Here is a 55490-nt window from a genome sequence, read left to right on the forward strand (position 1 = left end):
ACGTACCATCCTCGCGGATCGTCGCAGCTGGCGAGCAGTGGAAGTTCGCCGCGCTCTGCGAGGGCAGCTCCATCGGGATATTCGCGTGTCCCTCGAGCGCGCGCATATAGACGCCTTCGCGGGCGGTATACATCAGCCCATTGAGGTAAACGATATCACCAAGGCGCAAAGCCGCGATGTCTTCCGGCGTCGGCGTGGTGGAAAGGATGACCTCACGCGGTTTCATTCTGCGGCCTCCCGGACGGTATCCCAGCCGACGGTTTCGCGGCGTTGATAGGGGGTGAACCAGTCGGGGTCGGTGCGGTGTTCGACCCGGCCGTCCGGGAAGATCCGGGCCACCGCGCGGCGCGAAGACAGGCAAAAGGCATGGACCGACATCTGCATGCCGCCGGTATGGCAATAGCCGACCTCGATATGGGTATCGATCACCATATTCTTGCCGACAAAACCCATCGCCCCCATGCCGATGGAATTGCCAAGCTCTTTTAACTCTTCCTCCAGTGCCGCGATCTTCGGGTCGGAATTGCGGTCGCCCACTGTGCGCAGGCAGGCCGCGCGTTTGCCAAGCACCATGCAGGTATCCTTGCAGCCACCGAGGCCAATCCCGATGATCGCCGGCTGACAGGCGAGGCCGCGTTTGCCGAAAGCCACCAGACAATCAAGGTAGAAGCGCTTGATCCCCTGGATGCCGTCTGACGGGAAGAGCATCCGGTAATCCGTCCCGAACAGCCCGCCCTTGTGGACGGTGATTAGGTCGATCCAGTCGCCGCCCGGCTCATAGCCATATTCGATCTCGGGCGCGCCGATGCCGATATTGTTGTTGTGATCGGTGCGCCACAAAGGATGTACCCGATTGGGGCGCAGCGGCACCGAAGACGTCGCGTTCGAGGTCGCCCGGCGCAAGGCCTCTTCCAGCGCGATCGGCCCGCCCTCGATCCGGGCGTCATTGCCCATCTTCACATACCAGCGCGGCGTGCCCGTATCGCCGCACATCGCGCGGCGGTCCTGTTTCGCGGCCTCGTAATTCTCCAGCATCGCCTGGAGAACGAAGGAGGAAAGATCCCCATCCTCGGTTTCCGCCGCCGCCTTCAGCCCGCCGAGGTAATCCTCGGGGATTTCAATCGCGGCCTTGGCCATCAGCGCCTCGGCGGTGGACTGGATCACATTGATCGGTATCACGGGTTGGCTTCCTTTATTCAGGTCGCGACAAGCGTTTCGGGTTCATGCGCGGGCAGCACCGTCTCGCCAGGGCGGACGATGGTGAACTGCACCTGTTCGCGGGTCAGGGTCAGTGCGTCACCCTGCTTGCGGGCAAGGGTGAAGTATGAGCTTTCAAGATCGCCACTTTCGGGGAAATCCTCGCGAAAATGCGCCCCGCGTGAGTTTTCGCGCAGCCCCCCCGCCCGCGCGATGACTTCCGAGACCTCGACCAGAGAGGCCATGTTCAGCCAGTCATGCCAGGTCAGGTTGAAGGCGAGGTTTGCCGGGTCAACACCGGTCTCCATCAGTTCACTGCGGAGTTCTGCGATGCGTCTGACGCCGCGCTGCATCCCGGCGCCGGTGCGCATCACGCCGACATCTTCCCACATCGCCTCCTGCAGCTTGTGGCGCAAAGGCTGGATCCGATCGGCCTTCTTCGAGAACGGATGGCAGGCGCGGAGAACCTCCGCCGCAAGCACCGCTTCATCCGGGTCGCGCAAAGACATCTTGCGGATGTCAGCCGCCATCACATCGCCGGCGATACCGCCAAAGACGGTCGAATTCGCGACCCCATTTCCGCCCAGCCGGTTCGAGCCATGCGCGCCGCCGGCATCTTCGCCCGCGACGTAAAGCCCCTCCATCTCGGTGCGGGTATCCGGGTCAACCACCACGCCGCCCATGAAATAATGCGCGGTCGGCACCACCTCGACCTTGCCCGCCGCAAGGTCAAACCCGCTGTCAGCGCAGCGTTTCACCATGCCGGCGAATTTCCTGCGGACATTGTCGGGTCCCAGATGCGCCATTGAGATGAACATGCCGGTCTGGGTCGGGTCGTTGTTCTTCCGCATCTCGGCATAGATGCCGCGGCTGACCACATCGCGGGTCGCCCGCTCGCCGCGCTGGTCATAATCGAACATGAACCGCTCACCGCGCGCGTTCAGCAGCTGGCCGCCCGCACCCCGTAAGCCTTCTTCCAGCACCGTGCCGGTCATGCGGGTATAGTCGCCCGCCAGAAGGCCGGTCGGATGGAACTGCACCATCTCCATATCGCGCAAGGGCAGGCCCGCGCGCAACGCCATCGCCAGCCCGTCCATCGTCTTGTCGCCCGAGGGCGTGTGATATTTATACATGGTAGGGCCCCCGCCGGTGCCCATCATCACGGCTTTCGCGCGGACAAAGCGGAACCGCCCGGTGCGCATATCGATGAACAGCACCCCGGCAAGCGAGGCCCCGTCTTTCGTCGGCACCAGACCAATCGCGCGGTGCTCCTGCAGCTTTTGCACGGGCCGCGCCAGCACCTGCTCCATCAGCCGCGAGATGATCTCGATCCCGGTCAGATCGCCCTTATGAACAGTGCGGTCGGCGGTCTGGCCCGCGAAAGCCTTTTGGTGCAGCGAGCCGTCCGGGTTGCGGTCAAAGAAACAGCCAACCTCGTTTTCCAGTTCGCGGATGCGGACCACCGCCTGTTCGCAGAGCCGCCAGGCCATATCCTGGTTCGGCAGCCATTTACCGCCATTGATCGTGTCCATGAAGTGGCGCTCGACCGTGTCGCCCCCGCCAAGTGCCACGTTATAGCCGCCCTGCACCATCCGCGTGCAGCCGCATTTGCCGATCAGCCCCTTCACCGCCAGGGTGATCCGCGTGCCCGGGGCCGCGCTCTGCGCCGCATGCAGCGCCGCAAACAATCCGGCCCCGCCCGACCCAAGGATCAGGATATCCGTCTCGTCGCGCTCAATCTCAAACCTGGTCATGGGTTATATCGCCCTGAGAAGAAATGTGCCGGAGATCAGAAACGCCCCCGCAATCGCACCGGCGGCCAGGCTTTTCTGCCGCTGCGACCAGGGCAGGAACTCCAGCGCCAGGAGCCGCAGCCCCCCGAAGAAATGCACCGCCAGCAGGAAGACGAGGCCGAATTCCGCGACTTTCACCAACGGGTTATCGGCAAAGCTGAGGAACTGATCGAGCTGATCGGGATCGGTCAGTGCCAGCGACAGTACCCAGAAATGCGCGGGCAGAAACAGAGCCAGAGCGAAGCCAGAGGCACGGTGCAGCATATAGGCAAGCCAGAGCGGGTGGCGCCGGTGAGGCCCGATCACAGCAGTGTCACGGCCAGAACGGCGCGTGCTCCCATCACGGTCAACAGGGCCATGACGCCCAAGGTGAAGACTTCCAGCAGGCGGCCCCTCAGGCCTGTGACCTCATGCAGGATCACCCGCAGCCCGATGGCCGCATGAACCGAGACCGCCAGCACAAAAGCGCCGTAGAAGAGGAACCAGGGGATCGAGCCTTTGGTGCGGCCAAGGATCTCGGCCGAAGACAACCCGCCCTGGATCGCGTAAATCATCACCGCCAGATGGCCGATCACCAGCGGTCCCATCACCATCGCACTCAGGCGCTGCGCCATATAAAGCCGGATCCCCAGCATCAGCCTTTCCCCCCGAAAAACGACCGCGCCGCCGCGCGTTTCAGCCCGGCGATGGAGCTGAGCGGGTCCAGCTCATTGGGGCAAAACCGGGTGCAGCTGCCCTGGCTGTGGCAATTGGTGCAGCCCCCGGGCCCGGTCACGCTGGCGAGAACCGCTGCGCGGTCGGTGACTTTGACATCGTTGTAAAGCGTCCAGGCCCGTTGTAACGCCGCCGGACCCAGGTAATCGGGATTGCCGGCAACGGTGTCGCAGGCCGCGTAGCAGACCGCGCAATTGATGCATTCAATCGCCTTATTGGCCTCGACCCTGCCCGGATCTTCCGGTCTGACCTGCTGGATCGCGTCGTCGCGGCTGAGGCCCGGTTTATGGACGCCACCCGCCTTGATCCATTTCTCGAAAAACGGGTCCATATCGGCGGCGAGGTCTCGGATCACCGGCAGATTGCGCAGCGGCCCGACGGTCAGCCTGTCGCCGTTCAGCACCTTTTTCACATGGGTCCGGCAGGTCCAGCGCGGCTGGCCATTCACCATCATCGCGCAGGAGCCGCACATGCCGACGCGGCAGGCATAGCGATAGGTCAGCGACGGGTCGAGCTCTTGCTGGATATAGCTCACCACATCCAGCACGGTCTGATTGTCCTGTGCCGGGACCTGAAAGCTCTCGTAAGCGCCCTCGTCTCCGGACCCGCGCCAGACCGACACGTCCATCACCTTTTCGTTCCCGCTCACAGCGCACCTGTTGGCTCTTCCCTTGAACACGGTGTAGCGCATGTTTTTTCTAACACTAAGGAACTAATTTTAAATAATTTAGTAAGCAAAACTTACATTAAACGAGGTCGCCGCATAAAAAGCCCCGCCACAACGGGCGGGGCAAGGGTCTGGCGAAAAGCGAAAAGTCGTTCAGCTGATCAGATGCAGGCCCGCAAGGATGAAACAGGCAAGGAAGATGGTCTCGACCACGACGAGCCAGATGGCAGAGCCACCCACTTCCATCATCTTCACCAGCGAGGTCTTGATCCCCACGGCGGCGATGGCGGTCAAGAGGGCCCAGCGGCTGGCCTGTTCGGCGAACCAGGCGACAGAGGCAGGGATCACGCCAAAGGAATTCAGCGCGGCCAGTACCAGAAACCAGATCACGAAGGACGGCAGCAAAGGCGGGCGGATGCCGCCGGTACTGTCTTCACCCAGATGCCCGGCGCGGATCACCAGAGAAAACACCAGCACCACCGGCGCCAGCATGGCAACGCGGATCAGCTTGACGACCGTCGCCGTCTCGCCCACCTCCGGGCTGATCGAGAAACCGGCGCCGACGACCTGGGCGACGTCATGGATCGTCCCGCCAAGAAAAACGCCGGATTCCAGGGGCGTAAAGTCGAACCAGCCGGAAAGCGGCGGATAGGCGATCATCGCGACGGTCGACAGGATGGTGACGGCCATCACGGTGAAGGCAAGGTTGCGCTCGGATTTATCGGTGCGCGGCAACACGGCGGCAATCGCCATGGCAGCGGAGGCCCCACAGATCGCCACCGCCCCGCCAGAAAGCAGCGCCATGCGCCAGCCGCGCCCGAAAACCTTTGCGGCCAGCATCGCGAACAGGATCGTGACCGCCACACCCGCGATCACCAGCAGGATCATCCCGGTACCAAGCTTTGTCAGCATCTCGACCGAGATCCGCGCGCCCAGCAGCGCTACGCCAAGGCGCAGCACAGTGCGGGCGGAAAAGCCGATCCCGGCCTCGGTCCGCGTGCCCTGATCGGCAAGGAAATTCAGCGCGAGCCCCATCAAAAGCGCCATCAGCATCGCCGGCGCGCCGTAATGCTCGGACAGGAACTGCGCGGTCACCGCGACAAGGATCGCAACCGCAATGCCGGGAAACAGAGTATTGGCAGACTGCCATAGCGCCGTACCACGCAGGCCGGCGGGGCGGGTATCAGAGGCCCGCGTTTCGTCGATTTGTGCCATAGCTTTCCGCTCCGGGCTCAGACCGTATTTCACCGGCCCCGCGACGATCGCGGGGCCGGGGTCCTATAGCAGATCTAGGATCACAGATCAGGCGCTGCGGTAAAGCTTCGTCATCGAGAATTCGCGATGACCGAGCGCTTCGGCGCAGGTCAGACGACCATTCGCGGTGCGGATGATCATCTCGATCAGCGAGTCGCCGGCCTGATCTATGGTCTTCTCGCGGGTCAGCACACCAGTCACATCGACGTCAATATGTTCCGACATGGTGCGAAGCGTGCGCGGATTGCCCGAGATCTTGATCACCGGAACGATCGGATTGCCGACCACATTGCCCTGCCCGGTCGGGAAGGTGTGGATAACATAGCCGCCCGCCGCCATCAGCGTGACACATTCCGCCGCGGCCGAAGAGCTGTCCATGAAATAAAGCCCCGGCCCCTTTGACGGTGCCTCAGCCGGGCCCATCGCATCGATATAGGTCGAGGTGCGGCCGATCTTTTCCAGGTTGCCGAGCGCCTTTTCCTCAATGGTGGTCAGACCGCCGAGGATGTTCCCCTTGGTCGGCTGGCTGTCCGAGAGGTCATCGGTCTGATGCGCAAAGATCACATCATCCGTATAGGCCTGCCAGATCGCTTTGAATTTCGCGGCAGCTTCGGGGGTTGCGGCGCGTTTCTCGCAGATATGCTCGGCCCCGGTGATTTCCGAGGTCTCGCCAAAGCAGCCATAAATGCCCTGCGGAAGCAGCTTGTCATACATATTGCCGACGGTCGGGCAGGAGGAGAGGCCCGTGGTCGTGTCGCTCTCGCCGCATTTGGTCGAGATCCAGAGATCCGAGATCGGGCAGTCTTCTTTCTGCAGCTCGGACGCCCAATGGACATATTCCTTGGCCTTCCAGCTTGCGGCGCGGATGGTCTCGAAATCGCCCTTCTGCTCGATGGAGAAGCCGGTGACGGGCTTGCCTGTTTTGGCGATGCCGTCAACGATGACCTTGGTCCATTCCGGCTCGATCCCGATCACCACCACAGCGGCGACATTAGGGTTGGCGCCGGTGCCGATGATGGTGCGGAAATGCAGCTCGAGGTCTTCACCGAACTGGAGACGCCCGTAAGCATGCGGCAGCGCCATCGTGCCTTTGACGTTGTTTGACACCGCTTCACAGGCGGCGTTCGAGATATCATCCACCGGCAGGATCAGAACATGGTTGCGGACACCGACGCGGCCATTCTCACGCCGCCAAGCTTTCACCGTCGCATTGCTGAAATCGAGTGCCATCTGATCACCACCGTTTCGTTTTGCAGTTATGGGTATGGACGTGGTCGCCGATGCCGGCATCTCCGACCATGCGGCCAATGTCTTCGCCATATTTGGTGACGGTATCGCCCGCCTTGAGCGGCTTCAGCGCGACCTTGTGACCGATCGGGATGTCGGCATTGGCGACAAGGCGGAAGTCCGAATTGTCATGCGTGACGACGCAGATCATCTCGGTGCCGGCTTTCAGGTTCTCGACGACAACCACGCCGACATTGTCCTCGTGATCATGGACCAGAAGTTGCGGGATACTCATGGGCTCCTCCCCGGGATTGCTGTTCTATCCGATGCTCAACTCGTATCATGTACAATTACTCTTATACAAGAGTTATTCTATAATTCTTGTGCACAGATCGGCCCGCGTGATAGCGTCGGGAAAACACCAGGAACCCGAAATGGCCGCACCGCTTTACCAGACCGTGATCGACCGGATCGTCGCCCAGATTTCCTCGGGCGAGCTGCTTCCGGGCTCGATGTTGCCCAGTGAAATGCAGATCGCGGCGGATACCGGCGTGTCGCAGGGCACAGCGCGCAAATCCCTGATGGTGCTGGAACAGCTGGGTATTGTGAAACGTGAACAGGGCCGCGGCACTTTTGTCACCGCCCGCACACCGGATAATGCGCTCTTCAACTTTTTCCGCCTGCGTGAGCCTGACGGGACGATGATTCGCCCCGAGCTGATGAGCGAGGTGGTGACCAGCCGCGCCTCGACCGAAGAGGAGCGGAAGGTGCTCGACGAGGCACCGGCCCGGGTCTACGAGATCCGGCGGCTGCGCAGCCTGAAAGGTGTTCCGAGCATGCTGGAAACCGCGGTGGTTTCGGCGAACCGCTTTGCGGGGCTTGATCTGCGGGCGCCGCTGCCGAACACGCTTTATGTGCTATATCAGCAGAATTACGGCTGCATCATCCTGCGCGCCGATGAATCGATCACCGCCGCCGAGGCCGATCGCGAAACGGCAAAGGCGCTGAACCTGAAACCCGGCGCCCCGATCCTTTGTATCGACCGGATGGCTTTTGACATTATGGGCCGCGTTGTGGAACGCCGCCGGAGCCTGTGCCGCACCGACGGGCTGGTCTACCAGGTCTCGCTGACCTGAGAAAAAAATGCGGCCGGCACTGGTGGCACACAGCGATCAGTCACAGCTTGGATCAGTTACCGCTTGCGAAGGCCGAAAGCTCGGCGCGGCCTCCGAAGGCCTGCAGAAAGCTGCCGTCGATATAGCTTTCACCCCGGAGCGCATCGGTTCGCCCTCATCAACCGCCCAGCCCAGCATGGTCGTGACCTGCCTGAACAGCTACAATGTCGCGGATCAGGTGCACAGCGTCGAGTATGCCAAGGCAGGCTCGCAACCATGCCAACTGGCTGCCGGAGCGGCATCTTCAGCAGAACTCTGATCGACGGGCAGAACTGGAAAGCAGCATTCGAAGCCACCGGTGGGTGTCCCTGGCGTCCCGCATGCACTCCGTCTACCCGCATGGATTCTCGAAAGAATCCCTCACTGGATGAGCTCTCCAGCAGTGCCGGTGCAGGGCCTTAGGGCATTGCCTGGTCAGAAAATGATCGTGCAAAGCGGCTTGCGCAACGACGCGCCTTGAACCATGAGCCAATATCATTCAAACCTTCACGTGCCGTCGGCGGACCCTTCCTACTGCCGATATCCACGCCACTGATGGTCCTTGGGCCGCCTCTGAAGGCTGGTGGGCAATGGTTTTCGATTTCCTGGAGAATTACTTCTCTCAACTCTCTCAAGGCGATCGAACGCATGACTACATTGACGATGGCAGACATGCCCAAGATCGGCCTGCTGCGGACCAGCAATTACGACATCAGCAATACATGTAATCTGCGCTGCGAAGGCTGTCTCTACTTCTCAGGAGCCGGTTCCGAAATCAGCAGATCAGAGCTGGATATTGTGGCATGGCGAGAGTTTTTTGAGAGAGAGGCTCGGCGCGGGATCAATTTCGCCTATCTTGCCGGGGCCGAGCCCTCTTTGACGCCAGCGCGGATCAGGGCTTGCCACGATCATATACCAATGGGTGTCATTTTCACTAACGGGACCAAGCGGATCGATCCGGATATCAGATATCGGATCCATGTTTCTGTTTGGGGGAGTGACGACCGCTCGGCCCTTTACCGCGGTGCGGATGTGAACCACAAAGCCATGACGAATTACGCAGGCGACCCAAGAGCCGTCTTCGTCCTGACTTTGAGTGCCTTGAACTTGCACGAAATTCCTGAGGTCGCACGCGCCTGCGCCGATCATGGTCTATGCCTGACCTTCAGCCTGTTCTCACCGACCACCGATTATAATCAGCGGATGAATGGGGATGAGAGCAAGCAGAGCCAGTACTTCCGGTTCAGCTCGCAGACAAGCGACATGCGCTTCGACAGAGACAGCCTGCAGCGCGCCCGCAATCTGATACTCGAATCGAGCCATGCCTTCCCGGACACAATCAGGATCTCACCTGACTACTTGGATTGGGTGACCCAAGCCGAAAGCCTGTATGATCTTGACGATAACGGTGTCGCGCGCAATTGCGGGAATCGCCTGACCCATAGACATGTCCACTACAATGCAGACCTGTCCAGAAATCAGGGAAAATGCTGTTCACCCAATCTGGATTGCCGCGATTGTCGTGCCTATGCGATGAGCCTTGCCACATATTTCACGCGTCGCCGTCAGATCGCCGGAGAATGGACGTCGGTCTGGCGGTTCTGGCTGGATCTCTTCGGCCCCCCCGGATCTCAGGGTGCCAGCGTCGTGAGGGCGACCCCCAATCCTCGAATGCTGAACGCAGGACTGACCTGATGACGACCGACCTTGCAGTGCAGATCCGGGGACGACTCGAGCAGGATGCCCCGAACGCACTGGTCTTCTTCGATCGCGCCCTGGATCAACGCCGCTATTCCGGGCATCAGGTCCTGAACGCCGCCCAGGACGCACAGCAGCGCCTTGAAACGGCGCTGGGGGCGGGTCCGCATGTCTTGTTGAGCGTCATCCGCTTCGGCGAGGACTTCGTCTTTCCGTTTCTCGCGGGGATCCTCTCCGGCGCGACCATGATTGCCGTAGCGGCTCCACGACGCGGAGACCGGGACGGGCGTTTTGCCCATATGATCGACCTCTGCAGACCCAATGCGATCCTGTGCCTTCGGGCACAGATCCCCCTTCTGGAAGAGATCCTCGGCCCGGATCGCCAGGTTCCCCTGCTGGCTCTGGATGACGCCCAGCCGCAGCCCGACCGCCCGGTGACTGCGCGGGCACCGTTTCACAGCAGCAGTGTTCCGATCATCCAGTTCACCTCCGGCACCTCGCGCCTGCCGCGCGCCATTGCCCTGGATATGACACCGTTGATCGACAATATGGAGATGGTCTCCAGGGCCTTTTCCCTTACCCCGGGCAGTGTCTCGCTGAACTGGGCACCGCATTATCATGACCTTGGGCTGATCGTCGGCCTTGTGGCGCCGTTGTGGAAGGGCGCGCAGACCTGCCTGATGGATGCGTTCGAGATGATCCGCGATCCCGCTTCCTGGCTGCGGGCGATCTCGGCCTGTCGCGCTGAGGTTGCCGGCGGACCGTCCTTCGCCTTCAAAGAGTGTATCTCGCGCTCAGACCCGGCTGATCTGCTGGGTGCTGATCTGTCCAGCTGGCGGGTGGCCTATTGCGGCGCCCAGCCGGTGCCCAGAGGGCTTTTCGCGGCCTTCCATGATCGTTTCGCTGCATACGGCCTGTCCCGCGATGCCTTCTTCCATGGCTACGGCATGGCCGAATGCACGGTCTTCGCCGCAGGAAGCGCGCCCCTGGACGTGGACCTGCCGCCCGAGGCCATCCCGCCCGAGGCCCGGCTGTTTGAACCGATCGCACTTGCCCCACACGAGTTGGAGTGTCTGCGCATTACCGATCCGGAAAGCCTTGAAAAGATGCCAGAGGGCCATCAGGGAGAGATCTGGATCTCTGGCGCCTTCGTGCAAAACGGCTATCTGGCCGATCCCGAAAGTTCCACGGAAAGTTTTGGCCATCCGGCCGAGGGGCGGGTCTGGCTTCGCAGCGGCGATCTGGGCGTGATCTCCGCGCAGCGGCTTTATGTGACTGGGCGGCTTAAGGACATGATCATCAGCAATGGAAGCAATTTTTCCGCGGCCGAGATCGAATGGCACGCGGCCGAGACAGACCCGAGACTGAACCCTCTGGCCGCTGCCGTCTTCATCCCCAGTGGGGGCGCATTGGACCGGGTCGCACTCTGGATCGAACAGCGTGGGCGGGACATTCCGGACGGTCCCGAGGTAATCGACCGGATCCGCCGCCGCATCCGCACCAAATTCGGGCTGGATTTGCAGGACGTCCGCGTCATGCCGCGCCGCAGCCTGCCTCGAACCACCAGCGGCAAGATCCAGCGCCAGAAGCTCCGCGGATTGAGTGCCGAATTGGCAAAGCCGGTGATGTGATGCCGCACATCCGTCATATCCCTGTGCCGAACTCCGACCAGGTCCTGGCCTTCCTTTGCGATCGGATCGCCTTCTATACTTCGGGCAGCGCCACGAGCATCTCGGCAGCGGATGATCCACTGGACTTCGGGCTGTCTTCCATGGACACGGCGCGTGTCTGCAGCGAGATCGAGACGAGGTTCGGCGCGCCGCTCGATCCCGCCACCTTCTTCGACAGCACCAGCGTGGGCGAAATCGTCCAGCATGTCCTGACACTCTCAAGCGGGGCTGACAGTGATCGCGGTTGAGGCGCCCGCCGCGCCGTCCCCGCGCTGGTTGAAACTGCTGGCGAACTACACCGCCGACTGGGGTGGCTCCGCAGTGGATCCTCTTGGCATCATACGGGTCGAGAACCGGGATGGCGGGCGCGATCCGCTGATCTGGGTCTTCAACGGAAGCCACGAGTTCAAACTGCTTGCCGCGGCCCTGGGGCCCGATCAACCGCTCATTGGCCTGCGGTCGCTGAACGCCGTCGTGCCGTTGGAGCAGTTGACCATGACGGCAAGCCTTCAGATCGCCGGCTACTACACAGAGATGCTTCTGCCGCTTCTCCGGGGCAAAGCCCTTCATGTCGGAGGAAATTGCCAAGGCGCCCTGATTGCCAACCTGCTGGCGGTCCAGTTGTTGCAGCTTGGGCTGGACGTGCATGGATTCATCGCGTTGGAATCGGACTGTCTGCTGCCATTGCCCATTCCCGCCACGTTGATCTTTGGCGATGAAAGTCTCGAGTTCAATCCGTTCCTGCAAGGCAAAGACCCATGGCCGCGCTGGCGTCAGCAATTCGCGCTGGTCCGGTTCCGCCTGGTGCCGGGGAAGCATGGCAGTTATTTCTCGCCCACCGCACTGCCGTTCCTCGCCGGTCACATCGCCGAGGCACTGTCGCTCGACCTGCCTCCCGCTGCGAGACATCTTTCAGGTGACTTTCAGGTCATGCCGCTTCCCCGGAAGATGCCCTCAGACGCGGTGTTCTTTGCCGAGTTCAAAGGGATCTTTGCCCTGCCTCCGGATTGCAGCATTTTTCAGCACTGGAGTCACGATGAAGCGCCCTGTTTCAAACAGGCGATTGCAGTGCCTGAACGAAGGTTTCTGCGCGGCTGTATGCAGGTTCCTTTGACGGCACCCACGCAGCCAGGGACATGGTGTTTGCATCTTATTGTGACGAAAACGAACCACGGCCCGATCTCTTGGCAGCGCGACATCTCACGCTTTGATCGCATCGAGATTCTTCCCGTGAGCGCGGCCTCCCGCTTAGCCAGTCATGGCAAAGCACCCACATTGTGACACGGATCGGAACGAGCCCGGTCTGAGCCCCGTCTTCTCCCCAGGGCTTGAGAGAGTCGTTGGGGGTGAACTGACCTTCTATGCTCCGGGCTGTCAATCGGCATCCAAACGAGCCCCCCGATCAGCGTCCAAAAGTGACCCGTTTGGCGCGCGGGTGAGCAGGCCCGTGGCGGCGTAGCTTTCCAGCTGGCGCAGCCGACGCGGGCCTGCGTTTCTGAGGGTGTTCAGGCTCGGGATTTGATGCGCCAGCTGTCGTTGCCGGTCTCGACGATGTCGCAGTGGTGGGTGAGGCGATCGAGCATCGCGGTGGTCAGCGTGCCGCCCCAATCGCGATAATGACGCAGATCGCTTTCGTAAGCGCGCATTGTGTTTGGCGCGCTGGCATAACTTAGCAGGTCAACTGCTGCGTCGGAGAGGGATGAGGCGGCTGCACTTAGGAACAAATCGGGTTTGCAATTAATTGCAAAATGTTCCGCCACCTCGATGGACGCCTCGCTCTTGTTGACCCGTGATAATTGAAGATTATCCGAGGTTAGAACCAGATCAGGCATCGGGCTGCCCTCCCATAACTTCAGTTCTGACAACGTTTAGCCGGGGGATGGCGTCACTGACGAGGCCGAGAAGCGTGGCGGACTAATCAGGGGCAAGACCCATGCACTCCAGCTCCATCATCTCGCGGACCCAAATCAGCGCTTCCCCGGCGTGGAAGATCGAGACGGCGATCCATGAAGATCATCCGCAGTGCCAATGCGCGCAGAGGCAAAAGATCGGTGGTGAGCGCGATCAGTCTCAACCGGGGAGCTGGCAGATGGGCCAGTCTCTGACGATTATCAGACAGCCCCGGCCAGCTTTCGAGCACGCAAAAGAGATCGTCGGCAGTGCGGTTCTTCGGGCAGACGACCATGCGGATAGTGATGGCCGCCGCAACCGCCCATTCCCCGCCAAGGCGCTGCCGGAACCGCTTACCCTCCAAGGCGACGGTAACAATGCCTACCGTTGGCAGGTCTGCAACGCCGATATCCTCGAAAGCGATGATCCCCGCGCGCCGCCAGCCGATCCGGCGCAATCTCAAGCAGCGTCGACGCGGCTTGCCCATATGCGGGAACTTGTTGATCAAATTTCGTATGATTTGCCTGAGCTGGATGCCCTGAGAACGGCATGATGACCCGGATCTGGCGGCCAGAGACACAACGGCCCGAGAGACATATTGAGAGAATTGCTCGTCGCAATTTCCTCATTGGGGTTCAGGCAAGTCTGAAAATAGCGCCGGAGCTGATCGTTGATCTGCTCAATCGTGGTCTTCGTCATCCGCTCAAGCCCCAGAAAGTATCGGTCGAGCGTGATCGAGAGCGCCCGGCATTGCTGGGTGGCAGCGTAACGGCAGCCAGTCCGCAACGACAAGGAGAGTTCGCTGCGCCCGACTCGGGCAACGAGGCGGCGGGGAACGCTCATGCGGAAGTAGAAGACCGCTCCGCGTCTGACGAGTCGTGATGTGGTGCCCATCCTTGGCCCCCGCTGTAGCATTTTGCTGTAGCAGGAACAGGTTCGACCAGATTTTCCTTGAGAATAACGTTGGCGTTCAATGCTTTGAAGGCCAAGTGGCGGAGACGAAGGGATTCGAACCCTCGAGACCCTTCCGGGCCTGCACCCTTAGCAGGGGTGTGCCTTCGACCACTCGGCCACATCTCCACCGCCTCGTATATTGAGCGAAGGCCGGATAAACAAGGGCTTTTTCACCGGGCCAAAGTCATGCGGGCATCGCCTCCGTCCGGCAGGAATTTTCCGGCTTTTCAGGGCGGATCGCCAATATGTCGAGGCTGCACCTGCAGAAAAGCACAATTTATGGGGGCGCCCTGCGCCTGTTCACGCAAAGCCGCAGAAGATCGCAGCGCGCAGGTTGCAGACGTTCGCCCTTCCCCCGAAACAAAGTGGCCTTGTCACACGTCAACGGTGCTTCAGCGCAGACGGTCCATCACCCGCACCAGCGCCTCGGAAATGCCGGGCTCCGACAGCGCGTGACCGGCCAGGGGCACGAAATGCACCCGCGCCTTGGTCCAGCCTTCGGCGAGGCTCCAGGCCGACAGCGGCGGGCAGACCATGTCATAGCGCCCCTGGACAATATCGGTATCGATATGTGCGATCCGGACGCGGTTCTGCACGATCCAGCCGTCCTGATCCAGAAATCCGCCATTGGTAAAATAATGGTTCTCGAGCCGGGCAAAGGCATGGGCGTAATCGGCGGGGCTTTCGCCCATCCAGCCGTCACTGCTGATCGAGGCCAGCGCATTTTCCCAGCCCGACCAGATCCGCGCGTAGCGGATTTCCGTCGTCCGGTCGCCCGAAAAGAGCCGCCGGTGATAGGCCGCGATCAGATCGCCGCGCTCTTCCTCCGGGATCGGATCGATGAAACGCTGCCACAACTCGGGGAAAAACGTCCCCGCGCCGCCGCCGTAGAACCAGTTGAGCTCGCGCCGCGTCATCAGGAAGACCCCGCGCAGCACCAGGTTCGAAACGCGGTCGGGATGGGTGATGGCGGTGATCAGCGCGAGCGTCGCCCCCCAGCTGCCGCCAAAAGCGATATAGCGCTCGATGCCAAGCGCCTCGCGGATGCGCTCGACATCGGCGACCAGATCCCAGGTCGTGTTGCGGATCACCGAGGCGCGGGGCATCGACCTGCCGCAGCCGCGCTGATCGAACAACACCACCCGGTAATGACGAGGGTCGAAATAGCGCCGCATCAGCGGGCTGCAGCCGCCGCCGGGACCGCCGTGAAAGACAATGACCGGAACCCCATCCGGATTGCCGCATTGTTCAACATAGACCTGATGGCCGTCGCCCATATCCATCATACGCTGGTCGAAGGGCTCGACCGGCGGGTAAAGGAAGTCCGACGCGCGTTTTTGTCCTGATCTCTGGTCCATTGCGGTCTATATAACGTGATGAAAAGACAAAGTCGAACGAGGACATGCGATGTCAGCCGCAAGCACTATCGATCCTGCCGAGGTCGCAAAGTTCCAGGCCATGGCAGAGGAATGGTGGGATCCAAAGGGTAAATTCCGCCCGCTGCATCTGATGAATCCCTGCCGGCTTGACTATATCACCAGCCAGATTGCCGGGGAATTCGGCCGCGATCTGACGGCACCGCGCGCTTTTGACGGGTTGCGTCTCCTCGATATCGGCTGCGGTGGCGGGCTGTTGTCCGAGCCGATGGCGCGGCTGGGGGCTGATGTGACCGGCGCCGATGCGGCCGAGCGCAACATCCCGGTGGCCCGCGTCCATGCCGAGACCCAGGGCCTCCGGATCGACTATCGCCACACCACCGCCGAGGCGCTGGCCGCAGAGGGTGAGCGGTATGACGTGGTGCTGAATATGGAAGTGGTCGAACATGTTGCCGATCCTCTGGCCTATCTGACCGCATGCCAGCAGCTGTTGAAGCCCGGCGGGCTGATGATCTGTTCAACCATGAACCGCAACACGAAAAGCTTCGCCATGGCGATCATTGGGGCCGAATGGATCATGCGCTGGCTGCCGAAAGGCACGCATGACTGGGCGAAATTCATCACGCCGGATGAGCTTTACGACCTGATCCGCCGCGCCGGACTTGACCCGGTGGATCGCAAGGGGATGGTCTTCAACCCGGTCTCCTGGCGCTGGAGCCTGTCTTCGCGCGATCTTTCGGTCAATTATGTTACGGCGAGTGTGAAACGGTGAAAGCAGTGGTGTTCTGGCTGGTCCTTGGTCTTGTTGTGGTCTGGGCTGCGGCGGCGTTCTGGGTGCAATTCCCGCATGCACGCCCGCTGGCACTGGCCGGGTTGGGACTTGCGGTCCTCCTGGTGGCCTGGGCGCGGCTGGGGCCCGGCTGGGGCTGGACCGGGCTTGCCGTGCTGCTGATCCTGGTCCTGGGCTGGTTTTTCAGCCTGCAGCCGCGCCAGGACCGCGACTGGGCGCCTGATGTGGCGCATATCGTCAAGGGCGAGGCCGAGGGCAGCCTGGTTCATCTGGAAAACATCCGCACTTTTCGCTGGAAGACCGCCGATGAGGCCGTTGAGGGCTGGACCAGCCGCACCGTCGATCTGGCGAAGCTCGACGGGGTCGATATGATCACCTCCTCCTGGGGCAATCCGAAAATCGCGCATCTGTTGGTCAGCTTCCGGTTCCAGGACGGCGCGCCGTTGACCTTCTCGGTCGAGATCCGCCGCGAGAAAGGCGAGAGTTTCTCTGCCCTGGGCGGATTTTTCCGCCAGTTCGAGCTGTCGCTGATCGCCGCTGATGAGGCGGATATCGTGCAATGGCGTGCGGTGCCGCGCGCTGAAGAAGTGCATCTTTATCCGCTGGATCTGACCCAGGATCAGCAAATCGCGGTCTTCCTTGGCTTTCTCAGGCTGGGCAATGACCTGAACGACCGGCCCGTCTGGTATAATACCGTAACCGCGAATTGTGCCTCGGTGGTGTGGAAGCTGGCGCGGGTGCTGTCTTCCGATCTGCCGCTGGACCGCAGCCTCGTGATGCCGGGCCTGCTGCCGGAATATCTCGACCGCCTCGGTGCCCTTGCAGGAACAGGCACGCTGGACGAAAAGCGCGCCCGCGCGCTGATCTCGCCGCGCGCGCGTGAAATGCCGCCGGGCGAAGATTTCTCGACATGGATCCGGCAATGAAGGCGCTGCGCCGGATCTGGCGCTTTATCACGGCGGTGATCGAGCGGATGACCGATGGCCATTTCGGCCTCGTCGCCGCCGGAGTGGCCTTTTACGCCATGTTCGCGGTCTTTCCAGGCCTTGCGGCAGTGGTGGCGATCTGGGGGATGATGGCCGATCCGGTGGTGATCGCGGGCTATCTTCAGGTGGCCGAGCGGTTTTTGCCCCCCGATGCCAGCGCGTTGATCCATGATCAGGTCATGGGGCTGGTCAATGCGCCGCGCACGACGCTGGGCTGGGCCACGGTCCTTTCGCTGCTGGTCGCGCTTTATTCGTCGCGCAACGGGGTTTCGGCGCTGGTCCAGGGGCTTGATGTGGTGCATCGCGCGGTACCGCGCTCCTGGCTGGGTGGCATGGCGCGGGATTTTGTTCTGACGCTCGCGCTGATCGGTGCGCTGATTGGCACGCTCGCAACCGTGGTGGTGGTGCCGATCCTCCTGTCCTGGATGCCGCTGGATGACTTTGCCCCGCGGCTGAGCCGCCTTTTGCCCTGGGCGGCGATGCTGCTGCTGGTGCTGATCTGCCTCTCGATCCTCTATCGTTACGGCCCCAATGTACCCCGGAACGAGCGTTCGCGCTGGTTCTCGGGCGGGGTCATTTTCGCGACCCTGGCCTGGGCGGGGGTCTCGATGGGCTTCTCGCTCTATCTCGAGAATTTCAACAGTTACAACAGGATCTATGGCTCTATCGGGGCCGCGGTGATCCTGATGATGTGGCTCTACCTCTCGGTCTGGGCCATCCTTGCGGGCGGGGCGATCAATGCGGAGCTGGACCAGGCGCGCCGCATCCGGCGCCAGATGGGACGGATCGGCTGAGCCCCTCGCTCATGGCACCAGCCTGATCCAGAGCGGAAAGCTGCGCGACGCGGCGCTGGCGGCATCCGAGAGCGGATCCTCCGGTGCCGGGCGCAGGATCCCCGCCTCAGCCACCTCAGACGCGGCATCGGGCAGGATCACCGCCGTGCGCAGGCCTCCGGTTGGCGCAAAGACTGCCGTGTCCAGCGCCGGATCACCAAGCTGACCCGGATCTGCCGGTGCAAAAGCCGCACGCGGCGCCGGGTCTTGCAGCGCGGAATGCGCAATCAGGCTCCGGATCGCATCATGTCTTCCATCCCCGTCAACAGGGTCGAGATTGCTGATCCCCATCACCACAAAGGGGGGAACCGGCGGTGCCCATGGCAGCCGCCCCTCGATCAACGCGGTCCAGAAGGCGGTCTCATCATGGTTCCGCCGCGCATTCACCTCGACCGGGGCACCGAAAACCGGCGCCGAGCCATGCCAGGTCAACAGCCGCAGCCGCCTGCCATCGGGGAGGATCAGCGGCACCTCCCAATGGCCGGTGGTCGAGAGCCGCAGCACCTCGCGCGCCTCTGAAGGCAGCGATTGCGGCCAGAGCGCGCCGGGCAGATCGGCCCAGAGAAAGGCGCTGAAATCGCGCGCAGCGGCGCTGTCAGTCGGGAGTTTCGACAGGATCACCATGCCGGACTGCCCGGCGAAATAGCCCCAGCCCTGGGCATCGCCCGGCCCGCCGCGCCGCCCGTCAAGATCCAGATCAAGACCGGTCGCGACACCCCGGTTGGGCCGCAGTGCGAAGAGATGCGGATAATCCGGCCCGATCAGGGCCAGACGGTCGGCAAAATGCCGCGCCGCCAGCAGCCCGTGATCATAATCGAACCCTGCCAGCAGGATCACATCGGCATCAAGATCTGCCAGCACCCGCAGTGCCGCCTCGACCTGCGCATCTTTGCCGCTGACGATGTCGCGCAGCAAAAGGCCAGGGCCCCGGCGCTCCAGTTCGATGTTCCACACCGCAAGTTTCACCCCCGTCTCGGCCAGCGCCGCAGAGACGGGCAACAGGATCAGGCAAAGCCAGGCGATCAGATGACGGCAACAATGCCCGGATGTTTGGGCGGCAGATTGGCGACGCGGCGCTGCCGGATCATGGCCGCGATCCGCCCCATGGCGACGCCGCGCATCAAAAGAGAAGCCGGAATGAATGCCCATGCCGCCATCGTCCAGATCAGGGTCTGCGGCGAGGTGAGGGTTACCGGATCAAACCCGCCCGAGACCAAAATCACCACTGCCGGGATCAGGAATGGCAGCAGAAAGCCTAAGGAAAGGTTAAGACGCGCGTCCCGCTCAAGCCGGTCCACCACATCGCCGCCGGCTGTCGGCTCGAATGTTGGCAGATTCACCCAGACATTGAAATCCTTGTAGCGTGACGGCCAGCCTTTCAGCTTGAAGATCACAACGAAGAAAGCCAGCGAAATCAGCGAGATGATATAGGCCGTTCCGGCGGCGCTGCGGACAGCTGACATATCGGCCGGGCTCGCATTTTCCGACATCATCATCGAGGCAAGGCGGACGGGCGAATAGGGAAAGTCGAGCGAATGACCGATCAACAGGCCAAGCGCTTCGAACAGGCGGGTAAAGGAAGTAGGAGCGATATTGGCCGCTTCGATCACCGACAGAATGAAAACGGTGAGAAACAGCGCGAGGAAACGGATGCGGTTAAAGGGCGGCGCGTCGCGGAATTCGACCAGGCTCGGATAAACGGCATTGTATTCGGCAAAGGTCAGGGCACCGCCGAACAAAGCGATCAGCGCCACCATCTGCTGCGTATCAGGCCCCGTCCCCGGCAGGATCACCGAGGGTGTGGCGATGAGAAGCATCACCAGAAATGCGCGCACCAGGGCGCCGGTCAGCCGTGAGACCACTGCCTTCACTTCCTCAACATGGACGGAAGCGATACGATGCCGCCTCCTGTTTCCCATGATCCCGCCGACATTATGGCGGATCGCCTCAATTTTGCCCAACTTTTGCCTACTTTCGCCGAGTGAAGCAACTATCATCCTCATGAGACCCTGGCCCTGTGGCCGAAACAGGGCAAAGATGTTGCAAGAATGGAGCAAAAGCGACAATCCCCGGTGAAACCGGAAGAAAAAATCACGAGAATTCAACAGATCGACAAAAAACGCGGCACCCCGGGGGATGCCGCGCTGAAATCAACCGCGCCGGGATTGCCCCGGCAAGACTTAGAGGGGCCAGACGTCAGGCCCAGGGCCGGGCGGCCGCGTTTTGCTTCTCGAATGTGTCGATTGCCGAGACTTTCTCCATCGTGAGCCCGATATCATCGAGCCCGTTCAGGAGGCAGTGCTTTTTGAACGCGTCCACCTCGAAGGCAAAGCTCTTGCCATCCGAGGCCGAAACCGTCTGGTTCTCAAGATCCACGGTGATGCGGGCATTGGCGCCCTTTTTCGCGTCATCCATCAGATAGTCGACCGCGTCTTGCGGCAGGATGATCGGCAGGATGCCGTTCTTGAAGCAGTTATTGTAGAAAATATCCGCAAAAGAGGTCGAGATCACAGAGCGGATCCCGAAATCCAGCAATGCCCAGGGCGCGTGCTCGCGGGAGGAGCCGCAGCCGAAATTATCGCCGGCCACGATGATCTGGCTTTCACGATATGCCGGCTGGTTCAGCACGAAATCCGGAATTTCCTTGCCGTCGAGCGTGTAACGCATTTCGTCAAACAGGTTCACGCCGAGGCCCGACCGCTTGATCGTCTTCAGGAATTGCTTCGGGATGATCATATCAGTGTCGATATTCACAAGCGGCATCGGCGCCGCAATCCCGGTGATGGTGGTGAATTTATCCATTGGGGTTACCTATTGGAGTTTTCGCAGCGCAATGCCCATCGCGATCAGGGCGGCACCGACAGAGAGGAGTTCGATGGCCAGAAGCGTTCCAAGCAGGATCGCGCTGGCTGCGGGAAGGAAGAAAAGGACATAGAGCCCAAGCCCGACCGAAAGCAGCCCCGTCAGGATCAGGACCCAAAAGCCCTGACCTGCGGACGTTCCGAGACGGAAGGCCCAGACCAGCCGCAACACGCCGGTCGCGAAGAACAGCGCGCCTGCCATGATCGTCAGCGAAATCAGGCCCGCCAGCGGGTTGGCCAAGAGCCAGACGCCCAGCACCAGCTGCATCAGCGCCAGCAGCATCAGCCAGCCGCGCGATGGCAGCTCTTTGTCCGAAAAGGCGGCAAAGAGCCCCAGCGCACCCGAAATCAGGAAGGCGAGGCCCACAAACACCGCCACCGCCAATGAGGCAGGAAGCGGAAAGATCAGTGCGATAAGCCCGGCTATTACGGCGAGCACACCTGCAAGAATGCTGGTTGTGGAACCCTTCATGACGACTGTCCTTTGACTGTGTGAAATCAGGCGGTTTCCGCCATGATATCACGGATATCGGTCAGGTGGCCGGTAATCGCCGCTGCGGCCGCCATCACCGGCGACATCAGATGCGTACGGCCGCCACGACCCATCCGGCCCTCGAAATTGCGGTTCGAAGTGGCAGCGCAGCGCTCGCCCGGGGCCAGCTGGTCTGGGTTCATGCCCAGGCACATCGAGCACCCGGCCAGACGCCATTCGAAGCCGGCATCGGTGAAGATCTGCGCCAGACCCTCTTCTTCGGCCTGGAGCCGCACGAGGCCCGATCCCGGCACGACCATGCCCCGGACGCCCGGCGCCAGTTTGCGGCCTTTGAGGATCCCGGCGGCCGCGCGAAGGTCTTCGATCCGTCCGTTGGTGCAGGACCCGATGAACACCGCATCGACCTTTACATCGGTCAGCTTCATGCCCGGGGTCAGGCCCATATAGTCGATGGAGCGCTGTGCGGCCTCGACCTTGCCACCCTGGAAGTCGGCGGCGAAAGGCACGGTTGCGGTGATCGGCAGCACGTCTTCGGGCGAGGTGCCCCAGGTCACGACCGGCGCGATGTCTTCGCCTCTGATCGTGATAACCTTGTCGAAATGCGCACCTTCATCGGTGAAGAGCGTTTTCCAGTAAGAGACCGCAGCCTCCCACTTCGCGCCCTTCGGCGCATGGGGGCGGCCCATGCAATAGGCGAAGGTCTTCTCATCCGGTGCGATCAGGCCAGCGCGGGCGCCGCCTTCGATGGCCATGTTGCAGACGGTCATGCGGCCTTCCATCGAAAGCTCGCGGATCGCTTCACCGCAATATTCAATGACATAGCCGGTACCACCGGCGGTGCCGGTCTTGCCGATCACGGCAAGGGTGATGTCCTTCGCGGTCACACCGGGCAGCAATTTGCCGGTGATCTCGACCTTCATGTTTTTCGATTTCTTCTGGATCAGCGTCTGCGTCGCCAGAACATGTTCGACCTCGGAGGTGCCTATGCCATGCGCGAGGCTGCCGAAAGCACCATGGGTCGCGGTATGGCTGTCGCCGCAAACCACGGTCATGCCCGGCAGCGTCCAGCCCTGCTCCGGGCCGACGATATGCACGATACCCTGGCGAATATCGGTCACCGGATAGTAAACCACGCCGAATTCACGGGCATTCTTGTCCAGCGCATCGACCTGGATGCGTGATTCCTCATTGTCGATATGGGTCTCACGGCCCTCGGTCGTGGGCACGTTATGGTCGGGCACCGCGATGGTTTTCTCCGGCGCGCGCACTTTGCGGCCGGTCATCCGCAGCCCTTCGAACGCCTGGGGGCTGGTGACTTCATGCACCAGATGGCGGTCGATATACAGAAGACAGGTGCCGTCTTCCGACGTATGGACGACGTGGTCGTCCCAGATCTTGTCGTAGAGTGTTCTCGGAGCGGCCGATTTAGGGGCGGTCATGGCTCTCACCTTTTGGGATAGCTTGTCAGATTGTCTGGGTCTCGAGGTCCGGCGGCATCTGGGCAGGTAATCCCGCCCGCCGCGTCAAAGACGTGCGAGAATATTGCGGGTCGCGCCGAAAAACCGCGCCGGAAGACGCGCATGATCGGTGATGTTGAAATAGATGAACCCTTGCATAAGCTGGTATCTAGCCCCGAATCCTGTTTCAGGCAAGGGTCGGGCCAGATGGCGCCATGGCGAAGACGGGCAGACCCTGTCTGACGCGGGATGGGAGGCGCGCTCGGGCTATTTCAACGGCAAGAATGACGACGGGCGGACGCTCGGGATGACCAGGCCGCTGATCCTGGCCGTCCAAAGCGAGACCTGGCGGTTCTGGATGCCGGGTTCGACCGCGGACAGGCAGATGAAACGCCCCGTCCCGGGCAGGAAGGGGATCACCTTCGATGTGATGCCCCGCCCGCGCGGCCTTGCGCTTCAAGTCTACGATCCGGATCACCCGGCCCCGCGGTCGGCAGCGATAAAGGCGCTGACAGAGCGGGTTGCACCGCGGCGCGAAGATCTGCCCACCTCGGTGGGCGGGCGGCCAATGGCGGGTCACGTGATGGTCTGGCGCTGCCGTTCGGGCACCCGGGCCGAAGTTGCGGCCTTCGCGCTCTGAGCCCTCCGCCGCCACCGCGATGCGACCTGATCCGTCGAATGTTGAGATTACCCGCTCCGGGTGATAGGCTGTCGTGAGATGCCCGGCGCGGGGCTTGCGCGCTGCTTTGGAGGACACTTCCCTGTCCCATACTGACCCTGCAACCGGCCTGCCGGTTGCCCCGCGCGCCGGACGCCCTGCCCAGACGGAATTCAGCTCGGACGCCGTTCGCGATGCCGTCATGTCCTCGGTCGAGGATGACAAGGCCGAGGATGTCGTGCTGATCGATCTGCGCGGCCGCTCGGATGTTGCCGATTACATGGTGATCTGCTCGGGACGTTCGTCGCGCCAGGTGGCGGCGATTGCCGAGAAATTGTCGGAACGGCTGAAACAGGCCTTCGGGATCGTCTCCCGCATGGAAGGCAAAGAAACCGGCGACTGGGTGCTGATCGATTCGGGCGATGTGATCGTCCATGTCTTCCGCCCGGAAGTGCGTGAATTCTACCAGCTGGAAAAGATGTGGCTGCCCGCCGGACAGGTCGGGGCCGCCCGCACGCTGTAAGCCGGTGCGGGTTCATCTTTGCGTGGTCGGGCGGCTGCGTGCCTCGCCCGAGCGCGATCTGATCGACGATTACCTTGACCGTTTCGGCAAGCAGGGCCGCGCGCTGGCGCTTGGCCCCGCCGCCGAGATTGAGGTCGAGGACAAAAAGGGCGGCGGCATGGAGGCCGAGGCCGCGCTTCTGACGCGCGCAATTCCCTCTGGCGCGCTGATCTGCACCCTGGATGAGCGCGGGCGGCAGCTGTCATCGCCGGAATTCGCGGGTCTGCTGGCGAAATGGCGCGACGCCGGGCGGCAGGATCTGGCTTTTGTGATCGGTGGGGCCGATGGCATTCACCCTGACCTCAGGGCCAGAGCCGATCACTCGATCAGCTTTGGCGCAATGGTCTGGCCCCATATGCTGGTCCGGGTGATGCTCGCCGAACAGCTTTACCGCGCAGCGACGATCCTTGCGGGCGGCCCCTATCACCGGGTCTGATCCCCGGCTCTGGTCCACGGCTCTGATCACAGCCGGCAAGACAGCAAAAAGGCGGCAGATCACTCTGCCGCCTTTGTCATATTCTGCGGTTCTTCCGCGCAGATCAGTTGGTGACCAGCGGCGCAGCTTCGGTCTGGGCGGCCTGGCGGCGCGCGATTTCCTGACGGTAAAGGGCCAGAAAATCGACATTGTCGATATTCAGCGGCGGGAAGCCACCGTCGCGGGTCACATCCGAAATGATGCGGCGCACGAAGGGGAACAGAAGGCGCGGGCATTCGATCAGCAGGAACGGATGCAGCTGATCCTCAGGCACGCCATCGATCAGGAAGGTGCCGCCATATTCCAGTTCGAGCAGGAACAGCGTCTCGTCATTGGTTTTGTTCTTCGAGGTGACCTTGAATTTGGTGATCACGTCATACTGGTGCTCGACACTGCGTTTGCGCGCATCAAGGCTGACCGCCACCTGCACATCGGGCTGCACTTCGACACCGGCGAGGCCCTTTTGCACCACGACATTTTCAAAGCTCATGTCGCGGATATATTGCGCCAGAACCTGCATCCGGACCTGCGGAGCCTGAGCCCCGTTTGCACCTGTTTCTTCGGCCATCGAAATCCTCCTGGAATTTGCGCGGGCAGAGGCAGTTTGCCCGCCCGGGGGCGCGCCGCGCCAGTCAAAGCTACCGCCCTCCCCTAACAGAGCGGGGGGCGGCGCTCAATGGAAAGCTCCGGGGTCAGCCCCTGGGGTGGCTCCGGTTCCATGACCAGGTTCCGCTCCCTAGGCAGCTATTCGATTTCGGTCCAGCGCGACGGGCGGTTGCGACCAGGTGCCGCGGGATGTTCGGGCGGCACCTCGACCCATTCGCCATCGAGCGTCACATCACCTTGCTGCATGCTGGCCTGCCCCCTGCCGGCGCCCGCCTGACGCTGCGAAAACGCACCGGCCCCCATGGCGCTGACACGGGCCAGCACTGCGCCTTTCACCAGAGCCTGCACCGGCGGCAGCAAAAGCAACACCCCAAGCGCATCGGTCAGAAATCCCGGCAGGATCAGCAGAACGGCTGCAAGCCCCCGCATCAGCCCGGTAACCGGCGCATCGCCCGCCATAGCTGCTCCGCTCAGCCCCCGGTTCAGGCCACCGTTGAGGCCGTTGCGCAAAAGCCCGGCGCCGCGCCGCGCCACCATTCGCAGGATCACAATGCCGACAACCGCCGTCCCGACCACCCAGGCAAGGGTCGCCCAGAGGCCAATCCAGCCCCCGACAACCACGAACAAACCGATTTCAATCAGTGGCCAGGCCAGAATCAGCAAAAAACGCGGCATTTTGGGGTCCTTGTCGAAAGCATCATTGTCGCAAGGTTTACTTGCGGCCTGCTAAAACCTACATAGGAGATCAATCACGCCTCCCCAAGCCTTTGCCGCACCTACCGGCCATTGCGACAGGGCGGCGACAGTGTTTTTTGGCGGGATGACCGATGAATTCCATGCTTATCCAGCTCCTGGTCCTTGCCGGGGTCGCTATTTTCCTGGTTCTCAAGCTCCGTTCGGTGCTGGGAACCCGCGACGGTTTCGAAAAGCCACCGCTCCCGCTCGAAGATGCGCAGGCCCCGGTGAAACGCGATTTCGAGGTGATCGAGGGCGGGCCTGACCGTGACATCACCGATCATGTGGCCGAGGGCTCGGATGCGGCAAAGGCCCTTGCGGGCATGAAAAAGGCCGAACCTTCCTTCGCGCTGACGCCGTTCCTTTCGGGCGCGCGTCAGGCCTATGAGATGATCCTGATGGCCTTTGAGCGCGGCGATCTCGACCCGATCCGCGATTTCCTCGGGGACGAGGTCGAGGCGAGCTTTACCGAAGTGATCCAGGCCCGCGAGGCGCGTGGACTGACGGTCGAGGCGAATTTCGTCGGGCTGAAGGAAATGGCGCTGCAAGAGGCGACCTTCGACCAGGTTTCCGGCTTTGCCGAACTGACCGTGCGCTTTGTCGGCGAGCTGACTTCGGTGGTGCGCGACAAGGACGGCACGGTCATCGAAGGCGACGCCAAGGCCGTCAAACGTCAGCGCGACGTCTGGGTCTTTGCCCGCAAGATGGGGTCGGATGACCCGAACTGGCAGCTGGTCGCCACCGGCGACTGATCTGATGCCATGCTGCTGCGCCCTCTGGTCATCGCATTACTGGTCGGACTGGCTGCGGTGACGGGCGCTGATGAGGCGCGCGCCGAGATGGTGGAGTTCGAATCCCTGTCCGGCTGGCGCGAGGGCGGACAGCTTGAGGCGCTCGAGGCGTTTCTTGTCACCTGCAACCAGCTTGATGCCCCTTACTGGCGCCCGGTCTGCAAGCTGGCCGGCGACGTGCCGAAAGACGATGCCTCGGCGCGGGCGTTTTTTGAGCTGCTGTTCCGCCCGGTGATCATCGGCAAGCCGCCGGCACTTTTCACCGGCTATTACGAGCCGGAGCTGAATGGCTCGCCGGTCCGCACCCCCACCTATGCCTGGCCACTGTACCGCCGCCCGCCGGATCTGCAGGACGGCATGGTCTATTACAGCCGTTCCGAGATCGAAGCCGGGGCTTTGCGCGGGCGCGGGCTGGAAATCGCCTGGATCGACGATCCGGTTGAAGTGTTCTTTCTGCATATCCAGGGCTCGGGTCGGGTGAAGATGACCGATGGATCGACGATCCGGCTGGGCTATGCGGGCCGCAACGGCCATGCCTATCGCTCGGTCGGGCAAGAGATGGTGCGGCGCGGCATGTTCGCGGCGCATCAGGTCTCGGCCCAGACCATCCAGGCCTTTGTGCGCCGCAATCCGGCCATCGGAGCCGAATTGCTGAACCACAACCCCTCTTATATTTTCTTCCGCAAGATCAGCAATCTGCCCCCCGAAAAGGGCCCAATCGGTGCGATGGGCAAGTCGATCACGCCGATGCGCTCGCTGGCCGTCGACCCGGCTTTCGTGCCGCTGGGCGCGCCCGTGTGGATCGAGAAAGAGGGCCAGGCGGCCCTCAGCCGGCTGATGGTGGCGCAGGATACCGGCGGCGCGATCAAGGGCGCGCAGCGGGCGGATATTTTCTACGGCTATGGCGACCGCGCAGGCGATGCCGCCGGGATCGTGCGCGATGGCGGGCGGATGGTGCAGCTTTTGCCCATCGACCGCGCCTGGGCGCTGACCGGGGGGAACTGAGCCTTGGCGCGGCGACGGGTGCTCCGCCCCGAGGAGCGTGACCTCTGGCAGGCCGTGGCGCGAACCCTGCGCCCGATGCATGGCATGCAGAACGGGGCGATCCCCGAGGATGTGGCGCAAGAGGCCATCTTCCCGAAAGAGACCCTGCCGCCTCCCCCGCCGCCAAAACCGGCACTGCCGCGGTTTCGGCTTGGCGAAAAGGCGACCCCCGTGCAAAAGCCCGCCGCGCCGCCGCCATTGCGGATGGATGCCGGGCTGCACAAAAAGATGATACGCGGCAAGATCGCGCCCGAGGCACGGATCGACCTGCACGGTATGACGCTTGCCGTGGCGCATCCCGAACTGATCGCCTTTCTGATGGGGGCGCAGGCTTCGGGCAAGCGGCTGGTGCTGGTGATCACTGGCAAGGGCAAACAGGTCTATGAGCCGGTGCCGCGCCCCATCGGCGCGCTGCGCCATCAGGTGCCGCACTGGCTGCGCCTGCCGCCTTTGTCGGCAGTGGTGCAGGAAGTGACCGAAGCGCATCTGAAACATGGCGGCACCGGCGCCTTTTATGTCTGGCTGCGCCGGGGCTGACCCCGCGCGGCTGACACTGGCCGCAATCCGCTCTGGCACCAGGACCCGATCACGGCTATTTCAGGCGCATCCCAGTCGGAAAGGCCCCGCATATGAGCTTCTCGCGCGCGATCAAAATCGCCCCTTCGATCCTCTCAGCCGATTTCGCCAATTTCGGCGCCGAATGCGAAGCGATCGAGGCCCAGGGTGCCGATTGGGTGCATGTCGATGTGATGGACGGGCATTTCGTCCCGAATATCACCTTCGGCCCGGCGACCTGCGCCGCGATCCGGCCGCATATCAAGGGCGTGATGGATGTCCATCTGATGATCGCGCCGGTCGATGCCTATCTCGAATCCTTTGCCAAAGCCGGCGCCGATTTCATCTCGGTCCATCTCGAAGCGGGGCCGCATATGCATCGCTCGCTTCAGGCGATCCGGGGATACGGCGTCAAGGCGGGGATCTGCCTCAACCCCGCGACCGGGATTGAATCGGTGGAATATCTGCTCGACCAGATCGACCTGATCAATGTGATGACGGTCAATCCGGGCTTTGGCGGGCAAAAGCTGATCCTGTCGCAGATCGACAAGATCCGCCGCCTGCGCGCCATGATCGGCGACCGCCCGATCCATATCGAGATCGATGGCGGCGTCACCACCGAAACCGCGCCGCTGGTCGTTGCGGCCGGCGCCGATGTGCTGGTGGCGGGTTCGGCGGTCTTCTCTGGCGGGTCGGTGAAAAACCCCGCACCTTATGGCGAGAACATCCGCGCTTTGCGCGCCGTGGCCGAGGCCGCGCGCCAATGACCACCACTGCAACCCCGGTCATCTTCGACCTCGACGGCACGCTGATCGATTCCGTCCCCGATCTCCGGGCCGCGCTGAACCAGGTTTTCGAGGCCGAAGGCCAGGCGCCTTTTGACCTTCCCACGGTCACCTCTTTTATCGGCAAGGGCATCGCCAATCTGGTGCGGCGCGCGATGGAGACCCGGGGCGTTGACATGGCGCAGCATCCCCGGCTGGTTGCCGCGATGGAGGCCGCATATGAGGCCGATCCCACCGCGCGCACCCGGATCTATCCCGGCGTGATCGCGGCGCTTGACGCCTTGCAGGCCGCTGGCCACCCGCTTGGCATCTGCACCAACAAGCCCGAGACGGCAGCACGGATCGTCCTCGATCAGATGGGCCTGACCGGCTATTTCGCGGCCATCGTCGGCGGGGGCCGCGTCGCGCTGAAGCCAGATCCCGCGCCCCTGCATCTGTGCATCACCGAACTGGGCGGCGGGACGGCACTCTATGTCGGCGACAGCGAAGTCGATGCCGATACCGCGGTCGCAGCCGGGCTGCCCTTCCTCCTCTACACCGAAGGCTATCGCAAATCGCCGGCCGAAGAGATGCCGCAGACCGCGCGGTTTTCGGATTTTTCGGAACTGCCCTGGCTCGTGGCCGAACAGGGCTGAGGCCCGGCGCCCTGTAACGCGGGCGTCAGAACGCAGGCGCGGCGACGGCATCCAGCAGCCCGCGCCCGCCATCCACCACCAGCACCTGCCCGGTGACAAAGCGCGACGCATCCGAGGCGAGATACTGGATCGTCTCGACCAGCTCGTCAGGCGCCGCGATCCGGCCAAGGGGCGTGCCGCTTTCGATCCGTTCCCGCAGCGCAGGCGCCTCTTTCAGCGCCAGTTGCAGGCTCGCGCTCATGACCGAGCCGATCGAGACCGCATTGACCCGGATCCCTTTCGGCGCCAGCGCCACGGCAAGGGTCCGCGTCATCTGCTCTACCGCCGCCGAGGCCATGGAATAGCCCAGCAATTCCGGCTGTACCCGGACCGCCGCCACCGATGAAAAATTGATGATCGAGCCGACAGCGCCGTATTCATCCGGTTCGGTGCCCGCGGCGGCCTGGATCATCCGCTTCGCCACCAGCTGGCTGAGCCGCAGCGTCGCGACCACATTCTGCTGCCAGAGCGTCTCGACATGATCGGCATCGGGGTTCAGCACATCTGAGATCTGGCAGCGGCGCGCGGCATTGATCAGGATATCGATCCGCTCAAAGGCCTCTATTGTGGCCGAGACCAGGTTCACCAGCGTCAGTTTTTTCGTCAGATCACCCGGGAACAGTCGCACCGAGCTTTCGTCCTGGGCCGCCTCACCCATTTCGGCCATCAGCCGTGCCTCATCCGCATCGGCCAGCATGACCCGCACGCCCTTATGGATCAGATGGCGCGCGATGGCGAGACCGAGGCCGCTGGCGGCGCCGGTAACGATGGCGGTCTTGCCGGAAAGAGAGAATGACATGCTGGATCTCGGGGTTCTGGCGGCGCTTAGCGGGTCGGGCGGCGCGGCTTGATGGCGCGGGTCACGCGGAAGGCATTGGTCTGCGCGATTGTCTCATATTCCAGGAAATGGGTGGTCAGCGCCTCATCATAGGGCAGATGGCGGTTCGCGACCATCCAGAGCGCCCCATCCGGCGCCAGCATCTTCCGCGCCGCCTGAATGAAGGCAAGCCCCAGCCTCGGGTCAGAGCTGCGACCGATATGGAAGGGCGGGTTCATCACCACGGTCTCGACAAGGCTTTCGGGGCGGAAATTCAGCGCATCTCCCCAGTGGAACCGGGCGCGGGCGTCCTGGATATTCTCGCGCGCGCAGTCCAGCGAGACCGCTTCGGCCTCGACCAGATCAAGCCGTTTGACGCTGGTCCGCGCGACGATCGCTTGCGAAAGATAGCCCCAGCCCGCGCCCAGATCGACCACTTTCGGGCCGATCTTTTCGGGCAGCGTCTCTGCCAGCAGCACCGATCCCGGATCCGGCCCATCAGCGGAAAACACCCCCGGACGGGTGATGAAACCGCCCCCGATCTCACGCGGGCGGGCGGTCCATGCTGCCAGTTCCGGGCCGGCGGGGAAGGCCGCTATACGACCATGCGCTTTGGAAATCGGGCCCGACAGCGCGACAAGCGGCTTCAGATCCTTCAGCGCGGTCTCGATACCGTCGGTCTTTTGCCCGTCAACCAGCACCGGCCCGCCCGGGCTTACCGCTGCTGCCGCCTCGGCCAGAAGCGCGCGTGCATATTCGCGCGAACGCGGCACGCAGACAAGCGCCGCCGCCCAGGGCCCCTCGCCTTCGACCGCGTAGCCGCGCGCCGCAAAATGGTCGCGGTCAGGGCGAAAGCCCGTCAGCACGGTGGTACGATCTTTGGGAAGATCTGAGAGGTCATCGCCTTCCTGCGGGCGATAGACCGCAATCTTACCTTCTGAAGGAAGCACAAAAAGGCCCTGTTCCAGGGCCAGCTCTATCCGGGATGCACGCATGTTCCGCCTGTAACGCGAGGGCCAGTTTCGCCCGCCTTACTCTTTTTCCATCGTGCATTGAAGCGGATGCTGGTGACGGCGGGCGAAATCCATCACCTGGGCGACCTTGGTCTCGGCCACTTCGAACGAAAAAACCCCGACTACGGCGAGACCCTTTTTATGAACCATCAGCATGATATCGAAGGCCTGGGCGTGGTTCATCCCGAAGAAGCGTTCCAGAATATGGACCACAAACTCCATCGGTGTGTAGTCATCGTTCAGCAGCAAGACCTTATAAAGCGGCGGGCGCTGTGTCTTCGGCTTGGGCTTGGCGAGAAGCGACGTCTCCTCGCCCGGTGCGCCACCCGACCCACCGGCGCCCGGACCATTTTCGCGGTCAGACAGGGTAAACGGGTTATAGGCCAAATCGGGTTCTCCGGCTGCTGAAAGGATTCGCATTGTCTTGAATCTGACAGGAATATAATCGCTTTTCTCACCACGAAAAGAGCCACGAGAGTGTTAAGATCGCATTGATGCATCAACGCCCGTGTCACAACAACACCGGGGAACCGCCAGATGATCACCTCCATCGGCTTTGATGCGGATGATACGCTGTGGCAGAATGAGGCGTTTTTCCGCCTCACCCAGGAGCATTTCACCGATCTCCTGCGCGATTACAGCGACCCGCATCAGCTGCATGAGCGGCTGCTTGCGGCGGAAAAGCGCAATATCGGCGCCTATGGCTATGGGGTGAAGGGCTTTACCCTGTCGATGATCGAAACCGCGATCGAGGTGACCGAGGGACGCGTGCCGGCTTCGGTGATCGCGGAACTGCTGGGTGCCGGGCGCGCGATGCTGGATCATCCGGTCGAACTGATCCCCCATGCCCGCGAGACGGTCGAGGCCCTGGCGGGGGATTATCGGCTGATCCTGATCACCAAGGGCGATCTTTTGCATCAGGAGCGCAAACTGGCACAGTCCGGGCTTGGTGATCATATCGATGCGGTCGAGATCGTGTCGGAAAAGACGCCCGAAGTTTACCGGAAGATCTTTGACCGCCATGGCGAGGGGGCAGCGCGCGCGCTGATGACCGGCAATTCGATGCGCTCGGATGTGGTGGCACCGCTGGAGGCCGGTGCCTGGGGCGTGCATGTGCCCAACGGACCCGCCTGGGAGCTGGAATCCGCCGATGAACCGGTGCAGAATCCCCGCTACCGTCACCTTGCGGACCTGTCTTTCCTGCCCGGATTGCTGCAAGAGCTCTGCTAGGCCCCCAGGAAATAGCGCTATTTGCGACGATTCACCCTGGATATGGCGGGTGAAACATAGCTGCATCAGGTGAAAATTCCGCGAAAACCCCTTGAAATTTCCGGGTTTTCCACCAGGGTGACCTGTGCTAGCCTGTCCGTCAGGCAGAAGTGAGATCCCATAAAAACCGGGGTCCGAAACAGGCAAAGGATCGGCGACGTGGCATCGCTTATCGGGCGGTTTATCCGCAGCATAACGCTATTCATCGCGCTTTTTGCGCTGATTCTTCCTGCGCTGGCGCCGGCTCCGGCCCATGCTGCACCCTTTGCTGCGATCATCATGGATGCGCGCACCGGCGAGGAACTCTGGTCGCAGAATGCGGATACCCGGCTGCACCCCGCCTCGCTGACCAAGATGATGACGCTCTATATCACCTTCCAGGAGATCCAGGCCGGGCGCCTGTCGCTTGATACCGTGGTCACCGTGACGAAACATGCCGCCGCGCAGCCGCCCTCGCGGCTGGGGCTCAAGGCCGGGCAGCAGATCAAGGTGCGCTATCTGATCCGCGCCGCCGCGATCAAATCCGCCAATGATGCGGCTTCGGCGCTTGGCGATCATATCGGCGGCAATGAGGCGGCTTTCGCGAGCCGCATGACCCGCACCGCCCGCGCGCTCGGGATGAAGAACACCACCTTCAAAAACGCCAATGGCCTGACCGCGACCGGCCATCTTTCGACCGCGCGTGATATGAACCTGCTCGGGCGGCACCTGTTTTACGACTTCCCGCAATTCTACAACATCTTCTCGCGTCGCACCGCCGATGCCGGCATTGCCAAGGTGGTAAACACCAACAGCCGGTTCCTCGACGGCTATGAAGGCGCGGATGGCATCAAGACCGGCTATACCGTGCCCGCCGGGTTCAACCTGACCGCATCGGCCAAGCGTGGCGACAAGCGCATCATTGCCACTGTCTTTGGCGGCACGTCGACCGCACAGCGCAACGCGAAGATGGTCGAGCTGATGAACAAGGGCTTTAACCTCGCGAAGAATGGCGTGCGTGAAAAGCGGCCGGCTGCTGCCGGTATCCAGGGCGGCGATGCCGTCGCCGCCGACCTGCTTGCCGATAACAGCCCGGCGGCCATCGACACGCCGAATGTGCCCGGCGGCGCTGCCAAGACGCTGCGCGTGTCCGGCGCGATGACCAGCTCGCCCCGTCCGAAAGCCCGCCCCGCCCGGGGAGGCGCCCCCGAGGCGCTGATCGCCGAGGCGGCGCCGGTCGTGGTGCCTGATGCGCTTTCGGCAGCCATTGCAGAAGGCGTCGAATCGGCTTTGGCCGAAGCCACCGCCGTTCCGCCGCCGCCCGGCACGCTTGAGGCACAGGCGGTCGAACTTGCAGCCGCGTCAGGGTCCGCATCCGGCGCCGCAATCGAAACGGTTGACCCGCAAGCGGTCGAGGCCGCACTGGCCGCCGCAGCCGCTGCGGCACCGGTTGCCGAAGAGGCACCGGCCGTGGCGATGGCTGCGGTCGCACCGGCCAGTGCTTCGGCCAGCGCTCCGGGCAGCCTTGAGGCCCAGGCAGCGGCACTGGCCGCTGGTGGTGCCCCGGCAGAAACCCCGGCGCCCGAGGCCGTTGCCCCCGCCGCGCAAGATGTGGCTCTGGCAGGGCTGCGGCCGATGCCGCGCCCCGAACATGTGACGCGGGCAGCTGCAGCGCCTGAGGCTGCCCCTGAAACGCTGCTGGCCGAAATCGCCCCTGAACCCGCTCCGGTTTATGAGCTTGTCGCCCCTGCCGCAGAACCGGCCACCAGGCCGGAGGCCGAAGTGATCCGGCTTGCCGGGGCCAGCGATGTCGCGCCCGAAGTGATGTCCGAACTCCCCGCCCCGTCGGGATATGAGGGCGCGCTGACAGCCGTGGAAACCGTGGCGGCGAATGCGCAAACCATGGTCACTGATCCCGAGGCCCCGACCCGTCGCGCGCCGATCTTTGAACCCGTCCGCATGGCGGCGGCAGAGCCTGCGCCCGAAGCACCGGCTGAAGAGCTGGTCGTCGTGTCAAAATCGACCTCGGGTGGGCGCGGTTTTGGGGTCGCGGTCGGCGCCTACAACTCGCATTACGAGGCCGAACGTGCGCTTCTGCGCACCGGGTTGACCGAAAGCGCCACCCTCGACCAGGGGCTGCGCAAGGTCACGCAAAAGGGCGGCAAATACCGCGCCTCCTTCCTTGGTCTCACCGAAGATCAGGCCGATCTCGCCTGCCGCCGGCTGCGCGCACGCGGCACCGCCTGCGAGACGATGGGGCCGGCCTGAGCCCCTCCGACCGACAGCTTTGACATACAGCTTTGGCTCAATGCGAAAAGGCTCCGGGATCTGATCCCGGAGCCTTTATCGTTCCCCCTGCCCCGTCACTCCGCCGCAGAAAAATAGTCCCGGAACGCGGCGCGGCTTTCGTCCGTCAGCACCGCCAGCGGCATGGCGCAGATGGAAAACCCGGCCTGGGGCAGGCTGTCGCGCGGGGCTTTTCCTGGATTTTTCGGGTCCATGGCAACAAGGATGATCTCTTGCGGCCAATCCCAGTCACGGGGCAACGGCATGGTGTCATCCGTCAGCACCAGCTCGAAAACATCGCCGACCTCGCCCTTCCAGACTTCGCTCACCTCCATCCGCAAAAGCGCATAGCGGGGCGCACGCGCAAAGCTGTCCCAGGCCTCGGGAAGATAGTCGATCACCCGTCCCGCCACCACGTAATCCGCCGCAGCCGCGCTTTCCGGCGTCGGCACATGGGTGATCTGGCTGGCCAGGGCCGCCCCCGGCGCCAGTGCTGCAGCCATTGCAAACAGGATCTGTCGCATCCGGACCTCCGCTATGTCTCACAGCGCCATCATGCGCCTGTGCGAGACGGCCGCGACGTCCGGAAATCCCGCTCAATCCGGGCGCGGCTTGTCGTCCCAGTCTTTCGTCAGGATCCGGCTGGCATCGCCTTCGGGGTCGTCAAACTGCCGCGACCGCATGGCCCAGATGAAGGCCAGAAGGCCAATCCCCCCCATAAACAGCGAGACCGGGATCAGGATGCCGAGGATTTCCATAAGCGCTCCCTATTTCAGACGCAGGGCGTTGAGCGAGACCGTAATTGATGACAGCGACATCGCAAGCGCCGCCGCAAGGGGGGTCGCAAGGCCGAAAAGCGCCAGCGGCACTGCCACGATATTATACCCGGCGGAAATCCTGAAATTCCCGACGATCCGCTTCGAGGCCTGACGCGAAATGCGGATCGCATCGGCGATGGGCGCGATATTCTGCCCCAGCAGCACGATATCCGAGGCCACCCGCGCCGCATCCAGCGCCGAGGCGGGCGAGATCGAGACACAGGCCTCGGCCAGCGCTGCCGTGTCATTCAGCCCGTCGCCGACCATCAGGACCTGGGCGCCCCCGGCCCGCAGATCCCGGATCCGCGCGGCTTTTTCAGACGGCAAGACGCCCGCCGACCAGTCGTCAATCCCAAGCTCTGCCGCCAGTGACGACACCGCCGCCGCATTGTCCCCCGACAGAAGGATCACCCGCTGACCGCCCGCCTTCAGTGCGGCCATCAGTTCGGCAGCACCAGGGCGCAGCCGGTCGGTGAAGGTGAAGGCGCGCGGCGCGCCCTCGCCAGTGGAAAGCCAGGTTGCGGTCTCGCTGCCCGCATCAGTGCCGCACCATTCGGCGCGGCCAAGGCGAACGCGCATCCCTTTCCAGCGGCCTTCGATGCCGTAGCCGGGTATCTCGCGGATCTCCTCAACGCGCGCGGGGCGCACGCCTGCGGCACGTGCCGCCTCGGCAAGCGCCATGGCCAGCGGATGCGAGGAGGCCCCGGCCAGCGCCAGTGCAACCTCGCGCGCGGACAGCGGGTGATCGTCCAGGTTCGTCACCAGCGGCTGGCCCATGGTCAGCGTGCCGGTCTTGTCAAACACCACTGTATCGACCTGCGACATCCGCTCCAGCGCGGTGCCGTCCTTGATCAGCATCCCCTTGCGGAAGAGCTTTCCGCTCGCCGAGGTCAGCACCGCCGGCACCGCGAGGCCAAGCGCACAGGGGCAGGTGATGATCAGCACCGCCGCCATGATATTGACCGACAAGCGGAAATCGCCGCCGGTCCAGATCAGCCAGCCGGTGAAGGCGACCGCCGCCAGCACATGCACGATCGAGGAATAGGCATGCGCCGCGCGTTCGGCCAGCGAGGTGTAGCGGGTCTTTGCTGCCTCGGCCACCGCGACCAGATCGGCCATCTGATGCAGCGAGCTGTCCTTGCCCGCCGCCGTGACGCGCAAAGTCAGCGGGCCGGTCAGATTGACCTCTCCCGCCGAGACCATGGTGCCGGGATGGGCCGCGACCGGCAGCGTCTCACCGGTCAGAAGGCTGCGGTCGATCTCGGAGGCGCCCTCTGTCACCACGCCATCAACCGGCATCCGCCCGCCGGAGCGCACGAGGACCAGATCACCGACCGCAACCTCGCTGATCGGTTTGACCAGTTCGGCACCCTCCGCAAGCACGATGGCGCGCGGCACTTCCAGCGCGGCCAGCTCCTGCGCGGCAGACCGCGCAATCGCCCTGGTGCGGTGGTCGAGGTAACGCCCGATCAACAGAAAGAAGGTCAGCATCACGGCGGCATCGAAATAGGCATGCGGCCCGGAATTGATGGTCTCGAAAATCGAGATGCAACAGGCCAGCACAATCGCGAGACTGATCGGGAAATCCATCCCCAGCCGCCCCGCCTTCACCGACCTCCAGGCGCCCCTGAAGAACGGCTGCGCGGAAAACACCACCGTCGGCAGCGCGATGGCGCCGGAAATCCAGTGGAACATGTCGCGCGTCGCCCCATCGGCGCCGGACCAGACCGCCACCGACAACAGCATGACATTCATCATGGAAAAGAAGGCGACACCCATCCGCATCAGAAGCTCGCGGCCCTGTCGGTCGGTCTCGGTCACCGATAAAAGCCCCGGATCCAGCTCATGTGCCTCATAGCCGGCGCGATCCAGCACCTGAACCAGGTCGGTGGGCGTGATCTCTGGCCCGGCATCCACCGAGACCCGCTTCAAGGTCAGATTGAGCCGTGCCGAGCGCACCCCCGGCACCGCCTGCAGCGCCTTTTCCACCGTCGAGATACAGTCCGCACAATGCGCTGCGGGCAGTGACAGCACGATCCGCGCCTCCTTCACCACCCGCGCCAGATCGGCGGCGGCGGGGGCCACGACACAGGCCGGGCAGGCCGAAATGCCGCCGGGGCTCTCAGACATCCGGTTCAGATCGCTGGCCGTCATGCTCATGATCTTGACCTCAGCCCTTTGGTGCCACGGTGAAATCCAGCCGGCGTTCGAAAGGCGTGCCATCCTGCGCGATGGCCTGCACCTTCATCATCCATTCGCCAGAACCAAGTTCGACCGCCGCCTCATAGCCTTTCCCGGTCCAGCGGAAATCGGGGGTCTGGTCATCCCTAGCGATGGTCACGCGGCCGATCAGCGCCTCAAGCGCGCGCGCCTCGACCGGCTGGCCGACGGCATCGGTGATCGTCAGGGACATCCGGCCCGGCTCGTAAACCTGCTCGATCCCCCAGCCAAGCGCCTCCTGCGCCTCGCGACGGCCGTCGAATCCCCGGCCCGCGACGTAAGAGCTTTGCACTTCGAGCCCCGGAAAGGTCGATACCGCCTTGAAGGCCATGAAGATATTCACTGCCGTGACGATCCCGAAAAAGGACAGCGTCGCGACCAGCACTTTCCCCCCTGTCAGCCTGCCGCGCCGGAACCAGAGGCCAAAGCCGATCACCACCAGAACCAGCGGGACGAACAGAAGGAAGATCGGCTGAAAGCCCGAAAGCTGGAAGTTGCTCATGGTTGGTCGCCTTTGCCGTTGAAGACCGTGTCTTTCGACACAAGATCGGTGGTATCTTTGACGCCGGGCACCGCCTCGCCCTCAATCCAGAGCCGGATGTCGCTGCGCTGCGCTCTGGCTGCCACCGTCCCGGGCGCCGCCGTAACGTAAAGCCGCACATGCGCGGTCTCATTGGCCGGAACCTCGATCCGTCCCCCTGTGCCGCCTTCGACCGACAAAGCCAGCGCCGGGTCTTCGACAGAAAAGGAGAACCAGCGGGCCTCGCCTTCCATATTGCGCAGACGGATCTCGTAAGTGTTGCGGATCGTGCCGTCCGAGAGCGTCACAAAGGTCGGATTGCGCACCGGAGTGACGTTGACATCAATCGGGCTGCGCAGGAACAAAGCCGCCACCAGCGCCGCCCCGACCCCGGCCCAGAGCAGGGTGTAAAGGATTGTGCGCGGGCGCAGAACATGTTTCCAGGCCGGAACAGCAGGCTCACCCTTGCGCTCGCGGGACTCGTCGGTCAGCGCGAGATAGTCGATCAGCCCGCGCGGCTTGCCGATCTTGTCCATCATGTCATTGCAGGCGTCGATGCACAGCCCGCAGGTGATACAGGCCAGCTGCTGACCGTCACGAATGTCGATCCCCATCGGGCAGACATTGACGCAGGCCATGCAGTCGATGCAGTCGCCCTTCTCGGCACCTGGCTTGCCGCGCGGCTCGCCGCGCCAGTCGCGATAGGCGATGGTGATGGTCTCTTCATCCATCATCGCGGCCTGGATCCGGGGCCAGGGGCACATATAGATGCAGACCTGTTCGCGCATGAACCCACCGAAGACGAAGGTGGTCATGGTCAGCGTCAGCATGGTGATCCAGGCGACGGGGCTGGCGCTGAGCGTCACCAGGTCACGCAGCAAAGTCGGCGCATCGGTGAAGTAGAAGATCCAGGCACCGCCGGTTGCAAGCCCGATCAGGAACCATGCCGTCCATTTCACCGCGCTTTTGCGGATCTTCTCTGCGGTCCATTTGCTCCGGTGCAGACGGATGCGGGCATTGCGGTCCCCCTCAATCCATCGCTCGACCAGGATGAAAAGATCGGTCCAGACGGTTTGCGGGCAGGCATAGCCACACCAGACCCGCCCGGCGGCCGAGGTGAACAGAAACAGCCCCAGCCCCGCCATGATCAAAAGACCCGCAACGAAATAGAATTCATGCGGCCAGATTTCGATCATGAAAAAGAAAAAGCGGCGATTGGCCAGGTCCACAAGCACCGCCTGGTCGGGCAGGTTCGGCCCGCGATCCCAGCGAATCCAGGGCGTGATGTAATAAATGCCCAGAGTAATCGCCATGATCCACCATTTCGCCGTGCGAAAATGGCCTTTGACGCGGCGGGGAAAGATCGGCTCACGCGCCGCATAAAGGCTCGGCGGGCTGGCTTCTGGTATGGACACGGACTCGCTCCGGAATCGGCTGTTGCAGTTTGGTATCGCAGACCGGCAGCAATCCGGCTTTGACATGCGTCAAATATTCCATGGGCGATTCAAGTTTGATCCTGTGCGGTGCCGCAGTGCGCAAATGCCGCAGCCGTGACCGCAAGGGTCAGCGAGTGCGGCCCGGATCCCGACCCTGACCAAACCCCGGAACGCGCGAACAGGAAAGGTTGTGCCAGGGTCGCCCCCCGCCGTCTTCGATGGGGTTCGAAAAGGCGGGGCGGTTTCTTAATGCCAAAAGCGCCGCCTCCGGGCCTTGACCTGGATCAATCCCACATGTGGGGCGCAGTCAGGCCGCGCGCATACTCTCGCGCAAGCCGGCCCTCAGCGCCCGCGACCGGCGAAAATCGCCTCAAGTTCACCGGTGGTGATCACCCGGCGCTCACCGGCAAAGGCGTAGAAGTCCGGCTTTTTGTCATGGCTGATCTCGGCCGCAAGCCGCAGCCCTTCGGTCCGGTCCAGCAGCCCCACAGAAAGCGAGATCATCCCCGCCATCGCAGCGGGCGCAAGGTGGCGCGTCAGAACCGGCGTGCCGCAGGTCCGGCAAAAATACGAGACCTCACGCGCCGAGACCTGGTATTGCGCCAGATTGTCCCATCCCGCGAATTCCGTGCTTCCCGCGCGCAGCATGATCGTCAGCGCCACGCCGCCCGCACGTTTGCGCGACGCCGCGTCATGGCTGGCAAAGACCATCGAGACCGGCTGGCCCGACCGGAAACTGACCTGGCCACAAAGACAGCGGCCAGTTGCGAGACCATTTTCACCTTCGGGAACCGGCGCGGACAAAAACCCCGGCAATGTGTCGCACGCCAGATCCTGTGCGCCCGCGACATGGCGATAACCATCAGATTCCGGAGAGATTTCCGGGACAGGAGTGGCGCGCTGCGGGCTTGCCGTGAAAGACGCGCCTGCCTCTCCACCAAAGCCGAACGGGCATCTGGCGCCGCCCCCGGTTGCATCCTTCATCGCATTTCCCTGACTTAACGCTGCTGGGGTGGTCTGCGCCGCAATCAGCGCGGCGACCATCGCGGATCGCGGCATTCTAGCCGCGAACAGTGGCGGCGTCACCATCCGAGGCAGACCGCAGTCGCGGATCAACGATCAGGAAGCGCTTCGGTCTCGCGCTCCGGCCGGCGTTCGACTTTTGTGGCAGTCCTCGTCAGAGGTGATCCTGTCCTTGCAGGTGATCAGCACGCGCGAGGTCTGACGCAGCCGCGCACGCTTTCACGCAAGGCCTGAACAGTCTGTTGCCCCAGATCAGCGCAGTGGCGTGGCCGGTGTTGGGGATCCGGCCTTTCAGCGGAATATTCGGGTCAGTGGCGCCCGGCCTGTCAATCAGGTCGCGATATTGCAGAATGTCGGCCTCACAAAAAAGCCTGATACAAGCCGTGCTTTCCGGCGGAACAGAACCGCTATCCGCCAGACCAGGCGGATGCTGCCCCCCCGGAGACGAGACGTCTCACGGCCATCCCGACCGACCGTCAATACCCCCCCACTGCTTTGCGCAGCTCACCGGGATCGGGCTCCACTTCGGGATCACGCCCAGACGCCTTCCCCGGTCGCATCGTGGCAAACACATTCGCACGCAGCGCCCCGAGATCACCGCCCTCGGGCTGCTGTTTGGCGAGATCAAGCACGGTCGCGGTCTGCTCGGTGAGGAAGTCATCGAATATGCGCCGGATTTCTCTGGACAGATCAATGACCTGGCTCTGTTTCAGATCATCGGTCGCCGAGCCGATCCCGGCCTCGATCAGCCTGCGATACCCGGCGGCAAGCGTGGCGGGGTTCCTGCGACGCGGCCACCAGCGCTCCCACCAGCTGCGGCAGAGGGTGATGGTGATTGTTTTGCCCATCACCACCGGTGGCGGCGCTTTGGGCACTTGCGGCGGCTCGATCCGGCACCCGCCGACCGCAGACCCCAATGCCCCGGCACAGACCGCGCGCAGATCACTTGCCGCGCCATAGAACACCGTCTCCACCTGCGCCCGCGCCCGGGCCGAAAACCGGTCACAGGTCGTGCGCAGCACCAGCCGCAGCCCCGAGGAATTGAAGGTCCAGCTGTCATCCGTGCCGGTTTTGCACAAATGGCCGGTCAGAGCGTCGGTGGCGCGGAGCACATAATCCTGCTGCACCTGGGTCAGCGCCGGTGCCAGCTCGCCCTCCAGCCGGGAAAGCGTCTCTTCCAGTTTTTGCCGCGCGCGACTGACAACGGCATCAAGATCGCCGCGCAGCTGTTCCGGATCGACAGCTGTCAGCCGTCCTGCACTATCGCGGCCGCTGACCAATGCCGTGCGGGCGGCCCTGGCGGCGGCGATATTGGCAAGCCTGCCGCGCATCGCCGCCAGATGGCGGGCGCCCGACCCCTCAACGATACGCTCATTGATGCAGCGCATCAGTTCGGGAATGCCGGACAGCTTCCACAGATGCGCCATATTGCGCGGATCGGCCCCGACATCGCAATTGCGGGCCCAGTCGGACAGCGCGGTCCTGCCCGCGTCATCACGATCCGGGCGCGCGCCCTGCAGCGCCATCGCAGCCCAGCGGGCCGAACCGAATACCACCTTCACATCCCGCAGACGGCCATAGGGGCGCAGCGTTTTTTGGATGCTCTCATAGATTCCGGCCACCTGCTCTAAGGGCGTATCGAGCTCGTCGATACGGTTGACGAACAGCACAAGCTGACGCGATTCCGAGCTTGAAATCAGCCGGATCAGCGCAAGATCGGTGGTGTTCAGCGCCTCATGCGCCGAGAGAACCACGACACAGACCTTTGCCCCGCGCAGCGCCTGGTGCGTGACCTGTTCGCGCATGGGGAACGTATCATTCACTCCGGGCGTATCGCGGAACAGATAGCTGCCGGGAACCCGGGCTGACCGCTCAGCACATTGACCAGCGCGGTCTTGCCGGCCTTGAGTGGCCCCACCAGCGTGACCGAGGCCTCGAAACTGCCAGTTTGCTTTGCAAGCGCCACGAGTTTGCGGCGCATTGCGCTGTCACTCTCGCGCGCCCTGGCAAGGACGGTGTCCCGTATGGTCTCAAGCGTCTGGAGGAAGGGCGTGATGACCTCGGCACCCCGGCTCAGCAGGTCGAGGTTCGGCGGGCAGCCCGGCCCGGAGGAATTTGTTGCGACAGAGGCCGATCCGGAAAGCGCTGATCCGGCGAAGGCACCCTTTGCGGTGGTTTGAATGTCTTTCATGTTCCCCTTCCCCTGTGCCGGCGCACAGATCGCAGCATCGCAAGGACAGCTGCGTCCCCAAGGCTTCACAATCTGCCTGAAATTCCCAGGGGATCAGGAAACAGGCGGGCCGCCGGCTGAGGACAAAGGACCAGAAAGAGCAAAAACCGCTCCGACACGAGAACCATCACACATCCGGAGAAGCCGGCCAGATGACCTCCTCCTCGTACAAGATGAAACTGTCCCGGCTTTGTGAAGAATTTGTGGATCTCCGGAGGATTTTCTTTGTTCCGGGATCGCCTTTCCGCCGTGTTAAAAAGCCATGATAACGGCGGAATTCACAATGGAGAATGGCGGGAACCGACGGTCTGAGAACCCGTTCCCGCCATATCCGGCCTCCCGGCCAATCAGCCTGGCGTACCAGGCCGTCCGCCCCCGGTCAGGGGCTGCCTGTCTGTCAGGCCGCAGCGGCGGCCCGCGTCACATCCGCCTGCGCCAGCGCACTTTCCACGGCTGAAAGGTTGATCAGCCGGCGCTCCAGCACCTCCATCTGGCTTTGCAGCCGGTGGACGATGCGGCGACGGAAATCGGGGTCATTCACGACCATTTCGAATTCCACCATGTCTTTCTTCAGCCGGTGCACCCGCTCATTCAGCGAGAGCTCGAACATCCGGAGCATCACGCGGAGCCGGTCGATGCCGGCATCGGCGCGTTCCACCTGGGCCTCATTGAAGGCGGCCAGAAGTTTTTCCATCGGCGGGCGCAGCTCTTCTGCCGCGATCATCCTCAGCGCGGCAAGGCTCTTTTCGACATTGATCCCGGGCCGGCGCCAGAAAGCCCAGCTGCGATTCGAGATGAAATTCACTCTGAGCGACCGTTTCGCCAGCGTCAGCGTCGAGACAAATTCATCATAGGGCAGATCGGAAAGGTCGATCCCCTCGGCCCGTTCCTGGAAGCGGTCTTTGATGGTCTGCTGGCATGATGACAACCCGTTCGAAAGAACCACATCGGTGCCCGCGCGCGAGTTTCTCCAGGCAGAAGTAAGCTCGCGCTCCATGACTTTTTGCAAAGGCGAGAGGTCGATTTCCATCGCCCGCGCCGTCTCGCCACGCAGCTTTCCGGCCATGATCCGCGCCTCGAATTCCGGCTTCTGATCTTCAATAAAGCTCTCGATCATACCAATCAGCCGGGTTTCCAGCCTGGACCAGGACCTGGTCAGCACTTTCTCGATCTGCACCTCGGCATTCTCGACATGGCCTTCCAGCTCGGTCTGCACCTTGCGGATGGCGTCGATCTCCAGCTGAAGATCCTCGATCGCCATCGTGGCGACCTCACTGTTGACGCTGCCGGCCTGGGTTTGCAGCGAGGCCCGTTCGCGCCGCGCCACAAACAGCGCGCCATTCAGCTCGGCCCGGATATCGGCCTTGATCTGCGCCATTTGCGACCGGCCAACGCCTGAATCGATCAGCTGCGACAGCGCCACTTTCACATCGCGCATCCCCGAGGCGAGCATCAGCCGCTCGCAGCGGTCATCGGGCAGATAGCCGTAGCGCGAATGGATATAGCGCGCGAGGCGGGTGTCATCCAGCGCGGCGCGATCGGCCTCGGCCTCATCCCCGTCCTGGAGCGTCAGATCCGCCATCCAGGCCGAGCCGGCCACGATGGTGAAATCAATATCCGGGATCGCACCGCACAGACGCCGCGAGACATCTTCGATCACGCGCGGCACATCGGTGTCGTAATCGTCAAGCTCGTCGATCCGGTTCACGAAGACCAGGACATCCTTGTTATCCTGTTTCGCGAGGATCCGGATCAGCGCGATATCGACATCGGTCAGCGGCTGATGCGCCGACAGGACGATGACAAAAACATCCGACTTGTCGAGGCTGCGACAGGTGAATTCATCGCGCACAAGGAACGGGTCATTCACGCCGGGCGTATCGGTGATGATGGTCGGCACCTGGAATTCCGGCAGCCGCATATAGACATTCGCGACTTTGGTCAGCATCGCATAACGCCCTGCCGCCGTCGGATCGGTCTCATCTTCGGCCCCGGCACAGACATAGCTCCGCAAAAGATCCGAGGAGACATAGTCGTACTCATGCGCCGTTCCAAGGAGATCGGCATAGCGCCTGCCAAGGCGCTCCTCGGCGCGGCGGCGCATCTGGTCGCTTTGTTCGCGCAAAAGCTGGGTGTCAAAGCCCGGCAGCAACTGTTCGGTCAGCTTGCGGATGCGGCTGTCGCCATTGACGATCTCGTTCCAGTCGGCATTGCCGAAGAATTCGAACCTGGCCCCCATCACCGGGTCGCCGGGCAGGTTCACCCTTATATTGGTGACGACCGAAGTCCAGGGGTTCACATCCGAGGGCAGGAAATCATGGCTGTAAAGGAAAGCGTTCAGAAAGGTCGATTTGCCCGCCTTGACCTGACCGATCACCGCGACTTTTGCGGCCCAGTTGTCCAGCCGCTCGCGCAGCGCGCGAAAGCCCGGACGCATCTCACGGCTGATGACCTTGTCGATCCCGTCAAGGGAATCCCGAAGAAAATTCAGTTCCTGGCGCTGGTCAGGTGCAATTTGCATGTCAGCTCCTCACTCACAAAAATCCGCAGAGAAACCGGCACGTCCGGCACCACTGGCAGAGCCACTATTCACAGAGTTACCATTCACAGCGCCGGGCTGGGCGGGCTGCGCATCCAGCCGGGCGATAAAATGATCCACAGCGGCGAGCAGCGATTCCGGATCGCTTCGGTCAACGCTCTGGCTTATTTCGTTCCAGAGGCTGCGCGCATGCCCGCTCTCTGCCCCGGCCAGCGCGGCGCGGACCAGAGCCGCGCGTGCGGGAGGCGCGGCGTCGGGCGCAGTATCGGCTGGGGTCTCTTCCGGGCGACGGTTCCGCACGAGCTGCAGGACATTGGCCCCGACCGCACCACGCGGTGATGTGGAAAGATCGGGGATCTCCCCGGCCTCATTCTGCGCTTTCAGGGCAGGAGCGGGCTGCGGGTCCGCGGCCCCGGTCGCAACGGATGAGGCCGCCGGCTCGGGCGTCGTGACGCGCACCGGCACCGAGGCCGCGAACTGGCCGATCAGCGTATTGGGCGCTCCATCCTGCCGCACACTGCCGCTGACCATACGCAGACGGGCCGCGATGCGGTCAAGATCTTCGCGCTGCAAGAGCGAGGCCATGAGGAAGCTCTCGAAAAACGCGCCGGCCTCGCGCTGGACGCGCTGCAACACCCGGTCAGCCATGGCCGGGCTGCCCAGCAGATCGGCATGGGTCACCACCATGGTCGCATTCTGCCGCAGCCGCGCCGGCATCGCCTGCCAGACCGCCTTTTCGCTTTGCCGCCAGGCCTGGGTTGCATTGGTGCACCAGACCACGGCATCGGCAAATTCAAGCATGCGCTGCCAGGTCTCGGCCGCCATGTTCGGATCGGAATTGCCGGGCGTGTCGATAATATCCATCCCGGTCAGGACCGGTGCCGGATGCGCCATCACGCAATATTGGGTCTTTTCCAGATCGACAGTGTTCAGATCGGCCAGCGGCTCGCCCCGACCCGACTGACCGACACGGATCAGCGCCGGTTCGCCGCGCACCAGCCAGACCGGCGGCAGCGCGGTCGCGGTGACATTCGACGGCAGCACCGGGCCGCCGACCAGCCCATTGATCAGCTGGGTCTTGCCGGCGCTGAATTCGCCCGCGATCAGGATGCGTGGCTTGCGCTGCACCGGAGCACCAGAGCGATCAGCCACCGGATCGGCCGGTTTCCTGCGGTTCCAGAAGCTCCTCACGCCGACAACCTCCGCATCTCGGCCAGACGGGCGAGACTGGTCTCATCCGACTGCCCGGCCTTGTGCTCGTCCGGCCCCTTTTCATGCAGCCGCTCCAGCAGCGCCTCGCAGAACCGGCTCTGATCCAGCGCAAATCCGGTGACGATCTCGCGCGTGGCCGCGACCGCCGGATCAAAGAAATCCGTCAGCAGATTGTCGATCAGCGGCTGGGTCTCCTCGATGATCAGCGCACGGTATTTCTTTTCGACCTTCTTCGCCTGGCCAAAACGCAGGAAGCGCCCGGCCAGCCTGCCGGTCGCGCCGGTATCCCAGATCCGATGCCACCAGGTGCCCTGAAGATCGAAGGACAGCGTGCGGGCCAGCACGGTCGGCGCGCTATGTTGCTGCTGTTCCGGAAAATCGATGCTGGCGGCATTGCGATAGACGCCAAGCTCGTTTTGCAGCACGTCCTGCACTGCATCAAGCACCGATTCAAAGCTGATCTCGCCCTCGCGGCGAAGTCTGGCACAGGACGAAAGATAGGCCGTGCGCATCATCATCCGCAGGCCGGTCGGGTCGTGATCCCAGGAGCCGGTCTCGCCAAAGGCCTGGATATGCGATTGCAGCGCCTCCACCGCGGAATCGACAAAGGTCTCGCGGGCGCGGGTCAGGCGTTCGTGCAACGCGCTGCGCAGATCAACGGCTGCCGCGTCAAATGTGGTCATCACCTTTTGCAGCGAATCTGCCACCTTCAGCATCAGCTCTTCCTGGCTGATGGTCAGCACCGCCATCCCGGCATCGCGCAGCCGCGCCGCCGAATCCACCGCTTCGCTCATCTCGATGATGAGTTTGATCTCGGCTTCGATGTCTTTCAGGAAAGCCGCCCCCGGGCCATCAATCACACGTTCGGCAATCAGCCGGTGCAATGCGGGCACGCCCGAAGCCTCGAACGCCGCCTCGCGCAGCGCCTCATGGTCGGTGATATCCAGATCGGGATGCAGCTGTTGCAGCGAGGCAAGGCTGCGCGGCATCAGCGCGCCCTTGCCCGAGAGCGCGAAATTCGCCCAATAGCCCGAGCCGAACAGGATCGGGATATCCTGATCCAGCCCCAGCCGCGCCAATGTGCGGCGGATCGAAGCGCGGATTTTTTCCTCTTCGGCCTTCGGATCGGCCAGCTCGTCGATCCGGTTGACGAAAATCACCACTTCGCGCGCCTCGACGGCACAGATGATGCGCAGGATCGCCACATCCATGGTCGAAAGCGCCTGATGCGCCGACAGAACAACGACGCAGACCCGGCTGTCCTGGATCGCGTTGAGTGTGATCTGCTCGCGCATCATGAATGTGTCGTTCACGCCGGGCGTGTCGCGGATGCACAGGCCCGACGGCAGCCCTTCGGCGTCAATATAAAGATCGGCGGTCCTGGTGATATCGGCATAGACGCCGTCGCCCGATGCGTCCTTCAGGTCGGACGGGTCACCATAGCAGATGTAGCGGTTGATCGTTTCCTTATCGAGGTCCGGGAAAGAATGGTTCGAGCCGATGATACTGGCGAAATCCGCCCCCAGCCGCGCCTCGGTGCTCTGGCGCATCTGCGTGACCTGGGCGCGCACCTCATCGGCCTCCTGCTCGAACCCGGCGCGGGTGGCCATCTCGCCAAGCCGGCCCCCGGTTGCGACCAGCCGGTCCCATTCATGCTGGTCGAAAAAGCGAAACAGCGCGCGGGTATTCATCGGCCGGTGCCGGCTGTTCAGATGCAGCGCGGTGATCACCGAAGTCCAGGGGTTCACATCTGATGGCAAGAGATCGGTCTCGCCCACCAGCGCATTGACCAGCGTACTTTTCCCGGCCTTGATCTGGCCGATCACCGAGACAGAAGGCTCAAAAGACCGGATCTTGTCCAGCACCCGGTCAATCGGCTCTTCGACAAAGGCCAGCGAGTAATCGTAGAAATCCTCGACCGCCTTCTCAAGATCCGCCAGGCGCGACCAATAGCGGTTCAGTTCCCCGAACCCCTCGCGATGCTTCAGCCTGATGTTACCCTTCGTCATGAAGGCCTCTCAATTTGCTGCGGACAGGCCGCTTACAGACATCAAAACGGACCAGCCCCTGCACGCCAGGACTCGTCCTGCCGGTTGCTACAAGGCTCCGGCCTGGTCTTTGGAGGCGGTCTCACATGCCATGTCCTGTCCGGGATCCTGGCCGCTCCCGCCAGTCCTGACCGCACCACGACCGGCCCGCCGCGACCTGAACTCAGCCGGCTGGGGACTGGACAGGCGCGCGAAGAGATCCGTCTGCCCCAAACGCCGTGCTCTGACCGCCACAACAAACCGGTGACCGCCTTCTTCCTCAAACTGCAAAACCTGGCCTGACATTTGCCTGCCCTGACTCGTGACTGAACATGGTCAGACCATGTCCATTGTTTTGGGCTCAAATCGGGCAGGTTCGCGGTGCTTTCAGGACGAAACCCCCGGGAGATCGCGTCAGGGATCATGATTTTTTATATGAAATATTAATTTGTTAATCGGATGCGCCCCCCTCCCCGATCCTGCCGCTACTGCCATGGTGCGGCCACTATTTGCCAGCCCGCCCCCTCAGGTTGCGTGGGCCGCGCGCACTCGCCCGCGGCTGTCGGAGAATCAAAAACCGCCCCCCGCCCTCGCAGCCAGCGGGCCTGGCGGCTTCTGCGCCCCCCGGATATGAAAACGGGCCCCGAAGGGCCCGTCTCATGTATCACTCGCCACCGCCAAGACTGTGAACATACCAGCTGACCGCGCGGATATCGGCCTCGGACAGCCGCCCCGCCCAGTCGGGCATCACCCCGAACCGCGCATTGTTGACGCTATAGGTGATCGCCTCGCGCGAGCCGCCATAGAGCCAGACCGCATCGGTCAGATCGGGGGCGCCCTGTTCGCGGTCGCCCTTGCCGGTCCCGGCATGGCAGGAGGAACAGTTATCGGCAAAGACCGTCGCCCCCGCAGAGGCCAGTGTGGCGTCATGTTCCTGGCCCGAAAGCTGCAGCACATATTCCACCACTTCGGCGATCTGCGGTTTCTCCAGCAGCTGATCCTTTCCGAAAGCGGGCATCTGGCTGTAGCGCGCATCCGGATCGGTGGTATTGCGGATCCCGTGGCTGACGGTCTGATGGATCGCCTCCATCGAGCCGCCCCAGAGCCAGTCATCATCCAGAAGGTTCGGATAGCCGAGGCTCTGAATCCCGGCCGCACCTGCACCATGACACTGAACGCAGTTGGTGCGAAACACGGCAGCCCCTGCATTTTCGGCAAAAGCCGCAAGCTGAGGATCATCGCCGATCGCGTTCAGATCGGTCGCCACCAGCTTTTCACGGTTGCCGGCATTCCTCGCATTCCAGTCGGCGATCTCGGCCGCGACATTGGCGCGTTCATTATTGCCGATCACACCCTGCGTCGCACGGGTCAGCAAAGGCCAGGCCGGATAGGCGATGGTATAACCGATGCCCCAGACGATACAGGCATAGAACACCCAGACCCACCAGCGCGGCATCGGGTTGTCCAGCTCCTGGATACCATCCCAGTCATGGCCGGTGGTCGGAACGTCACGTTCGACTTTGGTAATCTTTTTGGCGCACATGAATCACGCCTCCGTCTGCTGGCTGTTGCGGGGCTCCGCGGGGCCCGCCGCGGAATTTTCAATCCGGGGGCGGTCCTCATTGCGGAAAATCGAGCTGGCAATCTCGTCATGCGTCTTCCGGCTGCCCGGGCGGAAGGCCCAGAAGGCGATGCCGACAAACATCAGGAACATAAGCAGAAGGCCCCAGCTGTCGGCGGTGGCGCGCAGGAATGAATAGAGTTCCATCCTTTACCCTCCTCAGCGTGTCGGATCCGGGGTGAAGGTCGAGAAATCGACCATCGTCCCCAGGACCTGCATATAGGCGATCAGCGCATCCATCTCGGTGATCTTCGGCGAGCCGTCAAAGTTCCGGACATTGACCGCGCGGCCGAAAGCGGCTTCGCCGTAACGTGCCTCAAGGCCGGAACTGTCGGCATCCGGATTGGCCTGGGCCAGGAAATCGGCCTGTGCGTTTTCGATCATCTCATTGGTATAGGGGATGCCGACGATGCGGCTCGCCTTCAGGGTATCGGCGATATATCTGCCGTCGATCACCTTGTTCTTCAGAAAGCCATAGGGCGGCATCAGGCTTTCCGGCACCACCTGTTTGGCATTGGTGAAGTGATCGACATGCCATTCATCCGAATAGCGCCCGCCCACCCGGGCCAGATCCGGCCCGGTGCGTTTCGATCCCCATTGATGCGGCTTGTCATACATCGATTCGACGGCAAGGCTGTAATGGCCATAGCGCGTCACCTCGTCCCGCATCGGGCGGATCATCTGGGTGTGGCAGTTATAGCAGCCCTCATTCTTGTAGACCTGCGCGCCCGCGAGTTCGAGCGGGGTATAGGGGCGAACCCCTTCCACCTTCTCGATGGTGTTCTCGAGATAGAAAAGCGGCACGATCTGCACGAGACCGCCGATCGCGACGACGATAAAGGCCAGCACCATCAACAGCGTCGCGTGGGTTTCGATCTTTTTATGTTTGTCGAGTATGGACATTTAACCCTCGCTCACGCAGCCGGAATGGCGTTGTTGGCATTGACTGGTGCTTTCGCTTCCTGACCACGGACGGTCATCCAGAGGTTCCAGCACATGATGAGCGCGCCCCCCATGTAAAGAAGCCCCCCCAATGTGCGCACCACGTTCATCGGATATTTGGCGCCCACGGTGTCGGCAAAAGCGTTGACGAGGAAGCCATTGGCGTCGACTTCGCGCCACATCAGGCCTTCCATGATGCCAGACACCCAAAGCGCCGAGGCGTAGAGAACAATCCCGATGGTCGCCAGCCAGAAATGCCAGGATACAAGGCTCAGGCTGTAAAGCCGCTCGCGGTTCCAGAGCCTCGGCGTCAGATAGTAAAGCGCGCCGAAGGTGATCAGCCCGTTCCAGCCAAGCGCGCCGGAATGAACGTGACCAATGGTCCAGTCGGTGTAATGCGACAGCGAGTTCACCGATTTGATCGACATCATCGGGCCCTCGAATGTGGCCATGCCGTAGAAACCAAGCGCCACAACCATCATCCGCAGAACGGGGTCGGTGCGCAGCTTGTCCCAGGCGCCCGAAAGCGTCATCAGACCGTTGATCATGCCTCCCCAGGACGGCATCCAGAGGATGATCGAGAACACCATGCCGAGGGTCGAGGCCCATTCCGGCAGCGCGGAATAATGCAGGTGGTGCGGCCCGGCCCAGATATAGAGGAAGATCAGCGCCCAGAAGTGGATGATCGACAGTTTATAGCTGTAGACCGGGCGTTCGGCCTGTTTCGGCACAAAGTAGTACATCATGCCAAGGAAGCCTGCGGTCAGGAAGAAGCCCACCGCGTTATGGCCATACCACCACTGGATCATCGCATCCTGCACACCGCCGGTGACCTGCACCGAGGTCGAGCCGAAGATCGAGACCGGCACCGCCATGTTATTGACGATATGCAGCATGGCGATGGTGATGATGAAGCCGAGATAGAACCAGTTCGCCACATAGATATGCGGCTCTTTGCGGTTCATCACCGTGCCGGCATAGACCGCGAGGAAGGCGACCCAGACGATGGTGATCCAGATGTCGATATGCCAGGCGGGTTCGGCATATTCCTTGGCCTGGCTGCCGCCCAGTACATAGGAGCTCGCCGCCAGGATGATCATCAGGTTCCAGCCCCAGAACACGAACCAGGCCAGATTGCCGCCCCAGAGCCGCGTGGCGCAGGTGCGTTGCACCACGTAGAACGCGGTACAGATCAGCGCATTGCCCCCAAAGGCAAAGATCACGGCGCTGGTATGGAGCGGGCGCAGACGCCCGAAATTGCCGATCCCCTGCAGGAATTCGAAATTCAGCCAGGGCCAGGCCAGCTGGCTCGCGATGACGACGCCGACCAGAAAGCCGACAACACCCCAGAAGGCGGTGGCGATCACGCCGGCGCGGACGACACCGTCCAGATATTCGTTTTTGTTGATGACCTTCGGTTCGCCAACGCCGCGCAGCACCACCACAAAGGTGATGGCGGCGGCCAGCATGACCGTGATCGCATTGACCTGATAAGCCAGATCGCGCGCGAAATTGGCCGCGATCGCGGCGAGAACCGCGATCAGGCCAAGCGCGATCAGTTTGACGTAATCCCACATAAGGCGTTCCCTCGTCTTATATCCACGGCGTCTGAGGGGGTTGGATCCCCCCTGACAGACCTCCGGACTGTTTGCCTTGTGCTATAGACGGGGGGCGCGCGCCTTGATCTGCGTCAACACGTCCAGGCGCTGTGGCATCTTGCCACGGCCTGAAACACAGCATCGGACACGCACGGGAATTTGACCTCCATCAAAGCGGAACCCGGCCCGGGCCTCTAGCGTTCTGGTTGTGAATGAACCTCCGATAACCCTGCGGGAGACGGGTCATGGCCTATAAATCGCTTCTCACCATCGCCAGTTCAGAGACCGGCACGCGAACCGCCGTCGATGCGGGCACGAAACTCGCGCTCGCGATGGATGCGCATCTTGAAACGCTCGCGCTCGGGGTGGACCGCTCGCAGCTGGGTTATGCCTATATCGGCACCGGTGCTGTGATCATGCAGGTGGCGATGGAACGAGCCGCCGAAGAGGCAGCCTTGCGCGAGAAACGCCTGCGCGCGGCGCTTGAAGCCCAGGGCCAGGACCTGCGCTGGTCACTTGATTCGGCGGTCTGCCAGCTGGGCGCCCTCGGAGAGCTGGTTGGTGCCCGCGCGCGCTACAGCGATCTGGTGGTGCTGCCGCAGCCCTATGGCGATGACCAGGGCGCCGAAGGCGAAGCGGTGCTTGAAGCCGCCCTGTTCGACGGCGCAGCGCCGGTCCTCGTGCTGCCCGCCTCCGGTCTGCCTGCGGCTTTGCCGAAACGGGTCGTTCTGGCCTGGAATCAAAGCCGCGAGGCAATGGTCGCCGCGCGCCGTGCGATGCCTTTGCTCAAGCGCGCGGAAGAGGTGGTGATCACCGTGGTCGACCCGTCTGCGAACGGGCCCGAACGATCAGACCCCGGTGGCAATCTGTGCCAGATGCTGGTGCGTCACGGGGTCAGGGCCGAGGTTTCCGTGCTGGCGCGCACCCTGCCGCGCGTCTCGGATGTGCTGGCGCGACAATGCCAGGATATCGGCGCCGACCTGCTGGTGATGGGGGCCTATGGCCATTCCCGGTTCCGCGAGGCGATCCTGGGCGGAGCCACTCGCAATATGCTGGAAAGCGCCGAAGTTCCTGTCTTCATGGCGCATTAAACGCCCGGAACCGTGGCGGGCGGCTCAGCGCCGCTCGCCAGAGGCCGGATAGACACCGAGGATATTCAGCTCGGTGGTGAAATAGCTCAGCTCCTCCAGCGCCCGCGCCAGCGCCGGATCTTCGGGATGGCCCTCGACATCGGCGTAAAAGGCGGTGGCGGTGAAATGGCCGCCGACCATATAGCTTTCCAGCTTGGTCATGTTGACGCCATTGGTCGCGAAACCGCCAAGCGCCTTGTAAAGCGCCGCCGGAATATTGCGGACCTGGAAGGTGAAGGTCGTGACCATTTTCTCGGCCCGGCGCCGGTGATCGGGCGCGCGGCTCATCACCAGAAAGCGGGTGGTGTTGTTCGCGTGATCCTCGATATGGCGGGCCAGCACGTCGAGCCCGTATATCTCAGCCGCCAGTTCGCTTGCGAGCGCCGCATGGGACGGGTCATTCGCCTCCGCCGCCTCACGCGCGGCCTTGGCATTGTCCGAACTGATCACGCCGCGGATATTGTGCTCTCTCAGGAAACCCGCGCATTGCGGCAGGATCACCACATGGCCATGCGCTTCACGCACATCCGCCACGCGCGCGCCTTTTACCCCCAGAAGGTTCACATGCACCCGCACGAAAGTCTCGTCGATGATATGCAGGCCCGAATTCGGCAACAGGCTGTGAACATCCGCCACCCGGCCATAGGTCGAGTTCTCGACCGCAAGCATTCCCAGATCTGCCCGACCGTCGCGGACAGATTCGACCACCTCCTCGAAAGTGCCGCAGGGCAGCACCTCCATCCCCGGCCGCGCCTGAGCGCAGGCCTGGTGCGAATAGGCGCCAGGCTCGCCCTGAAAGGAAATCAGGCCGGATCTGGTGTCGGCGACCGATGCGGACATGGCATGAACTCCTGAAAAATCGCGGGTTTCGCACATGAGAGGCGATTGGTCGCGCTCCTACACCTTGCAAG

General features: G+C 62.7%; 58 protein-coding genes, 1 tRNA gene and 2 pseudogenes (1 of these 61 running past the window's edge). 21 read left to right on the forward strand and 40 right to left on the reverse strand.

The annotated features are described in order from the left end of the window. From AC4FS3_RS00545 to AC4FS3_RS00585, 9 genes are all read right to left on the reverse strand, one after another. A protein-coding gene (locus AC4FS3_RS00545) for a fumarate hydratase C-terminal domain-containing protein (protein WP_491018907.1) crosses the window boundary here: on the reverse strand, positions 1-226 show its 5' portion. The gene continues 443 nt to the left of window position 1, outside the view; the window shows 226 of its 669 coding nt (coding positions 1-226); the start codon lies at positions 224-226; its stop codon lies beyond the left edge, outside the window. Further along, a complete protein-coding gene (locus AC4FS3_RS00550) occupies positions 223-1179 on the reverse strand; it encodes a fumarate hydratase (protein ID WP_491018908.1) in 957 nt (318 codons plus the stop codon). Before AC4FS3_RS00550 ends, AC4FS3_RS00545 begins: the two co-directional genes overlap by 4 nt. A gap of 17 nt (positions 1180-1196) precedes the next feature. Beyond that, positions 1197-2951, reverse strand: coding sequence for an L-aspartate oxidase (locus AC4FS3_RS00555; RefSeq protein ID WP_491018909.1), 1755 nt, complete (start codon positions 2949-2951; stop codon positions 1197-1199). A gap of 3 nt (positions 2952-2954) precedes the next feature. After that, complete coding sequence (gene sdhC / locus AC4FS3_RS00560) at positions 2955-3296, reverse strand: succinate dehydrogenase, cytochrome b556 subunit (protein ID WP_491018910.1); 342 nt, start codon at positions 3294-3296, stop codon at positions 2955-2957. Next, positions 3293-3625, reverse strand: coding sequence for a succinate dehydrogenase (locus AC4FS3_RS00565; protein WP_283176766.1), 333 nt, complete (start codon positions 3623-3625; stop codon positions 3293-3295). The genes sdhC and AC4FS3_RS00565 overlap by 4 nt, the downstream gene beginning before the upstream one ends. Continuing rightward, complete coding sequence (locus AC4FS3_RS00570; RefSeq protein WP_283178746.1) at positions 3625-4332, reverse strand: succinate dehydrogenase/fumarate reductase iron-sulfur subunit; 708 nt, start codon at positions 4330-4332, stop codon at positions 3625-3627. Before AC4FS3_RS00570 ends, AC4FS3_RS00565 begins: the two co-directional genes overlap by 1 nt. A gap of 192 nt (positions 4333-4524) precedes the next feature. Beyond that, entirely contained in the window at positions 4525-5577 is a 1053-nt protein-coding gene (locus AC4FS3_RS00575) for a YeiH family protein (protein ID WP_491019296.1), read from the reverse strand. 96 nt (positions 5578-5673) lie between these two features. After that, complete coding sequence (locus tag AC4FS3_RS00580; protein WP_198837391.1) at positions 5674-6855, reverse strand: UxaA family hydrolase; 1182 nt, start codon at positions 6853-6855, stop codon at positions 5674-5676. Between the two features lie 4 nt (positions 6856-6859). Further along, entirely contained in the window at positions 6860-7147 is a 288-nt protein-coding gene (locus AC4FS3_RS00585; RefSeq protein ID WP_198837392.1) for a UxaA family hydrolase, read from the reverse strand. A gap of 139 nt (positions 7148-7286) precedes the next feature. On the opposite strand from AC4FS3_RS00585, the gene AC4FS3_RS00590 reads away from it, so the two are divergent. After that, positions 7287-7988, forward strand: a complete 702-nt coding sequence (locus tag AC4FS3_RS00590; protein ID WP_491018911.1) for a GntR family transcriptional regulator — start codon at positions 7287-7289, stop codon at positions 7986-7988. A gap of 7 nt (positions 7989-7995) precedes the next feature. Further along, on the forward strand, positions 7996-8286 hold the full coding sequence (locus AC4FS3_RS00595; RefSeq protein ID WP_491019308.1) for a hypothetical protein: 291 nt from the start codon (positions 7996-7998) through the stop codon (positions 8284-8286). Here the strand turns inward: AC4FS3_RS00595 and AC4FS3_RS00600 are convergent. Further along, positions 8231-8344: pseudogene (locus tag AC4FS3_RS00600) on the reverse strand (transposase); the annotation flags it as partial. The gene AC4FS3_RS00595 and the pseudogene AC4FS3_RS00600 overlap by 56 nt on opposite strands. 310 nt (positions 8345-8654) lie before the next feature. Between AC4FS3_RS00600 and AC4FS3_RS00605 the strand changes: the two are divergent. From AC4FS3_RS00605 to AC4FS3_RS00620, 4 genes are read left to right on the forward strand one after another with little or no spacing between them, the layout of a single operon-like run. Beyond that, positions 8655-9701, forward strand: a complete 1047-nt coding sequence (locus tag AC4FS3_RS00605; RefSeq protein WP_491018912.1) for a hypothetical protein — start codon at positions 8655-8657, stop codon at positions 9699-9701. Then, on the forward strand, positions 9701-11335 hold the full coding sequence (locus AC4FS3_RS00610) for an AMP-binding protein (protein ID WP_491018913.1): 1635 nt from the start codon (positions 9701-9703) through the stop codon (positions 11333-11335). Before AC4FS3_RS00605 ends, AC4FS3_RS00610 begins: the two co-directional genes overlap by 1 nt. After that, positions 11335-11622, forward strand: a complete 288-nt coding sequence (locus tag AC4FS3_RS00615) for an acyl carrier protein (protein ID WP_491018914.1) — start codon at positions 11335-11337, stop codon at positions 11620-11622. The genes AC4FS3_RS00610 and AC4FS3_RS00615 overlap by 1 nt, the downstream gene beginning before the upstream one ends. Next, complete coding sequence (locus tag AC4FS3_RS00620) at positions 11609-12655, forward strand: alpha/beta hydrolase family protein (RefSeq protein WP_491018915.1); 1047 nt, start codon at positions 11609-11611, stop codon at positions 12653-12655. Before AC4FS3_RS00615 ends, AC4FS3_RS00620 begins: the two co-directional genes overlap by 14 nt. Before the next feature lie 224 nt (positions 12656-12879). Here the strand turns inward: AC4FS3_RS00620 and AC4FS3_RS00625 are convergent. After that, positions 12880-12969: pseudogene (locus AC4FS3_RS00625) on the reverse strand (ATP-binding protein); the annotation flags it as partial. Between the two features lie 338 nt (positions 12970-13307). Here AC4FS3_RS00625 and AC4FS3_RS00630 point away from each other — a divergent pair. Continuing rightward, positions 13308-13817 carry a hypothetical protein gene (locus tag AC4FS3_RS00630; protein ID WP_491018916.1) on the forward strand — a complete coding sequence of 170 codons (510 nt, stop codon included), beginning with the start codon at positions 13308-13310 and terminating at the stop codon, positions 13815-13817. Here AC4FS3_RS00630 and AC4FS3_RS00635 read toward each other — a convergent pair. The 3 genes from AC4FS3_RS00635 to pip form a co-directional block, all read right to left on the reverse strand. Next, a complete protein-coding gene (locus AC4FS3_RS00635; RefSeq protein ID WP_491018917.1) occupies positions 13769-14179 on the reverse strand; it encodes a DUF6538 domain-containing protein in 411 nt (136 codons plus the stop codon). The genes AC4FS3_RS00630 and AC4FS3_RS00635 overlap by 49 nt on opposite strands. Positions 14180-14254: 75 nt before the next feature. Next, a tRNA-Ser gene (locus AC4FS3_RS00640) sits at positions 14255-14344 on the reverse strand. 266 nt (positions 14345-14610) lie between these two features. Then, entirely contained in the window at positions 14611-15576 is a 966-nt protein-coding gene (pip, locus tag AC4FS3_RS00645) for a prolyl aminopeptidase (protein ID WP_491018918.1), read from the reverse strand. 49 nt (positions 15577-15625) lie between these two features. Between pip and ubiG the strand changes: the two genes are divergently transcribed. Genes ubiG through AC4FS3_RS00660 form a run of 3 tightly spaced genes read left to right on the forward strand, consistent with a single transcriptional unit; the run spans position 15626 to position 18164 of the window. Then, on the forward strand, positions 15626-16366 hold the full coding sequence (ubiG, locus tag AC4FS3_RS00650; RefSeq protein WP_491018919.1) for a bifunctional 2-polyprenyl-6-hydroxyphenol methylase/3-demethylubiquinol 3-O-methyltransferase UbiG: 741 nt from the start codon (positions 15626-15628) through the stop codon (positions 16364-16366). A 5-nt stretch (positions 16367-16371) separates the two neighbouring features. Continuing rightward, positions 16372-17310: an Lnb N-terminal periplasmic domain-containing protein gene (locus AC4FS3_RS00655; RefSeq protein WP_491018920.1), complete on the forward strand. Its 939-nt coding sequence runs from the start codon at positions 16372-16374 to the stop codon at positions 17308-17310. Then, a complete protein-coding gene (locus AC4FS3_RS00660) occupies positions 17295-18164 on the forward strand; it encodes a YihY/virulence factor BrkB family protein (protein ID WP_491018921.1) in 870 nt (289 codons plus the stop codon). The genes AC4FS3_RS00655 and AC4FS3_RS00660 overlap by 16 nt, the downstream gene beginning before the upstream one ends. Before the next feature lie 9 nt (positions 18165-18173). Here AC4FS3_RS00660 and AC4FS3_RS00665 read toward each other — a convergent pair whose 3' ends face one another. The 5 genes from AC4FS3_RS00665 to leuC all read right to left on the reverse strand — a co-directional run bounded on the left by AC4FS3_RS00665 (position 18174) and on the right by leuC (position 22996). Next, positions 18174-19169: an endonuclease/exonuclease/phosphatase family protein gene (locus AC4FS3_RS00665; protein WP_491018922.1), complete on the reverse strand. Its 996-nt coding sequence runs from the start codon at positions 19167-19169 to the stop codon at positions 18174-18176. 56 nt (positions 19170-19225) lie between these two features. After that, entirely contained in the window at positions 19226-20122 is an 897-nt protein-coding gene (locus tag AC4FS3_RS00670) for a hypothetical protein (protein ID WP_491019297.1), read from the reverse strand. Positions 20123-20399: 277 nt separating this feature from the next. Next, positions 20400-21005, reverse strand: a complete 606-nt coding sequence (leuD, locus tag AC4FS3_RS00675; RefSeq protein WP_249496026.1) for a 3-isopropylmalate dehydratase small subunit — start codon at positions 21003-21005, stop codon at positions 20400-20402. 9 nt (positions 21006-21014) lie between these two features. After that, complete coding sequence (locus tag AC4FS3_RS00680) at positions 21015-21536, reverse strand: HdeD family acid-resistance protein (protein ID WP_283176756.1); 522 nt, start codon at positions 21534-21536, stop codon at positions 21015-21017. 26 nt (positions 21537-21562) lie between these two features. Then, complete coding sequence (gene leuC, locus AC4FS3_RS00685; RefSeq protein WP_491018923.1) at positions 21563-22996, reverse strand: 3-isopropylmalate dehydratase large subunit; 1434 nt, start codon at positions 22994-22996, stop codon at positions 21563-21565. Between the two features lie 403 nt (positions 22997-23399). Here leuC and AC4FS3_RS00690 point away from each other — a divergent pair, with 403 nt between their 5' ends. The 3 genes from AC4FS3_RS00690 (at position 23400) to rlmH (ending at position 24670) form a co-directional block, all read left to right on the forward strand. After that, entirely contained in the window at positions 23400-23654 is a 255-nt protein-coding gene (locus AC4FS3_RS00690) for a hypothetical protein (RefSeq protein WP_491018924.1), read from the forward strand. A gap of 94 nt (positions 23655-23748) precedes the next feature. Next, positions 23749-24195: a ribosome silencing factor gene (gene rsfS / locus AC4FS3_RS00695; RefSeq protein WP_491018925.1), complete on the forward strand. Its 447-nt coding sequence runs from the start codon at positions 23749-23751 to the stop codon at positions 24193-24195. A gap of 4 nt (positions 24196-24199) precedes the next feature. Next, positions 24200-24670 carry a 23S rRNA (pseudouridine(1915)-N(3))-methyltransferase RlmH gene (gene rlmH / locus AC4FS3_RS00700; protein WP_491018926.1) on the forward strand — a complete coding sequence of 157 codons (471 nt, stop codon included), beginning with the start codon at positions 24200-24202 and terminating at the stop codon, positions 24668-24670. A gap of 103 nt (positions 24671-24773) precedes the next feature. Here rlmH and secB read toward each other — a convergent pair whose 3' ends face one another. Beyond that, entirely contained in the window at positions 24774-25277 is a 504-nt protein-coding gene (gene secB / locus AC4FS3_RS00705) for a protein-export chaperone SecB (RefSeq protein WP_198835758.1), read from the reverse strand. Between the two features lie 176 nt (positions 25278-25453). Continuing rightward, complete coding sequence (locus AC4FS3_RS00710) at positions 25454-25990, reverse strand: FxsA family protein (RefSeq protein WP_491018927.1); 537 nt, start codon at positions 25988-25990, stop codon at positions 25454-25456. A gap of 152 nt (positions 25991-26142) precedes the next feature. Here AC4FS3_RS00710 and AC4FS3_RS00715 point away from each other — a divergent pair, with 152 nt between their 5' ends. The 5 genes from AC4FS3_RS00715 (at position 26143) to gph (ending at position 29860) form a co-directional block, all read left to right on the forward strand. Further along, positions 26143-26802, forward strand: coding sequence for a Tim44/TimA family putative adaptor protein (locus AC4FS3_RS00715; RefSeq protein WP_491018928.1), 660 nt, complete (start codon positions 26143-26145; stop codon positions 26800-26802). A 15-nt stretch (positions 26803-26817) separates the two neighbouring features. Further along, the gene (gene mltA, locus AC4FS3_RS00720; protein WP_491019298.1) at positions 26818-27846 is read left to right on the forward strand and encodes a murein transglycosylase A; all 1029 of its coding nucleotides are present in this window, start codon (positions 26818-26820) and stop codon (positions 27844-27846) included. Positions 27847-27849: 3 nt separating this feature from the next. Beyond that, the gene (locus AC4FS3_RS00725; RefSeq protein ID WP_491018929.1) at positions 27850-28422 is read left to right on the forward strand and encodes a Smr/MutS family protein; all 573 of its coding nucleotides are present in this window, start codon (positions 27850-27852) and stop codon (positions 28420-28422) included. Positions 28423-28514: 92 nt separating this feature from the next. Then, positions 28515-29207, forward strand: coding sequence for a ribulose-phosphate 3-epimerase (rpe, locus tag AC4FS3_RS00730; protein ID WP_249496033.1), 693 nt, complete (start codon positions 28515-28517; stop codon positions 29205-29207). After that, on the forward strand, positions 29204-29860 hold the full coding sequence (gene gph / locus AC4FS3_RS00735; RefSeq protein WP_491018930.1) for a phosphoglycolate phosphatase: 657 nt from the start codon (positions 29204-29206) through the stop codon (positions 29858-29860). Before rpe ends, gph begins: the two co-directional genes overlap by 4 nt. Positions 29861-29885: 25 nt before the next feature. Here the strand turns inward: gph and AC4FS3_RS00740 are convergent, their stop codons facing one another. Genes AC4FS3_RS00740 through clpS form a run of 3 tightly spaced genes read right to left on the reverse strand, consistent with a single transcriptional unit; the run spans position 29886 to position 32116 of the window. Next, positions 29886-30698, reverse strand: a complete 813-nt coding sequence (locus tag AC4FS3_RS00740) for an SDR family NAD(P)-dependent oxidoreductase (protein WP_491018931.1) — start codon at positions 30696-30698, stop codon at positions 29886-29888. A 26-nt stretch (positions 30699-30724) separates the two neighbouring features. Next, positions 30725-31711 carry a class I SAM-dependent methyltransferase gene (locus AC4FS3_RS00745; protein WP_491018932.1) on the reverse strand — a complete coding sequence of 329 codons (987 nt, stop codon included), beginning with the start codon at positions 31709-31711 and terminating at the stop codon, positions 30725-30727. 36 nt (positions 31712-31747) lie between these two features. Further along, positions 31748-32116, reverse strand: coding sequence for an ATP-dependent Clp protease adapter ClpS (gene clpS, locus AC4FS3_RS00750; RefSeq protein WP_249496036.1), 369 nt, complete (start codon positions 32114-32116; stop codon positions 31748-31750). Positions 32117-32266: 150 nt separating this feature from the next. Here clpS and AC4FS3_RS00755 point away from each other — a divergent pair, with 150 nt between their 5' ends. Both AC4FS3_RS00755 and AC4FS3_RS00760 read left to right on the forward strand, forming a co-directional pair. Further along, positions 32267-32959 carry an HAD family hydrolase gene (locus AC4FS3_RS00755; RefSeq protein WP_491018933.1) on the forward strand — a complete coding sequence of 231 codons (693 nt, stop codon included), beginning with the start codon at positions 32267-32269 and terminating at the stop codon, positions 32957-32959. Positions 32960-33157: 198 nt separating this feature from the next. Further along, positions 33158-35245 (forward strand): D-alanyl-D-alanine carboxypeptidase family protein, encoded by a 2088-nt coding sequence (locus AC4FS3_RS00760; protein ID WP_491018934.1) that lies wholly within the window; start codon positions 33158-33160, stop codon positions 35243-35245. A gap of 95 nt (positions 35246-35340) precedes the next feature. Here AC4FS3_RS00760 and AC4FS3_RS00765 read toward each other — a convergent pair whose 3' ends face one another. The 15 genes from AC4FS3_RS00765 to ccoN all read right to left on the reverse strand — a co-directional run bounded on the left by AC4FS3_RS00765 (position 35341) and on the right by ccoN (position 53428). After that, positions 35341-35787, reverse strand: a complete 447-nt coding sequence (locus AC4FS3_RS00765; protein ID WP_491018935.1) for a hypothetical protein — start codon at positions 35785-35787, stop codon at positions 35341-35343. A gap of 72 nt (positions 35788-35859) precedes the next feature. Continuing rightward, complete coding sequence (ccoS, locus tag AC4FS3_RS00770) at positions 35860-36021, reverse strand: cbb3-type cytochrome oxidase assembly protein CcoS (RefSeq protein ID WP_092900746.1); 162 nt, start codon at positions 36019-36021, stop codon at positions 35860-35862. Between the two features lie 9 nt (positions 36022-36030). Then, complete coding sequence (locus AC4FS3_RS00775; RefSeq protein ID WP_491019299.1) at positions 36031-38235, reverse strand: heavy metal translocating P-type ATPase; 2205 nt, start codon at positions 38233-38235, stop codon at positions 36031-36033. Positions 38236-38251: 16 nt separating this feature from the next. Continuing rightward, positions 38252-38803: a FixH family protein gene (locus tag AC4FS3_RS00780; RefSeq protein ID WP_283176743.1), complete on the reverse strand. Its 552-nt coding sequence runs from the start codon at positions 38801-38803 to the stop codon at positions 38252-38254. Then, positions 38800-40236, reverse strand: coding sequence for a cytochrome c oxidase accessory protein CcoG (gene ccoG / locus AC4FS3_RS00785; RefSeq protein WP_491018936.1), 1437 nt, complete (start codon positions 40234-40236; stop codon positions 38800-38802). The genes AC4FS3_RS00780 and ccoG overlap by 4 nt, the downstream gene beginning before the upstream one ends. 363 nt (positions 40237-40599) lie before the next feature. After that, positions 40600-41241: a GFA family protein gene (locus AC4FS3_RS00790; RefSeq protein ID WP_491018937.1), complete on the reverse strand. Its 642-nt coding sequence runs from the start codon at positions 41239-41241 to the stop codon at positions 40600-40602. 515 nt (positions 41242-41756) lie between these two features. Continuing rightward, on the reverse strand, positions 41757-43085 hold the full coding sequence (locus tag AC4FS3_RS00795) for a P-loop NTPase family protein (RefSeq protein WP_491018938.1): 1329 nt from the start codon (positions 43083-43085) through the stop codon (positions 41757-41759). 14 nt (positions 43086-43099) lie between these two features. Next, complete coding sequence (locus tag AC4FS3_RS00800) at positions 43100-43471, reverse strand: hypothetical protein (RefSeq protein WP_491018939.1); 372 nt, start codon at positions 43469-43471, stop codon at positions 43100-43102. Positions 43472-43907: 436 nt separating this feature from the next. Beyond that, positions 43908-46031: a dynamin family protein gene (locus AC4FS3_RS00805; protein ID WP_491018940.1), complete on the reverse strand. Its 2124-nt coding sequence runs from the start codon at positions 46029-46031 to the stop codon at positions 43908-43910. Between the two features lie 9 nt (positions 46032-46040). Next, positions 46041-47201, reverse strand: a complete 1161-nt coding sequence (locus tag AC4FS3_RS00810; RefSeq protein ID WP_491018941.1) for a dynamin family protein — start codon at positions 47199-47201, stop codon at positions 46041-46043. 35 nt (positions 47202-47236) lie between these two features. After that, positions 47237-49270, reverse strand: a complete 2034-nt coding sequence (locus AC4FS3_RS00815; protein ID WP_491018942.1) for a dynamin family protein — start codon at positions 49268-49270, stop codon at positions 47237-47239. Between the two features lie 682 nt (positions 49271-49952). Then, complete coding sequence (gene ccoP, locus AC4FS3_RS00820; protein WP_491018943.1) at positions 49953-50831, reverse strand: cytochrome-c oxidase, cbb3-type subunit III; 879 nt, start codon at positions 50829-50831, stop codon at positions 49953-49955. Positions 50832-50834: 3 nt separating this feature from the next. Continuing rightward, positions 50835-51056 carry a cbb3-type cytochrome oxidase subunit 3 gene (locus AC4FS3_RS00825; RefSeq protein ID WP_198835740.1) on the reverse strand — a complete coding sequence of 74 codons (222 nt, stop codon included), beginning with the start codon at positions 51054-51056 and terminating at the stop codon, positions 50835-50837. A 12-nt stretch (positions 51057-51068) separates the two neighbouring features. Beyond that, on the reverse strand, positions 51069-51812 hold the full coding sequence (ccoO, locus tag AC4FS3_RS00830) for a cytochrome-c oxidase, cbb3-type subunit II (protein ID WP_491018944.1): 744 nt from the start codon (positions 51810-51812) through the stop codon (positions 51069-51071). Positions 51813-51823: 11 nt separating this feature from the next. Continuing rightward, on the reverse strand, positions 51824-53428 hold the full coding sequence (gene ccoN, locus AC4FS3_RS00835) for a cytochrome-c oxidase, cbb3-type subunit I (protein WP_491018945.1): 1605 nt from the start codon (positions 53426-53428) through the stop codon (positions 51824-51826). A gap of 266 nt (positions 53429-53694) precedes the next feature. Here ccoN and AC4FS3_RS00840 point away from each other — a divergent pair, with 266 nt between their 5' ends. Beyond that, entirely contained in the window at positions 53695-54540 is an 846-nt protein-coding gene (locus tag AC4FS3_RS00840) for a universal stress protein (protein WP_283176732.1), read from the forward strand. A 24-nt stretch (positions 54541-54564) separates the two neighbouring features. Here AC4FS3_RS00840 and AC4FS3_RS00845 read toward each other — a convergent pair whose 3' ends face one another. Next, positions 54565-55419, reverse strand: coding sequence for a prephenate dehydratase (locus tag AC4FS3_RS00845; protein WP_283176731.1), 855 nt, complete (start codon positions 55417-55419; stop codon positions 54565-54567). Between the last annotated feature and the right edge of the window lie 71 nt (positions 55420-55490).

Source organism: Pseudogemmobacter sp. TB195, assembly GCF_058313095.1.

What these genes read in the sequence shown, in the direction of transcription:
- AC4FS3_RS00555 (WP_491018909.1), bottom strand. Translation starts at nt 2,951, where the DNA reads ATGACCAGGTTTGAGATTGAGCGCGACGAGACGGATATCCTGATCCTT.
- AC4FS3_RS00565 (WP_283176766.1), bottom strand. Translation starts at nt 3,625, where the DNA reads ATGCTGGGGATCCGGCTTTATATGGCGCAGCGCCTGAGTGCGATGGTG.
- AC4FS3_RS00570 (WP_283178746.1), bottom strand. Translation starts at nt 4,332, where the DNA reads ATGGACGTGTCGGTCTGGCGCGGGTCCGGAGACGAGGGCGCTTACGAG.
- AC4FS3_RS00580 (WP_198837391.1), bottom strand. Translation starts at nt 6,855, where the DNA reads ATGGCACTCGATTTCAGCAATGCGACGGTGAAAGCTTGGCGGCGTGAG.
- AC4FS3_RS00585 (WP_198837392.1), bottom strand. Translation starts at nt 7,147, where the DNA reads ATGAGTATCCCGCAACTTCTGGTCCATGATCACGAGGACAATGTCGGC.
- AC4FS3_RS00590 (WP_491018911.1), top strand. Translation starts at nt 7,287, where the DNA reads ATGGCCGCACCGCTTTACCAGACCGTGATCGACCGGATCGTCGCCCAG.
- AC4FS3_RS00595 (WP_491019308.1), top strand. Translation starts at nt 7,996, where the DNA reads ATGCGGCCGGCACTGGTGGCACACAGCGATCAGTCACAGCTTGGATCA.
- AC4FS3_RS00605 (WP_491018912.1), top strand. Translation starts at nt 8,655, where the DNA reads ATGACTACATTGACGATGGCAGACATGCCCAAGATCGGCCTGCTGCGG.
- AC4FS3_RS00610 (WP_491018913.1), top strand. Translation starts at nt 9,701, where the DNA reads ATGACGACCGACCTTGCAGTGCAGATCCGGGGACGACTCGAGCAGGAT.
- AC4FS3_RS00615 (WP_491018914.1), top strand. Translation starts at nt 11,335, where the DNA reads ATGCCGCACATCCGTCATATCCCTGTGCCGAACTCCGACCAGGTCCTG.
- AC4FS3_RS00630 (WP_491018916.1), top strand. Translation starts at nt 13,308, where the DNA reads ATGCACTCCAGCTCCATCATCTCGCGGACCCAAATCAGCGCTTCCCCG.
- AC4FS3_RS00635 (WP_491018917.1), bottom strand. Translation starts at nt 14,179, where the DNA reads ATGCTACAGCGGGGGCCAAGGATGGGCACCACATCACGACTCGTCAGA.
- pip (WP_491018918.1), bottom strand. Translation starts at nt 15,576, where the DNA reads ATGGACCAGAGATCAGGACAAAAACGCGCGTCGGACTTCCTTTACCCG.
- ubiG (WP_491018919.1), top strand. Translation starts at nt 15,626, where the DNA reads ATGTCAGCCGCAAGCACTATCGATCCTGCCGAGGTCGCAAAGTTCCAG.
- AC4FS3_RS00660 (WP_491018921.1), top strand. Translation starts at nt 17,295, where the DNA reads ATGGATCCGGCAATGAAGGCGCTGCGCCGGATCTGGCGCTTTATCACG.
- AC4FS3_RS00670 (WP_491019297.1), bottom strand. Translation starts at nt 20,122, where the DNA reads ATGGGAAACAGGAGGCGGCATCGTATCGCTTCCGTCCATGTTGAGGAA.
- leuD (WP_249496026.1), bottom strand. Translation starts at nt 21,005, where the DNA reads ATGGATAAATTCACCACCATCACCGGGATTGCGGCGCCGATGCCGCTT.
- AC4FS3_RS00680 (WP_283176756.1), bottom strand. Translation starts at nt 21,536, where the DNA reads ATGAAGGGTTCCACAACCAGCATTCTTGCAGGTGTGCTCGCCGTAATA.
- leuC (WP_491018923.1), bottom strand. Translation starts at nt 22,996, where the DNA reads ATGACCGCCCCTAAATCGGCCGCTCCGAGAACACTCTACGACAAGATC.
- AC4FS3_RS00690 (WP_491018924.1), top strand. Translation starts at nt 23,400, where the DNA reads ATGAAACGCCCCGTCCCGGGCAGGAAGGGGATCACCTTCGATGTGATG.
- secB (WP_198835758.1), bottom strand. Translation starts at nt 25,277, where the DNA reads ATGGCCGAAGAAACAGGTGCAAACGGGGCTCAGGCTCCGCAGGTCCGG.
- AC4FS3_RS00710 (WP_491018927.1), bottom strand. Translation starts at nt 25,990, where the DNA reads ATGCCGCGTTTTTTGCTGATTCTGGCCTGGCCACTGATTGAAATCGGT.
- AC4FS3_RS00715 (WP_491018928.1), top strand. Translation starts at nt 26,143, where the DNA reads ATGAATTCCATGCTTATCCAGCTCCTGGTCCTTGCCGGGGTCGCTATT.
- rpe (WP_249496033.1), top strand. Translation starts at nt 28,515, where the DNA reads ATGAGCTTCTCGCGCGCGATCAAAATCGCCCCTTCGATCCTCTCAGCC.
- gph (WP_491018930.1), top strand. Translation starts at nt 29,204, where the DNA reads ATGACCACCACTGCAACCCCGGTCATCTTCGACCTCGACGGCACGCTG.
- AC4FS3_RS00740 (WP_491018931.1), bottom strand. Translation starts at nt 30,698, where the DNA reads ATGTCATTCTCTCTTTCCGGCAAGACCGCCATCGTTACCGGCGCCGCC.
- AC4FS3_RS00745 (WP_491018932.1), bottom strand. Translation starts at nt 31,711, where the DNA reads ATGCGTGCATCCCGGATAGAGCTGGCCCTGGAACAGGGCCTTTTTGTG.
- AC4FS3_RS00755 (WP_491018933.1), top strand. Translation starts at nt 32,267, where the DNA reads ATGATCACCTCCATCGGCTTTGATGCGGATGATACGCTGTGGCAGAAT.
- AC4FS3_RS00765 (WP_491018935.1), bottom strand. Translation starts at nt 35,787, where the DNA reads ATGCGACAGATCCTGTTTGCAATGGCTGCAGCACTGGCGCCGGGGGCG.
- ccoS (WP_092900746.1), bottom strand. Translation starts at nt 36,021, where the DNA reads ATGGAAATCCTCGGCATCCTGATCCCGGTCTCGCTGTTTATGGGGGGG.
- AC4FS3_RS00775 (WP_491019299.1), bottom strand. Translation starts at nt 38,235, where the DNA reads ATGACGGCCAGCGATCTGAACCGGATGTCTGAGAGCCCCGGCGGCATT.
- AC4FS3_RS00780 (WP_283176743.1), bottom strand. Translation starts at nt 38,803, where the DNA reads ATGAGCAACTTCCAGCTTTCGGGCTTTCAGCCGATCTTCCTTCTGTTC.
- AC4FS3_RS00790 (WP_491018937.1), bottom strand. Translation starts at nt 41,241, where the DNA reads ATGAAGGATGCAACCGGGGGCGGCGCCAGATGCCCGTTCGGCTTTGGT.
- AC4FS3_RS00795 (WP_491018938.1), bottom strand. Translation starts at nt 43,085, where the DNA reads ATGCGCGAACAGGTCACGCACCAGGCGCTGCGCGGGGCAAAGGTCTGT.
- AC4FS3_RS00800 (WP_491018939.1), bottom strand. Translation starts at nt 43,471, where the DNA reads ATGAAAGACATTCAAACCACCGCAAAGGGTGCCTTCGCCGGATCAGCG.
- AC4FS3_RS00805 (WP_491018940.1), bottom strand. Translation starts at nt 46,031, where the DNA reads ATGCAAATTGCACCTGACCAGCGCCAGGAACTGAATTTTCTTCGGGAT.
- AC4FS3_RS00815 (WP_491018942.1), bottom strand. Translation starts at nt 49,270, where the DNA reads ATGACGAAGGGTAACATCAGGCTGAAGCATCGCGAGGGGTTCGGGGAA.
- ccoP (WP_491018943.1), bottom strand. Translation starts at nt 50,831, where the DNA reads ATGTGCGCCAAAAAGATTACCAAAGTCGAACGTGACGTTCCGACCACC.
- AC4FS3_RS00825 (WP_198835740.1), bottom strand. Translation starts at nt 51,056, where the DNA reads ATGGAACTCTATTCATTCCTGCGCGCCACCGCCGACAGCTGGGGCCTT.
- ccoO (WP_491018944.1), bottom strand. Translation starts at nt 51,812, where the DNA reads ATGTCCATACTCGACAAACATAAAAAGATCGAAACCCACGCGACGCTG.
- ccoN (WP_491018945.1), bottom strand. Translation starts at nt 53,428, where the DNA reads ATGTGGGATTACGTCAAACTGATCGCGCTTGGCCTGATCGCGGTTCTC.
- AC4FS3_RS00840 (WP_283176732.1), top strand. Translation starts at nt 53,695, where the DNA reads ATGGCCTATAAATCGCTTCTCACCATCGCCAGTTCAGAGACCGGCACG.
- AC4FS3_RS00845 (WP_283176731.1), bottom strand. Translation starts at nt 55,419, where the DNA reads ATGTCCGCATCGGTCGCCGACACCAGATCCGGCCTGATTTCCTTTCAG.